Genomic DNA, 51386 nt, shown 5'->3' with positions numbered 1-51386 from the left:
TCCTTGGCCGACTGGCCAGCCATCTTCTCCGTCGTCGCCGCGTTCTCGGCGTTCTGCTTCACATTGGCCGCCATCTCCTCCATCGAGGACGAGGCCTCCTCCGTCGATGAGGCCTGCTCCGTCGAGCCCTGCGACAGCTGCTCGGCCGAAGCCGACAGCTCCTGCGAACCAGCCGACATGTTCTCGGCCGCCGTGTTCACCTGGCTGACGACGTCGCGCAGCTTCTCGACCGTGTCGTTGAGGGCCGTTATCAGGTCGCCGACCTCGTCGTCCGACTGGACCGTGGCGGTCTTGGTGAGATCGCCCGCCGCGACGGCGTTGGCGATCGAGACGGCGCCGGCGACGCCGCGGCTGATGTTGAGCGCGATCCAGAAGGCGGCTGCGACGGCGATCAGGAGAGAGGCCATGACAATGGCGGCGAGCAGCGTCTTGGCGACGGAGGCCGTGTTCGTGCCTTCGACGCCCAGATCCTTCATGCGTTTCTCGATGAAATCGCCATAGGCGTCATAGGCGGCCAAAGCCTCGACGAGCGCCTTGCGGCCGTCGCCCTTGCTGAGTTCGATGGCCTTGATGGTGCCGCCCTCGTTGGCGACGTCCAGCGCGCGGACCATGACGGCCTGGACCTGGGCCGCCTGGGCCTCGAGCACCTCCGCGGAGATCCCGACGCTCTTCAATGCGGTTGCGGCGGCGGCGACGGCGCGTTTCACCGAATCGATCTGTCCGATCATGGCGCGCCGGCGCTGTTCGAGTTCCGCAGGCTTTGCAGCCGTGAAGTTTTCGATCAGCATGCGCAACGAGCGAGCGACCTCGAAGCGCAAGACCATCGCGATCCGGGCCGCGTGCTCGTGCTCGTAAGATCCGCTCGATTTATCAAGTTCCCCGAGGAGCGAATCGATGGTGGCATTCTGCGCGCTCAGCGCGGGCGTACCCTCGGCACGCCAAAGATCCTCGGCGCGGTTGGCCGAGTTGAGGCGGGCGAGACGCAGCGTCTCGTTCTGGATGTCGTTGAGGGTCTTGGACTTGGCGTTGACCTGATCCATCAGCCGCTTGCCCTGCTCAGAGGCCGAAGCATACATCTCCGCACTGATCGTCTGGACGCGCTGCCGGGCAGCCTGGAGGTCGGCCGCCGCTGCCTCGATGTCCTTGTCCTCGCTGGCGAGCATGACGTTCTTCTCGGCCCGGACCTGCGCTTGAAGATCCCTCTGGAGATCGGCGACCTTCCCGGCGCGCTCGCCCTGGGCGATGATCGCCTGCTGGGACCGATCAAGCTCGGAGAGCTGATAGAAAGCTATGCCTCCAGCCGTCATCGACAATGCGATGATAACGCCGAAAGCCGTGGCCAGCTTGGCCTTGATCGTGAAGCGCATCTTCGTAGACCCCAAACTCGACGAAACGATACTCAGCCCAGGATGCGGGCCATCTCGGGAACGATGACGAATTCTTCGTTCCACTTGGTGATGAAGCGGATGAACTCGGGCTTCCAATGGGCGCCGAGACGCGGCGTCTGCTGCATCTGCCTGCTCGACACCTCGGTGACCTCGAAGACCTTGTCGGCCAGCAGCCCCAATGTGACCGGGTCACCGTCGATCTCGACTTCGACGACGACGATGCGAGTATCGGCTGTGGCCTGCGTCTTCTGCATGCCGAAGCGGATGCGCAGATCGGCGAGCGGGATGACATTGCCGCGAACGTTGATCAGTGCCGGGAGAAAGGACCTCGCGCCGGCGACGCGCGTCACCGGAACGGGATCGATGATCTCGCGGACCATGTCGGTCTCGATGGCGAAGATCTCGTTGCCGAGCCCGACCATCAGCACCTGCAGCCGGGTTTCGTTACCGGGCGGCAGCCCCGAGCTTGCGTCCCTCGGCGTCGCCTGTGTCTGAGCCTGGTTCATCACGCGGCCTCCGAGGTTCTGTCGCTTTCGGCACGGGATTGTCCGAGCGTCACGAGCTGGGCGACGTCGAGGATCAACGCCGCCGAGCCATCGCCCAGGATGGTTGCTCCCGAGAACATCGTGACGTCGGAATGGAGCTTGGACAGCGACTTGATCACCGTCTGGTGGCTGCCGATGATCTGATCGACCACGAGGCCGACCCGCGTGTCGCCGATCGAGGTCACGATGACCTTCTGATGGGGATCCGCCTCGCCCTCCGAGTCGAAGAGATCGCGCAGGCGCACGAAGGGCACGAGCTCGCCGCGCACATTGAGGAAGCTGCGGCCCTTGGCCCGGGCCTCGTCGGCCGCGGTGAGCTCGATACACTCCTCCACAGCCGAGAGCGGGATGATGTAGCGGCCCTCGCCGACCCGAATGAGCAGGCCGTCGATGATAGCCAGCGTCAGCGGCAGGCGCAGCGTCACCGACGAGCCATGGCCGGGAATGGTGGTCAGGTCGATGGTGCCGCGCATCGCTTCGATCGTGCGCTTGACCACGTCCATGCCGACGCCGCGGCCCGACAGCGCGGAGATGGTCTTGGCGGTCGAGAACCCGGGATGGAACAGAAACTGATGGATGTCGTGCTCGCTCATCGCAGCGCCGGGCGCGATCAGGCCGTTCTCCTCCGCCTTGGCGCGGATGCGGGCGGTGTTGAGCCCCGCCCCGTCATCCTGAACGGTGACCAGCACCTGAGCCCCGACATAGCGTGCCGCGAGCTCGATGCGGCCGGTCGGCGACTTGGCGGTCTGCGCCCGGTCAGCGGCGGATTCGATGCCATGGTCGATGGCGTTGCGGATCAGATGGACCAGCGGATCGGCGAGGCGCTCGATCATCGTCTTGTCCATCTCGGTGTCCTCGCCGACCGTGACGAAGTCCACAGGCTTGCCGAGATCGCGCGAGAGGTCGTGGACCAGGCGGCGGAAGCGGCCGAAGAGCGAGCCCATCGGCACCATGCGAACGCCCATGGTGGAATCGCGCAGGCCGGAAGCGAGGCGCTCGATCTCCTCGGCGATCGCCTTGATCGCCAGGTCGCTGCCGGAATGGGCGATCTGGCTGAGGCGCGCCTGGGCGATGACGAGCTCGCCGACGCGGTCCATCAGCTCGTCGAGGCGCTCGGCCTGGACGCGGACGGTGGTTCCCTTGTCCTCGCCGCGGCGGTTGAGTTCCGCCTTCTCGGCCACGGGAGCGGGCGATGCCGCAGCGGCCGGGAGAGATGCGCGGGTCGTCGATGGAGGCGCGGCCGCGGCAGCGTCCGCCATGGCCGCTTGTGTGCTTCCTTCTCCGGCCCGCGACACGGCGTCGGGCATAGACATGTCCAGCGCTGCGAATTTGGGTGCGCGCGCATCAAGCGGGGTGACGACGAGCTTCATTTCATCGCGGACGAACATGAAAACGTCCTCGATCTCGTCCCGGTTGCACGCGCTCTCCAGCGTCACAGCCCAGGAGATCAGGCAGGCCTCGGGGTCGAGTGCACCCAGTTCGGGCACAGTGCCGAGATCGGCTGCGACGACGCAGGGGCCCAGCGAGCGCAGATCGTCGAGCAAGGCCAGCGGATTGGTACCGTTGCGCAGAATGCCGGGTTCGAAGGCGATCTCGATGGTCCACCCTGCCGCGGCAGGCTCTTCCGCCTCCGGCTCTGCTGCGGATTGCGCCTCAGTGCCCGCCGCTTGGGACCGGGACGCGGAAGCTCCCCCGCCGATCAGGCGCTGCAGCTCCTCGACGATCGCCTCGCCGATGATAGGGTCCGTGGAATCGGGATCCTCGATCAGCGTGCGGATGTAATCCCGCGCCGAGAGCGAAACCGTCACGATGTCGTGGTTGGCGTCGATCTTGCCCTTGCGGATCAGGTCGAAGGCCGTCTCGAAATCATGGGTGAAGGCCGCGACCTTGTCGAAGCCGAACATCGCGCCCGACCCCTTGATCGTGTGCAGCGCCCGGAAGGCGGCGTCGATCAGATCGCGATCCTGCGGCGTCTGGCCGAGATCGAGAAGCACCGTCTCGAGCGAGTCGAGCAGATCGGCAGCTTCCTGCCGGAAGGTTTCGGTGGGATCGAGTTCCATCATGCCCTCACAAGCTTTGCGACGACGGCGAGCAGCTGCTCCGGCTTGAACGGCTTGGTTATCCAGCCCGTCGCGCCGGCCGCCTTGGCTTCCTGCTTGACGGCATCATCCGATTCCGTAGTGAGGAAAACGATCGGGACGCCGACGAAGCTCGGCAGGGCGCGCAACGCCTTGATCATCTGCATGCCGTTCATCACCGGCATGTTGAGATCGGTGATGACGAGGTCGAAGCTCTGGGCCTTGGCCTTGGCGAGCCCCTCCGAGCCGTCACCGGCCTCGACCACGGCGTGCCCCGCAGGCCCGAGCACGAGCTTGATCATCTGCCGAACGCTCGGAGAATCGTCGACGGTGAGAATCGTCGCCATGACAGTCAGACCTCGTTGATGAGAATGCGATCGGCGGCCGGCGAAAGCGCCAGGCCCGCACGCGCCAGAGCCATGCCCAGGGTCTCTGGCACACCGGCCAGCCGCATGACACGGCCCGCGGCTTCCGCCGTCTTGGCGGCCGAGACCAGGAGCTGGATGCCGGTGATGTCGCAGGTGGTGATCGCGGAACAATCGACGGACAGGTCGCCCTCGGATTTCAAGGCCGCGACCATTTCAGCATGGCAGGAGCTTATCGAACGCAAAGAGCAATCGGCTGGCATGTTGATTATAGGCATTTATTCACCTTCCGCTGAGTCACATCGCTTCAATCGAGAGAGATGTACCCAAGCACGCAAAGCCATTTACTTCCCCATGCTTACGCAACGAGGACGACGATCAGAGCGCCTTCTCCTCAAATTTATTTGAGGTCTAACGAACTGTTACAACTGATTATTCTGCGGCAATCCTAATCGATGTATTAACCGAGAATCTTATCTTGCACCGCCCGTCATGACTCTGCGTCCAGCGAATCCAGCTTGCACCAATCGTAAATTGACTGCATTATTCGTAACACTGAGCGTCGTATTTCCTGAGACACGACGTCAGCGGAAGTGGGACATGCGGCATTCCACGCTGAGTGTGTCACCGGAGCCCAGATCCGGCGGGGGTTGCGACTGCAGTCGCGCGCGATCCAACACCGGTCGAGCGGAACCGCTTTCGTGGCTTGCTGTCTCCCCCATCCGTCTCGCGGAGCGCGCCGATGCCGGCTGACTTTCATAAAGGAACGGCTCATCCGGCTCGTACGCGGCATTTCGTGGCGCACGACATCGACGAGGCGATCGAGCATTTCGCAGCCTGCGGTTTCAGGCTCGCGCTTCAACCGCTGGGCGCCCGCTCCGGGCGGATCGAGTTCAACGCGATCAGCCGGGCCTGCGACGGCATGTCGTTTTTCCGCACGAGCTTCGAGGAGCCGGTTGAGATTCGGCACCACGAGATTTTCGACGGTTTTCAAATCGTGACGCCGATGAGCGGCTCGACCACGATCATGCTTGGCGATGACACTATCGAATGCGCGCGCTCGGGCTCCATCCTGCTCGACATGCGCGAGGTGAAATCAGCGCGCCGCTCGGCCCGGTCGGAGAACTATACGATCCAGATCGAACAGCGCCTGCTGACGCATCGCCTCTTCGAACTCACCGGCGCGCCGGTCTTGCGCAGGCTGTGCTTCACGCCGCAATTCGATGCTCGCAACCATGCGTCACAAGCCTTGCGCGCCTTCCTCTCCGCGCTCGATCGAACGATGCTGCTGCCCACGCTCGAGGAGGCGCCACACAGCGCCGGCAGGCTCTCGGCGTTGCTGATCGATCTCATTCTCGAGATTCTTCCGCATAATTATCAAGATGCCCTGTCGCGCCACGCGAAGGTCATCGTTCCCAAACATGTCAGGCGGGCGATCGACCATATCGAGCGCCATGCCGATGGTTCACTTGCGCTGGAGGACCTCGTCGCCGCCTCCGGTGTCAGCCTGCGGGCTCTGCAATATGGCTTCCAGAAATTCCTTGGCGTGTCGATCTCGGAATATGAGCGCTCGGTGCGCCTGGACCGCGCGCGCCGCGACATCGAACGCAATCCAGGCGAGCGCGTCGCTGTGGTCGCCAAACGCTGGAATTTCTCGAACTTCACGCGCTTCAACACGCAGTTCGAAGCCGCTTTCGGGATCAGCGCCGTCGCCTTGCGCGCCAGCCGCAACCAGCATGCCGAACTGCGCGAAACCGGCGAGTGACGCAAAGCCGGTGCGCATGAAAGCCCGTTTGGAAACGCCGACTCTCGCCCTGAGGAGCCGCGTAAGCGGCGTCTCGAAGGGTGCTCCAGATGGTTCGAGGGATCGCCTGAAGCATCCTTCGAGACGAAGCTCCTGCGGAGCGCTCCTCAGGATGAGGGCTCAGACGATTTCCAAACCGGATCTCAGGATGTGGTTCGCGGCGCCGGCCCGAGGCGCGGAAAGATCGCCTTGAAAGTCGCGCCCTGCCCCAGCAAGCTCTCGATTGTGAGGCGCCCGCGATGGCGCAGCACGATGTGCTTGACGATGGCCAAGCCAAGGCCGGTTCCACCCGCTTCGCGGCTGGCGGCGGTGTCGACCCGGTAGAAGCGCTCGGTCAGGCGCGGCAGGTGTTCGGGCGCGATGCCGGGCCCGTCGTCGCGCACGCTGACGCTGGCCTCGGTCGCGCCAGCGACGACATCGATCGCGACCTCACCGTCCTTGCGGCCGTATTTGATGGCGTTCTCGACCAGGTTCTCCATCAACCGCAGCAATTCGTCGCGATCGCCGGCAACCTTCACCGGCTGCTCGGGCAGCGACAGGCGCAGATTCACATTGCGCTCACGCGCCATCAGAGCCAGTGAATCGACGATCTCGCGCGAGATGCCGGCGAGATCAACCGGGGTCTCAGGCGCCAGATGGGCGCGCAACTCGATGCGCGAGAGCGAGAGCAGATCGTCGACGAGGCGCGCCATGCGCAGGCCCTGCTCACGCATGATCGTCAGGAAGCGGTCGCGCGCGCCGGCATCGTTGCGAGCGGGCCCCTGCAGCGTCTCGACGAAGCCAAGCAGCGAGGCCAGAGGCGTGCGCAGTTCATGGCTGGCATTGGCGACGAAATCGACCCGCATGCGCTCGGTGACCCGCTGCTCGCTGAGATCCTCGAAGGTCAGCAGCAGGGAGCGACGCCCGCCCGCAGTCTGCAACGCCGCGATATGGATCCGAAAGGTGCGCTCGACCGGCACACGCTCGACCAGTTCGATGACGCGGCGCTCGCCCTGGCTCGAGACCTGCTCCATCGCTCCGATCAGATCGGGATCGCGCATGACGAGCGTCAACTGCCGGCCCTTGTCGAGCGCCGGGATCAGCGCGTTCATCGCCGGGCTCAACGCCTGGACGACGCCTTGCGCATCGAGCAGGACGACGGCCGAGCCGAGCGCCCCGATCAGGGCGAGCGTGGCGGGAGCATTGGGGTCGACAGTCTCGAACATCGGGCGCGGCACCTTGCGCTGTCCTCTCGCCACCGAGGCAGGCGCGAGAGCCGGACGACGCGAGAGGATGTCTTCCTGATCGGATCGCCGGCGCGCGTCAATTCCCTTGACCTCCCGCACAGGTTAGCTTGCCGGCCAAGGACCAGGGAGAAACAGATGGCCAAGCGCGTATCCATGACGAAAGCCAAGACGGCCGGCGCCAAAACGGCCAAGCGTGCCTCCGCCAAGAAGGCCCCTCCGACGCCGGTATCCGCCAAGCGAAAGAAGAGCGGGGACACGTTCGACATCGAAGCGGAGACCCTGCCACAGCACATCATCGACGCCGCCTTCCACAGCGGCGGCTACCCCTATGACAAGCGCATGAAGCGCAAGCACTACGACAAGGAGATGGAGCCGCTGCAGATCGAATTGCAGAAGCTCCTCGCCTGGGTGCGCGAGAGCGGCGAGCGCATCGTCATCGTGCTCGAAGGGCGCGACGGCGCCGGCAAGGGCGGCACGATCACCCGCTTCACCCAGCATCTCAATCCGCGCCGGGCGCGCGTCGTGGCGCTGCCGAAGCCCTCCGACATCGAGAAGGGGCAATGGTATTTCCAGCGTTATGCCGTGGAAATGCCGGCGGCGGGCGAGATCGTGTTCTTCGACCGCTCCTGGTACAACCGCGCCGGCGTCGAGCGCGTGATGGAGTTCTGTACGCCCGACCAGACCGATGCCTTCCTGCGCGAGGCCCCCGCCTTCGAGGGCATGCTGGTGCGCGACGGCATCCGCATGATCAAGCTCTTCCTGACCATCGGCCGCGAGATGCAGATGATGCGGCTGCATGCGCGCTGGCACGACCCGCTCAAGCGCTGGAAGCTGTCGCCGATCGATTTCGAGGCAATCCCGCGCTTCGACGCCTATTCCGAGGCCTTCGACGAGATCCTGGAGCGGAGCTCGACCTCATGGGCGCCCTGGAGCGTGGTGCGCGGCAACGATAAGTTCCGCACCCGGCTCAACGCCATCCGTCTCGTGCTCCAGGCCGTTCCCTACAAGGACAAGGACGAGGCGGCGATCGGCCAGCTCGACCACAAGATCACGCTGAGCGCGGCGCGCTATCTCGACAAGGGCGGGGAGAAATAAGCCAGATCCGGAGAGGCTGGCGGCGCTCAGCGCTCCCGCCGCCTGATCCGCCTGATCATCTCGTTCAGCGCCAGCAGGACCAGCGCCAGGATGAAAGGCAGCAGGTAATAGATGATGCGGAAGAGCAGCAGCGCGCCAAGCACGCCCTCGTAAGGCAGGCGGCTCAGCGCAACCAGCATCGTCGCCTCGAAGACGCCGAGCCCGCCAGGTGCGTGGCTGGCGATACCGATCAGGCAGGCGAAGACATAGACCGCGAGGAAGCTCGGATAGTCGATGTTGTGCCCGCCCGGCAGCAGGACGAAGAGCACGGCTGCCGCTGCGCAGACCTCGCAGGCGCCCAGGCACATCTGGCCGAGCGTGATCCCCAAGCCCGGCAGCGGCAGGTTCCAGCCGCTGACGCGGATGGTGCGCTCGCCGCTCGCGATCCAGGCGAGATAGCCCAGCGTGCCGAGGGCCACCGCCGCGCCGACGCCCTGCACCACCAGCGGCGAGGTGCGCGCCAGCCGTGCGACGCCCTCGGAATCATAGAACAAGCAGGCGCACAGGATCGCGCCGAGGCCGAGCCAGAAGGTCAGGCCCGCGATCACCGTCAGGCTCGCGACCTCGGAGGCGCGCACGCCCTTGGGCGAATAGATCCAGTAACGCACCGTGCCGCCGGTCACGATCGGGAAACCGAGCGTGAAGGAGACGGAATAGCTGGTGAAGGAGGCGAGCGCCGTGGTGCGGTAGGGTATGGAGAGCCCCAATCGCTTCAGCGCCAGCGCGTCATAGCCGGTGAGCAGGAGATAGCTCAGCGCGGTGAAGCCAAGCGCGAGACCGAGCTGGCGCTGGCTGGCATTGGCGAAGGCCCCGGCGAGCGCGCCGGGCTCGATCTCCCGGATGATGAACCAGAGCACGACCAGCGAAGCGGCAAAGATCGTCGCACTCGCCAGCGGGCCGAGCCACCACCAGCGGCTGCGCCTGCGCAAGGGCATACCTGGCTCATGCGGGCCGAAGGACATATGCGAACTCGCTCGAAGGCTGGTAGGGACCGCACGCTGCTGCGCCGGGTCCCCGGGCGGGGCGACAGGCCGCAGGACGCGACCTGCCCGACAGATAACGCCTCGACCGGGATGCACAAGCCGGAACGGCGCGACGAATGCGCGCCATGAGGCTGACGCAGGTCACGCCCGGAGGCGTTTCCGGGACGCGGCCCATTGCTATGCGGCGGCCTTTGCAGCCGCCGCATAGTGCAAGGATCCCTCCGGCGAGGATCCTTTCAAGCATCCCGCCCGGCAACGGCGGCGAAGAGCTGATCGGGCCCCTCGAGCTCGACCAGGCGCCGGTTCTCGATCAGCCAGAAGCGATTGCCGACCGTCCGGGCGAAGCTGCGGTCATGCGAGACCAGCAGGCCGCTCGCCTCATGGCCCAACAACTCGGCCTCCAGCGCCTCCTGTCCCTCGATGTCGAGATGGTTGGTTGGTTCGTCCAGCAGGTAGAAGTTGGGATCGGCCAGGCGCAGGATCAGCAGCATCAACCGCGCCTTTTGCCCGCCGGAGAGGCGCCCGATGGGGCTGTCCTGCATTTCGATGGTCAGGCCCGCGCCGGCCAGCAGTGAGCGGGCGCGCTGATCGCCGACATCGAAGCGCCGGCCGATCGCCGCCCCGGGCGTGTCGTCAGGCGCAAGCTCGGACAGGTTCTGGTCGCTATAGCCGAGCTTCAGGGACGGCGTCGCCCTGATCGCCTCCGACGCTCCCTGAGGCTCCACGATCGCGCGCCGGATCAGGCCGACGAGGCGCGACTTGCCGGTTCCGTTGCCTCCGAGCAGGACGATGCGATCGCCCTGGTTGATCCAGCGCTTGCCGGTTTTGAACAGCGGCGTCCCGTCAGGCGCCGCGATGGTCGCATCGTCGAGCGTGACCAGGACCTTGGCGTGGGTGCCGCGATTGGCGAGCCTGATCGCGCCTGCCGAGCGCTCGCGATGCGCGGGCAAGGCGGCATCCTCCAGGCGCTCGGCTCTTTCCTTGAGCTGCTTGGTCTTGACCACCAGCAGGTCGCTGCCGGAATTGATCCCGATATTCCTGAGCTTCGCGGCCTGCCGGCGCAATTGCTGGGCGGTCTTCAGGTCGCGCTGGTAGCGGCGCTCCTCCGAGGCGTCGATCTCGTCAAGCGTCAGGCGCGCCCGCGTATAGGGCAAGGCGAAGACCTGCGAACGCTCCGGGCGCAGGAATAGCGTCCGGTTGGTCGTCGCGTCCAGGAAGGCGCGGTCATGGCTCGATATGACCACCGGCACCTCGCGCGGCAGGGCGTTGAGCCAGTCTTCCAGTTGATTGATCCGGGCGAGATCGAGATGGTTGGTCGGCTCGTCCAGCAGCAGCAGATCGGGCTCGGTCACCCAGATGCGCGCGAGCATCGCCAGCCTTTGCCAGCCGCCACTCAGGCGCGAGAGCGGGCGCTGGCGCAGTGGCTCGGGAACCTCGAGCGAGTCGAGCACAACATCGACGCGCCAACCTTCGCTGTCGCCCTGCTCGGCCGGCAAGGCCTGGTGGACGAGGTCATGGAAGGCCGTATCCGCGAACCGGGCCGGGATATCCTGCTCGACATGCCCGACGCGCAAACCGCGCGAGCGCGTGATCTCGCCGGCGCTGGGCTCGAACCCGCCGGCGATAACGCGCAGCAGCGTCGACTTGCCCCGGCCATTGGCGGCGACGAGGCCGAGGCGGTCATTTGCCCCGATCGTCAGGTCCAGATTCGAAAAGAGCGGCGTGCCCAAGGTGACGCCGAGATTCCTCAGATTGATCAATGCCATTGTCGGTCTCTGCTCTGCCCGAGCCGTGGCCGGCATACGCCGCTAGAAACGCGCGATGCGGGACCGGAGGCCGCAGCCTCCCAAGCTCGGTATGGTGTGAAGAGGCGCGGGCCGCGAGCCTGTGCAGGCTCAGCGCCGCGCTACCACGAAGGGCAGACCGGGAAGAAAACCGTGAAGCAATCGTCTCTGGTCAGCCCTGCAAACAGCTTTGCAGGGCGTTGACCGGGCCACGCTGACGATGGTGACGAAAGAACGTAATCACGCAGCCCTCCTTTCTCGACACATTGCACGACAGAGATAACGCCGCGCGTCACGGCGGGCAATCCTCGCCGTCTCAGTCGCGCCGTTTGCGCTCTGCACCGCCGCGTACGCGCCTCAGCCGGTCTTCCGGAACACCCGCAGCGTCTTGAAGCTGGCAACTTCGTCGACCTGCGCCGTCCTGGCCCAGTCGGCGATGATCGGCTCGGCCGAGGCGTAGGCGAAGGAGCCGGTATAGAACAGGAGATAGCCGCCGATATCGGTCTGGGTGGTGAAGAGGTCGATCACCTCGCGATCGGTCAGCGCGCCATAGGCGTCGTTGGCCTCGGTCCTGAACTCGCAGGCATGGAACAGCGTCACAATGTCGAAGCGCGGCAGCAGCCGGGCGTTGCTGGTGTAGATGTCGCCGAAATAGGCTGAATAGGTCTTGGTGATGGTCGGGCTTGCCGTCGCCAGCTTGACGAAGGCGTCATATTCCTTGGGCGAGGCGGTGATGCCGAGCACGGTGTTGTTCAATTCCGGCTCGGCGCAGCGAATGCCGACATAATGATGCCCGCCCGTGCCAAAATGGTAGATGCGCTTGCCGGTCAGGCCCTCCTCCTCCAGCCATTCGACGAAATGCACGTCGCAGGGGCATTGGTCGACGCGCAGGCCCCAATAAACGTCCCAGATGTTCATCGTCGCGGCTGTCATCGATGTCGGCTCCTCGGCATGAGCGCCGGCGCTCCCACCGGCGGCTTTGGGGAAGGATGGGGTCGCAGGCACGGGAGCAGGTTCATCGCGCGCCCTATTCCGCCAGTTCGGCATGCGCACCCGCGCGCGCCTTGTCGGCACCGACCATGCGCACGACGCCGCCGGCCCGCTTCAGAACCAGACGATGCGTCGCGGCCTCGGCGAAGCCGGCGCTCTGGCCGAAGGCGAGGATGATCACGTCCGGCCGTGCCGCGCGCAACTGCTCGATCAGCTCCAGCGCCATCTCGGTCTCGAGCGCGCTCGTCGCCTCGTCGAGCAGGATGATGTCGGGCGCCTCCAACTCGGCCCGAGCGAGCGCGAGGCGCTGCCGGTCCCCGGTCGCGAGTTCCTTGTCCCAGTCGCGGATCTCGTCGAGCCGTGGCGCGAGAGCCGACAGGCTGTAGCGGCGCAGGGCCTCCACCAGAGGCTCGGAGGGCCGGGTCAGCCCGGTATCGAGCACGGCCCGCAAGCTGCCCTCGGTGAGATGCAGCTTCTGCGGCACGACCGTCACCAGCGCCTCCCGCGGCAGCGCGATCTCGCCCCGCCCCCAGGGCCAGAGGCCAGCGATCGCCTGGATCAGGGCAGCCTTGCCGAGGCCGAGTTCGCCCGAGAGATGCAGCATCGCGCCCGGCGGCAGCGACAGTTCGATATCGGCAGCAAGCGTACGGCCGTCGCGGTCGACCAGCGTGACCTCGTGCAGTCGCAGCAGACCGTCAGGGCTCGGCGTCACGCTCAGATGATCGCCCGGAGGCTCGCCGTCGACGCGCTCCAGCGCATCGGCGAGCTCGTTGACGCGCCTTGCCGCCGCAAGCCATTCGGCGATGCGCATGAAGTTGTCGAGCAGCCAGTTGAAGGCGTTTTGCACCGCCAGGAAGGCGGCTGCGACCTGCACGACGCCGCCGAGCGACATTTCGCCGGAGAGGTATTTCGGCGCGGCCAGCAGCAGCGGCACCACGGGCACCAGCGCGCCGCTGCCATTGGTGATCCAGGTCAAACGGCCGCGCTGGCGGATCATCGCGAGCCAGCGCCCAACGAGGCCGTCATAGGTCTGGGCCACGGCGCGGCGCTCGCCGGGCTCGGTACGGGCGAGCGCGATCGTCTCGCCATGGTCGCGGATGCGCATCAGGGAGAAGCGCAATCGCGCCTCGCCCTCGTTGCGCGCCGCGATCAGGCGCGGCAGGCGGCGCCCGACGATGCTGATGAGGAGGGAGACGAGCACGGCATAGACGATCGCCGCCAGCACCATATAGGCGGGGATCGTGACCCGGCCGCCGCCGGTCGCGACCTGCAGCGCGCCGCCGATTTCCCAGAGAATCTCGATGAAGGTGATGATGGTGATGACCGCCGTGAGCAGGCCGATGGCGAAATCGACCACCGGCTCGGTCGCCCAGCGGACATCGTCGGCGATGCGGTATTCGGGATTGGCCGGCTCGTAGCCGGAAAGGCCGAGCCGGAAGAAGCGGCGCTCATTGATCCAGCCATCGGCCAGCTTGCCCGTGACCCATTGCCGCCAGTGCACCTGGAAGGTCTCGCGGGCGACGAGGATGAGGACGCCGAGCCCGGCCGCGATCAGCACCAGCGCCGGAAAGACCGCCATCGCGATCAGCGCGCTCTCGCTGTCCTTCTTCTCCAGCGCGTCGAAGAACCAGCCGTTCCAGCGATTGACGGTGACATTGGCGAAAACGGAGAGAATGATCGCAACAGCGAGCAGGAGCGACCAGAACCAGGCGCGGCGGGCGCTCGCGCCCCGCCAGAAGCCGCCGGTCAACGCCGCAAAACGCCAGGCGACCTGCCGGTCACTCGGCAGCCCGGCCACGCCCTGCATGTCGTCCGAACTCGGCAACAGCGACGGATCCCCCCAGACCACGCAACCGGATCGTCCCGCCGCGAGCGAGCCTTAACAAACACTTAGCCGCGACCGAATGAATTTGACATGAACGGCTGATGAACGAATGCGCACCGATACGGCTCGCCCTCCGGCTACTCAACCCTTCATTAGAATCTCTCTAAGATACTGATATCAAATGTATATTTTTCCTACCGCGTTGCATTCGAGCCATTGACTCGCCAATATCGCGCCTTAAAGACAAGCCCGTTCGCGACAGGCCGCCGCGGTTCCTCTGGCCCCCGGATCGCCGGACCCGAGCAACCCTTGCGGCGCGGGCCGTCACAGCGCCTGCCTGACGGGAAGCCAACACTACCTCATTCGCCACCGGGCCGAGATGTGACCATGACGCGCCAATCAACCATCGGACAGCGCCGGACGCTGCGCCTCGCAGCCGCTGCGACGACGTTCCTGCTCATCCCCGCTTTTGCCCATGCGCAGGCCACGACCATGCCGCACGACCTCTCGCGCTGGTCGATGTTCATGGCCGCCGATATCGTCGTGAAATCGGTGATGCTGGGCCTGGCCTTCGCCTCGGTCGTAACCTGGACGATCGGGCTCGCCAAGACGCTTGAATTGAGCGCCGCCAAGCGCCGACTGCGGCAGGCGACCCGGATCCTGGCAAGGCAGACCACCCTCAATGAGGCTTCGCTGGCGCTCGGCAAGGCGCAAAGGCTCGGCCGCAAGCTGATCGAGGCCGGGGTGGAGGAGATGCAGGCCTCCAAGCAGGCCTATGACAAGGACGGCATCAAGGAGCGCGTCGTCTCGCGGCTGCACCGGATCGAGCTCGCCGCCAGCCGCGAGATCGCGCGCGGCACCGGCTGGTTGGCGACGATCGGCTCGACGGCGCCCTTCGTCGGGCTGTTCGGCACCGTCTGGGGGATCATGAATTCGTTTATCGGCATCTCCAAGGCGCAGACCACGAACCTCGCCGTGGTCGCTCCGGGCATCGCCGAGGCGCTGCTCGCCACCGCGATCGGCCTCGTCGCCGCCATTCCCGCCGTGATCATCTACAACCTGTTCAGCCGCGGTATCGCCGGCTACCGCGCCGAGGTCGGCGACGCCGCCGCGACCGTCGCCCGGCTGGTCTCGCGCGATCTCGACCGCAGCCGCAGCGCGCTGCAGCGCGCGGCGGAGTGACGCCATGGCCGGCGGCATCAATGCGAATGGCGGCTTCGGGGATGACGACCTGCCCGAGGCCAGCGAGATCAACGTCACACCGTTCATCGACGTGATCCTGGTGCTGCTGATCATCTTCATGGTCGCGGCCCCGCTCTCCACCGTCGATGCGCCGGTCGAGCTTCCTGTCTCGACCGCCAAGCCTCAGCCGCGCCCCGAGAAGCCGGTCTTCCTGACGCTGAAGGCCGATCTCGCGATGGTGCTGGGCGAACAGCCCGTCACCAACGAGCAACTCGCCCAGGCGCTCGACGCGCAGACCAAATCCGACCGCGAGCAGCGCATCTTCGTGCGCGCCGACCAATCGGTCTCCTATGGCGAGGTCGTCAAGCTGATGAACACGCTGCGCGCGGCAGGCTATCTCAAGATCGCGCTGGTCGGGCTTGAAGGTCCGAGCGCGCCCGCACCGGCCGCCAGCGAGATCCCCGCGGCCCCGGCTTCGCCGGCCGGCCCGCAGCCGTAAGCAGCGCCCCAATAGTCGCAGGCGCCGGCGCCATGCCGGCCGGGATTGCAGTCGCTGCTCTGAACAGCCCATCCCGAGAACGCCATACAGGGCGGGGCGCATGGCTGTCTCGGCCGGACCGGCGCCTCCCGCGACCCCGACCGTGATCTGCATGGCCCGCGCCCCGGCCCCGTCTTTGCGTGCATGGCGGCGGCGAGCCAGCTAGGCCATGCTTAGTGAGCATGACCGAAGCCGCAGTTGCGGCGAACGGCTCAGCGCGATGCAGCAGACGCATGAGCACGAGGGCGCAGATCCTCATGCCTGATGCGTGACAGGGGAGGATCGCCCGATGATCTATGAAGAGCGCGATTATCGCATCAAGGCCGGCAAGCTCGGCGAATTCGTCAAGATCTATGGCGAGCACGGCCTGCCGCTGCAAAAGGAGCATCTGGGCAATTTCATCGCTTATTTCACCACCGAGATCGGCGAGCTGAACCATGTCGTCGCGCTCTGGAGCTATCAGAGCCTCGACGAGCGCACGGCCAAGCGCAAGACGATGCTGGCCGATCCGCGCTGGCAGGACTACCTCAAGCGCGTCGATGGGCTGATCGACATCCAGAACACGCGCATCCTCACCCCCGTTTCCTATTCGCCACTGCAATGAGCACCACATCGCAATCCGGTATGGCCGGACATTTCACCGCCGAGACTCCCGACGGCGCCGTACTGCACGTGACCAGCGAGGGCCAGGGTCCGACGCTGCTGCTCGTCAGCGGGCTGGGCGGCACAGCCGGCTTCTGGAATAGCAACGCCGCGACGCTGGCGCGCTCCTTCCGCATCATCCGCTTCGACCAGCGCGGCATCGGCGCGAGCACGCGCGGCACCGCCGCCTGCACCATCGACCAATTGGCGCAGGACTGCCTCAGCGTGCTCGATGCCGCCGGCGCCGATCGCACTGTCCTGCTCGGCCATTCGACAGGCGGCTGCATCGGCCAGGCGCTGGGCCGGCTCGCGCCCGAACGGCTCGACGGGCTGATCCTGAGCGCGACCTGGCTCAAGCCCAGCCGCTACATGACCAGCCTGTTCGGCACCCGCCGCGCGATCCTCGACGACAACCCGCATGCCTATGCCGCGACGGCTGTGCTGATGGCCTATCCGCCTGCCTGGATCGAGGCGAATTGGGGCACTTACGACGCTGCCCTCGCCGCCGCCCCGGTGACGGCGCAGGCACGGCAGGTCGTGCGCGAGCGCATCGACGCGCTGATGTCCTTCGACGGCTCCGCCAGCACCGCCTCGCTGATGATGCCGATCCTGGTCCTGGGCGCGCGCGACGACATGATCGTGCCGGCCTTCCTGCAGGAGGAGTTGGCGGCGGCGCTGCCTGGATCGCGCAAGACGATGCTCGACACGGGCGGGCATTTCTTCCCGGTCTCGCGGCCCGACGCCTTCACGGCGAATGTCGCGGAATGGATCGGCGAGCTCGGATGAAGCCGCGCCGCCTCGTCCTGATCGGCTTCGGCGCGATCGCCGGCGATCTCGCTGCCGCGCTGCTCGACGCGCCGCAGCCGGGCTATGAGCTGGGCGTGCTGCTCAAGCCAGGATCGGCCTCGCGCCAGCGCCTGCCGCCGAGCTGCACCCCGCTCTCGGACCTCGCCGAACTCGCCGCCTTCGCCCCCGACCTCGTCGTCGAGGCGGCCGGCCATGAGGCAGTGCGCGGCAGCGTTCCGGGATGTCTTGCGCTTGGCCTGCCTGTGCTGATCTCCTCGATCGGCGCCTTGCATGACGAGGCCTTGCTTGCGAGCCTCGTGGCGACGGCGCGCGAGCATGGCGGGCGCTTGCTGCTGCCCTCGGGTGCACTCGGTGCGCTCGACTATGTCCGCGCGGTCCGGCACGCAAGCGAGCTCACGCTGCGCTATGAATCGCGCAAGCCTCCCGCCGCCTGGAGCGCGGAGCTCAAGGCGCTCGGCCATGATCCCGACAGGCTCGACGCCCCCGTGACGCTGTTCTCGGGCAATGCGCGCGAGGCGGCGGCCGCCTATCCGCAGAACCTCAACGTCGCGGCCGCGCTGGCGCTGGCGGGGCCGGGCTTCGAGGCGACCGGCGTCGATGTGGTCTGCGACCCCGCCGCGACCGGCAACACCCATGTCGTGACCGCGCGCAGCGAATTCGGCACGATGCATCTTGCCATCGCCAACCGCCCCTCCCCGAGCAATCCGAAATCCTCCTGGATCGTCGGCCGTTCGCTGCTGGCAGCGATCGAGCAGTTCTTCGCTCCGGTGATGATGCTGTGACGGCCATTCGCACCTGATATATAAATACGGCGCAATCGCGTGACGGGACGAGGGACAGACAGGATGAAGCTTGCTGGCAAGATCGCGATCATCACCGGGGGCGGCTCCGGCATCGGCCACGAGGCGGCGAAGCTCTTCGCTGCAGAGGGTGCCATCGTGATCGTCGCCGACCGTGACGGGGCCGCCGCCGAACGCGTCGCGGCCGAGATCACGAGCCATTCCGGCAAGGCGAGCGCACATACGGTCGACGTCAGCAAGGAAGCCGAGATCAAGGCGATGATCGACAGGGTCGTCGCCGATCATGGCCGGCTCGACATCCTCGTCAACAATGCCGGCTTCGGTTTCGCCGGCACGGTCGTCACCACATCGGAGGCCGACTGGGACGCGCTGATGGCGGTGAACGTCAAGGGCGTGTTCTTCGGCTGCAAGCATGCGATCCCGGTGATGGAAAAGCAGGGCGGCGGCGTCATCGTCAACACGGCGTCCGCCGTCGCCAATGTCGGCATCACCGATCGCGCAGCCTATGTCGCCTCCAAGGGCGCCGTCGCCGCGCTGACGCGGGCGATGGCGATCGACCATGTCGCGGCGAAGATCCGGATCAACTGCGTCGCGCCAGGCACGATCGAATCGCCCTATTTCGCCAAGATCCTGAGCGGACCCGACGGCGCCGAACTCCGCCGCGGCCTCGAGCAGCGCCAGGCCATGGAGCGACTGGGACAGCCCGTCGAGATCGCCAGGGCAATGCTCTTTCTTGCCAGCGACGAGTCGTCGTTCTGCACGGGGACGACGCTGGTTGCCGACGGCGGTTGGACAGCGCGCTGATATATTATAAGGAGCGGCCCGCTCTCCAGACTCCGATCGACAGGATTCCCGCGCATGTACGGACTTGAAGGACGCAAGGCGATCGTCACCGGCGCCGCCCATGGCATCGGCCGGGCCATCGCGGCGCGGCTGCTCGCCGAGGGCTGCGATGTCGGCATTCTGGATTTTGATCTCGCAGCCGCGCAAGCGACGGCTGAAAGCCTGCGCAAGGATGGCGGCAAGGTCGCGGTCGCGGCCGGCGACGTCTCGTCGAGCGGTCAGGTGGAGGCAGCCGTCGAGACGCTGCGCGCGGCGCTCGGCCCCATCGACATCCTGGTCAACAATGCCGGCATCCTGAAGGTCGGCAAGTTGCTGGAGACCAGCGAGGCGGACTGGAAGGCGCATTTCTCGGTCAATGTCGACGGGCTGTTCCACATGACGCGCGCGGTCGCGCCCGAAATGGTTGCGAACCGCAAGGGCGCAATCGTCAACATCGCCTCCTGGATGGGAAAGTCGGGCGTGGCTTCGTACAGCGCCTATTGCGCCTCGAAGTTCGCGATCGTCGGCATCACCCAATCGCTCGCGACCGAACTCGGCGAGCACGGCGTGCGCGTCAACGCCGTCGGACCGGGCCTGATTGTCGACACCAAGATGCGCGACGAATCCGAGATCAAGCGCAAGGCCGAGGGACTGCCAGACGCCTATGAGCGCGCGCAGGCGATCCCGCTGCGGCGGCCGGGCATTCCCGACGACATCGCCAAGGCCGTCGCCTTCCTGTCCTCAGACGAAGCCGACTACATCACGGGCGAGACGATCAGCATCACCGGCGGCCTCTGGAACGACTGAGCGCGCCCGAGAGCATTTTCGAGCGAAGTGGGCACCGGTCCGCGTGAAGACAATGCGATAAAACAAGGAGCTAGCGCATTTCCGCGATTCAGAGAAACGCGGAAATGCGCTAGCCCGGTTCGCCATATCCGGATTGGTCGAGGGCTGCGGCCTGCGCCAGCAAAGGCCTGTAGTCGTCAATCTCGACGGCGGCAAAGCCGGTGAGGCATAGTTCGGCGAGGACAGGCTTTGCCGCCGTGGCCGCGCCAAGCCCCAGCAACGCGCCGCGCAAGGCTGCAACAATCACGGGATCGATCCCGCTCGAAGCAGCCAGCAATGGCATCGGCGTCGGCTGCGTCGTCGCGACGACGCGCAGCCTTGCCGCCGTCCCGGGCTCATGCCGCTTCAGCAGACCGTGGAAATAGGAATCGAGCGGTCCGACATCGATGCGGTCGTCGAGCACGGCCTCGATTACCCGGCGCGGCGTCATCAGTTCGCCGATGCTCTCGCGGTAGAGCGGTCCACCAGATTTGACATAGGGCAGCAAGTGCCGGCGCAGCGCCTGGAAGCCGGACTGCGAATGCCTGGTCGTCCAGCCGATACGGCCGCCGAACGTATCCTCCAGCGTGCGGAGCGGGCCGTCGGCGCGCACAATCAGATCGCTGGCGTAGAGAGGTTGTCCGGATGCGAGCGGGCTTGCGGGGATGGGCGCCGCGATCGGCAGCAGGGAAAAGCCGCCACCCGCGAAGGGAAAGCCGCAGATGAAGGCGAGGCCGAGATCGTCGCGCCGCCAGAGCGCTTCAAGCGGTGCGGGCGCGGCATGATCGATCACCGCGAGCGGCACGCCCGCCTTCTGCGAGACCAGCCCGAACAGTTTCGCCCAGGCGGCGCGAACGCCGGCATTGACCGCATACATCCGCGCATTGGCGACGAGCAACGACCTGATCCCACTCAGGCGAAGCGCAGGCGCTGGCCGATGCCCAACCGCTTGCCCTTCTCCAGCATGGCGTGGCCAAGCGCGATATCCGACAGCGACAGGCCGCGATGCCAGAACAGGATGGTCTCGTCATCGTTTTCACGGCCAGGTTTCAGGCCGGCGACGATCTGACCCATCTCGGCATGCAGCGTTGCCTCCGAGAGCTTGCCGGCCTCGACATGGGCACGCAAGCTGCCGAACTTGCCGCCCTTGCACTGGCCCCAATCATCGACGACCAGCTTGCTCATGATGTCGGTCAGCGAGAACTCGACCGCGCTCATCGTGCCATAGGGCACGACGAAGGCGCCCTTCTTGATCCAGTCGGTCTTCAGCATCGGCTCGGGCCGGTCGAGCCGCGAAGCTTCGACGACGATATCGGCGCCCTCGACGCAGGATCGCCAGTCTGGCGTGGCAATGACGCGCTTGCCGAGATCGGCGGAGAGTTTCGCCGCAAAACCGTCGCGGCTCTCGGGCCGGCGCGAATGCACGCGGATCTCGTCGAAATCGAAGAGATGATCGAGCAGGCGGACATTCCAATAGGCGGTGCCGCGCGCGCCGACATGGCCGAGCACCTTGGAGCCCTTGCGGGCGAGATATTTCGCGCCGATGGCAGTGACCGCACCAGTGCGCATGTCGGTGATGCCGGATGCGTCGAGGATCGCCTTGGGACTGCCGTTGAAGCGGTCGAACAGGGTCAGCACAGCGAGTTCCGAGGGCAGGCCGATCTTGTAATTCTCGACGAAGTCGCCGACGACCTTGACGCCGGCTGCGTCGATCTCGCCGCCAAGCGCGCCGCGCAGCACGTTGAAATGGCCGTTCGCCGCCTTGGGCTCGAGATGCATGCGCGGCTCGATCACGGCCTCGCCGCGCCCTTGCGTCGCCAACGAGCCCTCGATCGCAGCCAGGATCTCGTCATCGGTGATGGCGAGTGCCTCAATATCGAGGCGGTTCATATAGGTGATGTAGATCGGCGGCATCGCGGCGGGCGCGGACATGGCTCTTGCTCCGAGGGATCAGGCCGTATGAGCGGCCGTTTTGGTCAGCGGGAAATGACAGCGCACGCGGCGGCCCGAGCCCAGCTCGCGCAGCTCCGGCATCTCGATCCTGCAGCGCTCCTCGACCTGCGGGCAGCGCGTGTGGAAGCGGCAGCCGGAAGGCGGATTGATCGGGCTCGGGATCTCGCCCTTCAGGATGATGCGTTCGCGGCGCCTGGCCGGATCGACGGAAGGGTTGGTCGAGAGCAGCGCTGCCGCATAGGGGTGGGCCGGGGCCTCGAACAGCGCCCTGGTCGGCGCCTCCTCGACGATCTGGCCGAGATACATCACGATCGTCCGGCCGGTCAGCCGGCGCACGACATTGAGGTTGTGGCTGACGACGAGATAGGTCAGCGCGAACTCCTCATGCAGGTCGCGCATCAGATTGAGCAGATCGCCCTGCACGGAGACGTCGAGGCCCGCGGTCGGTTCGTCGGCGACGATGATCTGCGGCTCCAGCACCAAGGCGCGCAGGATCGCGACGCGGCGCGCCTGTCCTCCCGAAACCTGATGCGGAAATTTGTCGAGCGTCGCCTCGGGCAGGCCGAGGCGCTTGAGGATGCGCAGCAAGCGGGCGCGGCCCTCGGCCATCGGCATTCCGTGGATCTTCAACGGCTCCTCGGCCAGCGCCAGGATGCGCATGCGCGGCGAGAGCGAGGCGACTGCCTCCTGCTTGAGCATCTGCGCCTGCCGGCGGAAGCCGAGCGGATCGCGCGCGAGACGCACCGCCAAGGGCTCCCCGGCGATCGTGACGCGTCCCGATGAGGCGGGCAGCAGCCCCATCAGAACGCGGCAGAGCGTGGTCTTGCCCGAGCCGGATTCCCCGACGAGGCCGACGACCTCGCCGCTGCCGATCGCGAAGGAGACGCCGTCGAGCGCCCGCACCTTGCCGCCATAGACGAGCGAGACATCGTCGAAGGCGATCAAAGGCGCGCGCTCCACCACTGGTGCACTCATGGCAGCACCTCGCTTGGCAGTACCTCGGCTGAGCGGATGCAGGCCGCCTGCCGGCCCTGCCCCATGACTGCCAGCGGCGGGTGCCGCTCCAGGCAGATATCGGCGGTGTGGGCGCAACGGCTGGCGAAGATGCATTGCGTCAATTCGCTCAGCGGGTTGGGCACCTCGCCGGGAATCGTCGCGAGCCGGCCCTCGTCGCCATCCTCGATCTCGCAGTCGAGCAGCGCGCGGGTATAGGGATGGCGCGGAGCCCTCAGCACCTCGGCGACCGGGCCGGTCTCGACGATCGCGCCGCCATACATCACGCAGAGATCGTCGCAGAGCTCGGCGACGAGCCCGAGATGATGCGAGATGAAGACGATCGAGCCGGAAAAATCCTGCCTGAGCCGGTCGAACAATGCAACGATCTGGGCCTCGACCGTGGCGTCGAGCGCCGTCGTCGGTTCATCCGCGAGCAGCAGGTCGGGCTCGACCGAGAGCGCCATGGCGATCATCACGCGCTGGCGCATGCCGCCCGATAACTGGTGCGGATAGGCCTTCAGGCGCAGACGCGGATCGGCGATACCGACCTTGACCAGCATCGCCTCGCTGCGGGCCAGCGCCTCGCGCCGCGACAGCTCGGGGAAGCGCCGCCGCAGCACGTCGACCATATGGGTGCCGACGGTGAAAAGCGGGTTCAGCGCCGTCATCGGATCCTGGAAGATCATGGCGATGCGCACGCCGCGCCAGGCCTGCATCGCGCTATCCGTCAATGCGAGCAGATCGGTGCCGTCGAAGCGGATCTCGCCGTCGAGCCGGCTGACATTGCTCGGGAGCAAGCGCAGCAAGGCGGAGGCGAGCGTCGATTTGCCGGAGCCGGACTCGCCGACGACGCCGAGAATGCGGCCACGCCCGATCTCGAGGTCGAGCCCACGCAGGATATGAGCCGGGCCACGCTCGGTCGTAGCGTCGAGCGTCAGCTTGCGGATGCTGACGAGGGGAGAAGCGTCAGTCATGCCGCTCTCCCCCTGTCATTCCGGGGCAGGCCGAAGGCCTGAACCCGGAACCCACGACCGGGCGAGCGTTTCTCGGTCGCCGAAGCGTGCCACCCAGTCGTGGGTTCCGGGTTCTTCGCTGCGCGAAGCCCCGGAATGACAGCGGGGAGCGCTGACACCATCATGTCAGCGCTCCCCGTCGAGGCGCGGATCGACCGCGTCGCGAAGCGCCTCGCCGAAGAGCGTGAAGCCGAGCGTGGCGAGAGCGAGCGCGCTGCTGGCGATGACCACGGGGAGCTTGGAATCCGAGAGATAGGCGTAGCCGTCATAGATCAGCGTGCCCCAGCTCGCGAGCGGCGGCCTGACGCCGAGCCCGATGAAGGACAGTCCGGCCTCGATGGTGATGACCACGGGAATGTCGATCGAGGCGAGCACGACAAGCGGCCCGGCGATATTGGGCAGGATATGCGAGAAGACGATGCGCCAGGAGGAGGCGCCGAGCAGGCGTTCGGCCTCGATATAGGGCGCATTGCGCACGGTCAGCACCTGGGCCCGGGCGACACGACCGAAATGCGGGATCAGCGTGACCGCGACGATGATCACCACGAGCAAGGTCGAAGGGCCGAAAACCGCGACCGCCGCCAGCGCCAGCACGAGGCTGGGGAAGGACGAGACCACGTCGAACAGGATCAGGATGAGCCGCTCGGAGCGCGCCGGCAACGAGGCCGCGAGGATGCCGAGCAGCGTACCGGCGATGAGCGCCGTCGAGATCGCCGTCAGCGCCACCGCCATGGCGACGCTCGCGCCATGGACGAGGCGGCTATAGAGATCGCGCCCGAGATGGTCGGTGCCGAGCCAATGCTGGGCGGTGGGGCCGGTGAAGCGGTTCAGCACGTCGAGCGCATCGGGATCATGCGTCGCCACCAGCGGCGCAAACACGGCCGACAGCACCACGACCGCGACGATGACGAGGCCTATTGCGCCGCCGAGATGCGAGCCTATGCGCCGGATGGTGCCGGCTGTCACTGCCAGCGCATTCATTGCCCGGCCGCCTGCGGAGCGCCATCGCGGCGGATGCGCGGGTCGATCGCGGAATAGCTGAGATCGACGAGGAGGTTGGTGACGACGAAGATCAGCACCACGACCAGCACGGCGCCCTGCAGGACAGGGAAATTGCGGGTCGCGATCGCATCGAAAATCAGGCGGCCGAGACCCGGCCGCGCGAAGACGATCTCGACCAGCACGGCCCCCCCGAGCAAGCGGCCGATGCCCATGCCGAGCACGGCGATGGTCGGGATGCAGGCGTTCTTGAGCGCGTATTTATAGGTCACCATCCGGTCCGACAGGCCATAGGCGCGCGCGGTGCGGATATAATTCTCGCCCATCACCTCCAGCATGGAACTGCGCATGAGGCGCGCGATGAAGCCGATCCAGCCGACGCTCAGCGCTGTCGTCGGCAGGATCAGGCGCTTGGCCTGGTCGAGCCAGTCGCCGGGCTGACCGGCGCCGAGCACGGGCAGCCAGTCCAACCAGATCGAGAAGATCAGCAGCAGGAAGATCGCGATGACGAAGGAGGGGATCGCGATGAAGGCGACGCTGATGAAAGCCAGCGCATGATCGAGCGCCGAGCCGCGATGCGTCGCGGCATAACAGCCGAGCGGCACGCCGATCACGACGGCAAGCCCGATCGAGGCGAAGGTCAGGATAAAGGTGTAGGGAAGCACTGCGCCGACGATGCCCGCGACCGGCCGGCCCGAAAGCACGTCGGTGCCGAGATTGCCGGTCAAGACATGGCCGAGGAAGGTCGGCAGGCGGCGATACCAGGGCTGGTCGAGCCCCATCTCGGCGATGAAGCGCTTCGCATATTCCGCCGTCGCCTGCGGACCGAGCAGAGCAGTTGCCGGATCGCCCGGCACGATCGCCGAGAGCGTGAACAGCAGCAACATCGCGCCGAGCACGATCAGCAGCGTCGTGACGAAACGGCTCACGAGGTAGCGCGCGGTGTCGCTCATTCCGGGGCCTTCGGCGGATGACGCTGCGTTTCATCAAAAAACGCACCGTCGTCCTGGGCAGCCAGAGGCCGTCCCGGGATCCACCCTAGACCGCCGAACCCTCCGATGGATCCCGGGACGCCCTTCGGGCGCCCAGGATGACGAAGAGGTTGCCTTGAAGCGCCGATCATCGCCGAGTAACCAGCCAACCGCTCAAACGCTCGTGAAGCGGTCGAGCTGCCAGTCGATCGCGCCGGGCAGATAGGCTGGCTTCACCGAGGCGCGTCGCACGGCGAAAGCGACGTCGTTGGTGAGCCAGACGAAGGCGGCCGACTTGTCCATTTCCTGCTGCGCCTTGATGACGATCGCGGCGCGCTTGGCCGGATCGGATTCGACGATCGCCTCCTGATAGAGCCTGTCGAATTCCGGGCTGTTGAAGCGCTGCCAGTTCCAGGTGCCGATCTGGCTGGAGACGAACCACTGCATCAGGAAGTTGGGGTCGAGCTTGCCGTTGAAGCGCATCATGAACAGATCGAGATTCTTGCCGGCCTCACCCTTGCCGGCGTCCCAATAGGTGCCGCCTTCCTGGACATCGAGCTCGGCGGTGATGCCGACCTCCTTCAGCAGCGCCTGCGCCACCAGCGCCATGGTCTGATAGGCTGGCTGGTTCAGGATGGTGATGCGGGTCTTGATCGCGGTCTGGCCGGCTTCCGCGAGGAGCTTCTTGGCCTCGACGACATTGCGCTTATAGACCGGCGCCTCCGTCCAGGCGCCGAGGATCGGCTGCATGATCAGCGTGTTCAATCGCGGCGCCTTGCCGTTGAAGCCGGCGAGCAGCATCTGGTCGACATCGAGCGCGAGCCTGACCGCCTGGCGCACGCGCAGATCGGTGAAGGGCGGCTTCTCCATATTGATGCCGAGCCAGACATAGGCCAGCCCCGGCGACTGATCGACGACGATGCCTTGCGCCGAGCGCATCGGCTCGGCGACGGAAGGCGGCAGCACCGCAAAATCGAGCTCGCCCGAGCGCAGCGCCAATTCCGCCGTCTTCGGATCCTGGATGAAATTGACCTTGATCTCCTCGAAGGTCGGCTTTGCACCCGAATAGGTCGGATTGCGCTTCAGCACCGCACCGCGCTGCTTCTCGACCGAGACGACCTGATAGGGCCCCGAGCCGACCGGCTTGGTGTTGTGCTCGACGCCGCGCGCCATCACCGCCTTCTTCGAGACGATGCAGCCCGAAGCATCGGCGATCGCGATGGCGAGCAATCCGGCATTGGGCTGCGAAAGGTTGATCTTGCCGGTGTATGTACCGGTGACCTCGACGCCGGTCAGGCCGGTCCAGTCGCCCTTATAGGGAGAGATCTTGCCGTCGACGGGCGCGACGGCGAAGCGCTCGAAGGAGAACTTCACGTCCTCGGCTGTCATCTCGCCGAAACCGTCGGTGAACATCTGCCCGGGCTTGAGTGTGAACTCGATCAGGGTCGGGCTGACCTGCTTCAGCTCGGCTGCAGCATCGAGCTCGGTCTCGACCGAGCTGTCCTTCTGCTTGATCAGGCGCTGATAGACGCAACGGATGACATTGGCGTCATGCGGGCCGCCGCGGAAGGCGGGATCGAGCACGGTGATGTCGCGCTCGATGCGCACTGCGATGCTGGTCTTGGCCTGCGCCAGGGCCGGCATCGCGCCGAGCAGGGGACCTGCCGTAGCGGCGACCGAGCCCGCCACGAAGGCGCGCCGGGACACGCTGAGCTCCAGATCGTTCTGCATGATCGCTCTCCTCTGTCCATCGATCTTCAGACGGCGTCCGTTCCCAAACGAGCGAGCGGCCGGGAAGATCCCCCTTGCCTGCATCGTCAGCCGGATCGAGGGGTGAGGTAAAGGGCCGCGCTGCCAGTTCTGTCAGCAATCGCAACGGCAGTGCTCACAACTTCGCGCCTTTTGTGGATGGGAGGCCGGTTGCGCGGCGGTTGGGGCTGCGGCTACCGTCCCAGCTGAAGCGCCGCTGGCGCTGCGTCCCACCGCCTCCACATCGCAAAGCATCGACGGAGATCCTTCAGCGTGAGCGAATTCCTTCTGGGCGCCGCGCCGGTCGGGCTCGGCTTCGTCATGGCCGCCAGCCACCCCGGCACGACGGTCGCGCTTGCGCCCGAAGCGCGCGCCAGGGTGGTCGCGGCGCGCAAGGTGGTGGAGCGCTACGCGCAAGGCGACGCGCCGATCTACGGGCTAAACACCGGCCTCGGCGGCAACGTCGCCTTCCGCCTGGACAAGGCTCAGATCGAGGCGTTCCAGGTCCAGATGGTACGCGGGCGCTGCATCGGCATGGGCGAGCCGTTTCCCGAGGCGACGGCTCGCACCATCTGGCTGTGCCGCTTGATCGGTCTCGCCCAGGGCGGCTCGGGCGTCTCCCCGCCAGTGCTCGACACGATGGTGGCGATGTTCAATGCCGGGCTGACGCCGGTCATTCCCGGGCGGGGCTCGATCGGCGCCGGCGATCTTGGGCTCTGCGCCCATCTCGGTGCGGCCGTGATCGGGCTCGGCGAGATCTTCGTGAAGGGGGAAAAACGCCCCGCCATGGAGGCGTTCACCTCGGCCGGGCTGCAGCCGGCGACGCTCGCCGCCAAGGACGGGCTCGCGATCCTGAATGCGAGCGCGGTCAGTTGCGGCCATGCCGCCAAGGTACTGGCCGAGCTCTCCGACATCCTGTTCGCCTCCGTCGCAATCGCAGGGCTGACGGATGAGGGCTATGCCGCCAATCCGCAGATCTTCGACGCCAGGCTCGCAGCCGCGCGGCCTGCCGGCGGCCAGGAGCGGGCGGCGGCGATGTTCCGCGCGGTGCTCGCGGGCAGCTATCTCCATGATGCGGGCGCGGCCCGCTCGATCCAGGACGCGCTCTCCTTCCGCGTGCTCGCGCAGATCTACGGGCCGGCGCTGACGAGCTTCGAGACGGCGGTCGAAAGCGTCGAAACCGAAATCAACGCGGCGGCCGACAACCCGCTGGTCATGACCGATGACGATCTGATCCTGTCCACGGCGAATTTTCATACGCCGGCGATCGCGCTGGCTTTCGACATGATGGCGATCGTCAACACGCATCTGGCGACGGCTTCGGCCTACCGCACCATCAAGATGATGAACCAGCATCTCTCCGGCCTGCCGAAATATCTTTCGCCGGTCGGCGGCGCCTCGAACGGCTACAACTCGCTGCAGAAGACCGCCTCCTATCTGCATGGCGAGATCCGCCTCAAGGCCGCACCTGCGAGCTGCGACGCGCTGCCGGTCTCGGAAAGCGTCGAGGACCATGCGCCGCAGACGGCCTTGACGATCCGCAAGCTGGAGGAGCAGCTCGTGCCCCTGCGCATGCTGTTTGCCATCGAGGCGGTGGTCGCGGCCCAGGCCGTCGATATCGGCAAGCGGCCCCGGCTCGCCCCCGCCACCAGGGTGCTCTACGAGGCGATCCGCGAGAGCGTGCCGATGCTGGTCGAGGATCGCGAGACCGGCCCGGACGCGATGAAGGCGCTGGCGGTGATCGCGCAGCCGGCCTTCGTCGCCGCTCTGCGCCAGGCGATGCCGGCGGACGCCGCAGGCGCCTTCACATTGTCGCGGACGAGCTGAAGGCGGACGTCTTGCGGCATTCTTCCTGCATTGCAGCCAAAATGGACAGGGACGGCAGGACCTGCATCGTAGCGGGCAGAAAGCCATCGCGACTGCCTGCAAAGGCCGCTCGGGCGGCTATCGCTGGCATAGGCACAGGCTATTGGACGATCGCCGCGCTCCCTCGTTATCGTTCCGCCGTGAACCGGGCCGTGGAGGCCATCGGCGTGGAGTTCTCATATTCGGCAGAGGCTCCGGCCCTGTGCGGCACGACCAAGCTATGATCTAGTTCGAGGCGGGGCGGATCGCGAAAAAGATGCGACCGACGATTGAGACAGTCGAGGCAGTGGGAGACGATGATGACGAGTTCAGCATTCCGCCGGCATCTTGCCGTAACGACCGCGCTTGCAGCCTTCGCGCTGGCGCCGTCCATGGCGCCGGCGCAGACGCCCAATACGGGCGGCAGCATCCATGTCGTGGTGCAGCCGGAACCGCCGATGCTGATGCAGGGGCTGAACCAGAACGGCCCGACCAACATGGTCGCGGGCAACATCTACGAATCGCTGCTGCGCTATGACGAGAAGCTCAACCCGAAGCCCTCGCTCGCCAAGAGCTGGGAGATATCACCGGATTCCAAGGTTTATACCTTCAAGCTCCAGGATGGCGTGACCTGGCATGACGGCAAGCCCTTCACCGCCGACGACGTGGTGTTCTCGCTCGACAAGTTCCTGCGCGAGGTGCATCCGCGCTGGCGCCCGATCGCCAACAGCCAGGTCGAGAAGATCGAAAAGATCGACGACCTCACCGTCAAGATCACGCTGAAGCAGCCCTTCGGCCCGCTGATCCTGTCACAGGAGGTCGGCGGCGCGCCGATGATCCCGAAGCACATCTATGACGGCACGGATTACCGCGCGAACCCCGCCAACAACACCCCGATCGGCACCGGGCCGTTCAAGTTCAAGGAGTGGAAGAAGGGCTCCTATATCCACCTCGTCAAGAACGAGAACTACTGGCAGAAGGGTAAGCCGAACCTCGACGAGATCTATTGGGAGATCATCCCCGACGCGGCCGCCCGCGCCGTCGCCTATGAGACCGGCAAGATCGATGTGCTGACCGGCGGTTCGGTCGACGTCTACGACGTGGCCCGCCTCTCCAAGCTGCCCAATAGCTGCGTCACGACCAAGGGCTGGGAGATGTTCGCGCCTCATGCCTGGCTGACGCCCAACATCGCCAAGGGCGGCCCGCTCGCCAACAAGCAGTTCCGCCAGGGCATGATGTTCGCGATCGACCGCGAATTCGGCAAGGACGTGGTCTGGGGCGGGCTCGGCAAGCTGCCGACCGGGCCGATCTCGTCGAAGACGAAGTTCTACTCGGCCGACGTGCCCAAATACAGCTACGACGTCGCCAAGGCGAAGGAGCTGATCAAGGCCTCCGGCTATAAGGGCGAGCCGATCAAGCTGCTCGCCCTGCCCTATGGCGAGGTCTGGAGCCGCTGGGCCGAGGCGATCAAGCAGAACCTCACTGATGCCGGAGTCAACGTCTCGATCGAGACCACCGACGTGCCGGGCTGGACCCAGAAGGCCAGCAACGGCGATTTCGACATGACCTTCAACTATCTCTACCAACTCGGCGACCCGGCGACCGGCGTGGCGCGCAACTACATCTCGACCAACATCGTCAAGGGCAATCCCTTCGGCAACCAGGGCGCCTATGTGAACCCGGAAGTCGACAAGCTCTTCGCCGACGCGGCGACCGCGCCCTCGGACAGCGCTCGACAGGAACTTTACACGAAAGTGCAGAAGATCCTCGCCGACGACGTGCCCGTGCTCTGGCAGCTCGAGATGGATTTCCCGACGATCTATCGCTGCAACGTCAAGAACCTCGTCAACAGCGCGATCGGCGTGAATGACGGCTTCCGAGATGCATGGAAGGAGTGACACGATCCGCAAGGATCGTGTCATCCCGGACGCCGCGCAGCGGTGATCCGGGATCGCATGCAGAGCAAGGCTCCAAGCCGTGCTCTCTCCGGTGACGGTCCCGTGTCAGCGCAGCGGCACTTCGCGCCGCAGCGCGCACGGGATGACACGCTTCACGGAAGCCTTGAATGAACCTCCTCCACTTCCTCTCCGGCCGACTGGTGAAGGGCGTTCTCGTGCTCTTCGCCATCGCCGTGCTGAACTTCTTCCTGATCCGCGCCGCGCCGGGCGATCCGGCGCAGGTGCTGGCCGGCGAAGCGGGCGCCGCCGACGCCCAGTTGCTCGAGCAGTTGCGCCAGCGCTTCGGGCTGAACGAGCCGATCACGACGCAGCTCTGGATCTACATCAAGGGCTATATGACCTTCGATCTCGGCTTCAGCTATCGCCAGCAGCAGCCGGTGCTCAGCCTGGTGCTCGACCGGCTGCCCGCGACGCTGCTGCTGACAGGTGCGGCCTTCGTCGTCTCGCTCGCCCTGGGCATCGTCATGGGAGCGCTGGCCGCAAGGCGGGCCGGGCGGTGGTCGGACAGCCTGATCACGACGCTGTCCCTCGTCTTCTACGCGACACCGCTGTTCTGGATCGCATTGATGAGCCAGATCGTCTTCTCCCTGAAGCTCGGCCTCGTGCCCAATGTCGGCTACGAGACGATCGGCGCGAACAACACGGGGCTGGCGCGGGCGCTCGACATCGGCCACCACCTGATCCTGCCGGCGCTGACGCTCGGCCTGTTCTTCACCGCGCTCTATGCACGGATGATGCGCGCCTCGATGCTCGAGGTCGCCGGGGCCGATTTCGTCAAGACGGCGCGGGCCAAGGGTCTCTCGCCTGGCATCGTCTCGCGGCGGCATGTGGCGCGCAACGCGATCCTGCCCGTGGTGACACTGGCGGGATTGCAGGCCGGCCAACTCGTCGGCGGGGCGGTGCTGACCGAGACCGTCTTCGCCTGGCCCGGTATCGGTCGGTTGATGTTCGACGCGCTGGTACAGCGCGACTATTCCGTGCTGCTCGGCGTCTTCTTCATGTCCTCGGCCATGGTCGTCGGCTTCAACATCCTGACGGATCTGGTCTACCGCATTGCCGATCCGCGTATCGAGGCGGGAGCATGAACTTCCTCAAACGCTTCTGCCGCAATCGCGGCGCGGTCCTTGGGCTGGTGATCCTGCTCGCGGTCGTCGCCTTCGCGCTGCTGGCGCCCTCGCTCTATCCGAGCTCGCCCTGGCGCATGGTCGGGCGGCCCTTCATGGCGCCCTTCGCGCTGGAGCGCTTCCCGCTCGGCACCGACACGCTCGGCCGCGACATCGCGGCGGGCATGGTTCATGGCGCACGCGTCTCGCTGATGATTGGCGTCGTCTCGACGATCGTCTCGCTCTTGATCGGCGTGCCGCTCGGGGCGATCGCCGGCTATGCCGGGGGCTTCGTCGACGACGCGCTGATGCGCTTCACCGAGTTCTTCCAGACCATACCCTCCTTCGCGCTGGCGATCGTGCTGGTCGCGATCCTGCAGCCGCAATTGGGCTCGATCGTGCTCGCCATCGGCGTCGTCTCCTGGCCGCCGGTGGCGCGGCTGGTGCGCGGCGAGGTGCTCTCGCTCAGGACGCGCGAATATGTCCAGGCCGCCGTTACGATCGGCCAATCGACGCCGCGCATCATCTTCAGCCAGGTGCTGCCCAACACGGTGGCGCCGATCATCGTGATGGGCTCATTGATGATCGGTTCGGCGATCCTGCTCGAATCCGCCCTCTCCTTCCTGGGCCTGGGCGACCCCAACCTGATGAGCTGGGGCTATATGGTGGGGGCGGGGCGTACGCGCCTGCTCGACGCCTGGTGGATCAGCTTCTTCCCGGGCTTTGCGATCTTCCTCACCGTGCTGGCGCTCAACCTCGCCGGCGAGGGTCTGAACGACGCGCTGAACCCGCGCCTCGCACGAGGCCGCGAATGAACGTCATCTCGCAAGAGACCCCGCCCGTCCTCTCCATCGAAAAACTGACGCTGGCCCTGCCGGCGCTGGCCGACCGGGCGCATGCGGTCGAAGGCGTGACGCTTGCGATCGCGCCCGGCGAAACGCTCTGCGTCGTCGGCGAATCCGGTTCGGGCAAATCGATGATCGCCCATGCCGTGATGGGCCTGCTGCCCAAGGCGGTGAAGCCTGCGGGCGGCGCGATCAGGCTCGCCGGACGCGACCTGCTCAGCCTCGACGAGCCCGCGATGCAGGACGTACGCGGGCGCGAGATCGGCATGATCTTCCAGGAGCCGATGACCTCGCTCAACCCGGTGATGCGGGTCGCCGACCAGATCATCGAGACCTTCGAGGCGCATGGGCTGCACGGAGCCTCCGAACGGCGCGCGCGCGCCGTCGCGCTCCTGACCGAGGTCGGCCTGCCTGACCCGCCGCGTCTCGCCAAGGCCTACCCGCACGAGCTCTCGGGCGGGCAGAGGCAGCGGGTGATGATCGCGATGGCGCTGGCGCTCGAACCCAAGCTCCTGATCGCCGACGAGCCGACGACCGCACTCGACGTCACCACCCAGGCGCAGATTCTCAAGCTCCTCGATAATTTGCGCCACAAGCACGGCACTGCGGTGTTGTTCATCACCCATGACATGGGCGTCGTCGCCGAGATCGCCGACCGCATCGCGGTGCTGGAGAAGGGCGTGCTGGTCGAGGAAGGCACGGCCGACCAGGTGCTGGGCGCCCCTCGCCATGCCTATACGCAAAAACTCCTCGCCGCCGTGCCCTCGCTCGTGCCGCCCATGCGACCGGCCTTGCCGGAGAGCCCTCCCGTGCTCAGCGTCGAGGGGCTCGGCAAGATCTATCGCAAGCGCTCCTTCTTCGGCACGGCCCGCGAGGTCAGGGCAGCCGAGGACATCTCGTTCTCGCTGGTCCGGGGCGAGACACTCGGGCTCGTCGGCGAGTCCGGTTCCGGCAAATCGACCGTCGGGCGCTGCTGCCTCAGATTGATCGAACCCAATAGCGGGCGAATCGTACTGAGCGGTCAAGGCTCGGGAGATCTCGTGCTCAGCGATCTCGGCCCAACCGCGCTGCGCCAGCACCGCAAGCGCATCCAGATGGTGTTCCAGGATCCCTTCGCCTCGCTCAACCCGCGCCAGACCGTCGGCCGCATCATCTCCGACGGGCCGGTGGCGCATGGCGTGGCGCGGGTGACCGCCCTGATGAAGGCGCGAGAATTGCTCGAGCTCGTCGGCCTCTCCGCCAATGCGGTCGACCGCTACCCGCATGAATTCTCCGGCGGCCAGCGCCAGCGCATCGGCATCGCCCGCGCGCTCGCCCTCGAACCCGACGTGCTGGTGGCGGATGAGGCGGTCTCGGCGCTCGACGTCTCCGTGCAGGCGCAGATCCTGTCCCTGATCAAGGACATCCAGAGCCGGCTCGGTCTCGCCATCCTGTTCGTCACCCACGACCTGCGCGTCGCTGCGCAGATCTGCGACCGCATCGCGGTGATGCAGCGCGGCCGCATCGTCGAAACCGGCCCGACGGCGGCTTTGTTCGCCGCCCCGCAGCACGAGTATACGCGGCAACTGCTGGCGGCCGTTCCCGGCGGCGGGCGGTTCGGGCACTAATGAGCGCTGGCTCGTCACTCCCGGGCGCGGCGCAGCCCAGCTCCGGGAATCCTGGGGCTAGCCAGTACTGGTTTTAGAGATGGCCGGGTCGAACCCGACCATGACGCGCACAAGTCCTGTCTGACGCCTGTCCCATCTGCCGGAGCCCAGCCCATGCCTCTCGATCCCGCCCTGCGCGACAAGATCCTCGCCTCCGTCGAGGCCGGCTTTGCCGAGCAGATCGCCTTCACGCAGGAGCTGATCCGCTTTCCCTCGCTGCGGGGCCAGGAACACACCTGCCAGGACTTCATCTTCCGGGCGCTGAAGGATCGCGGCTTCACCATGGACCGCTTTGCGATGGACAGGGCGGCGATCGCAGCCCATCCCGGCGGTGCGCCGTTCTCCGACACGCATTCCGACGCGCCGATCGTCGTCGGCATCCATCATCCGCGCGCGGAGACCGGCCGTTCACTGATCCTGCAGGCCCATGTCGACGTCGTCCCGACCGGCCCTGTCGACCAATGGACGCATGCGCCTTTCGATCCGGTGATCGAGGGCGACTGGATGTATGGCCGCGGCAGCGCCGACATGAAGGCCGGGGCCGGCGCCAATTTCTACTGCCTGGACGCGCTGAAGCGCATCGGCCTGCAGCCAGCTGCGACACTCTATCTGGAGTCGGTCGTCGAGGAGGAATCGACCGGAAACGGCGCGCTTATGACGCATTTGCGCGGCTTCCGCGCCGATGCGGCGCTGATCCCCGAGCCCGAATACGAGATGCTGGCCCGGGCCAATGCCGGCGTGCTCTGGTTCCAGTTCGAGGTCCGCGGCGTACCGGTGCATGTGCGCGAGATGGGCACGGGGGCCAACGCCATCGACGCCGCCTATCGCGTCGTCGCGGCGCTGCGCAAACTGGAAGAAGAGTTCAACGCCGAGAAGGCAGGCCGCGAGCATTTCGAGGACCAACCCCACCCGATCAACCTCAATATCGGCAAGATCGAGGGCGGCGACTGGGCTTCCTCGGTGCCGTGCTGGTGTCGGGTCGATTGCCGCGTCGGGCTCTATCCCGGCGTGACCGCGGAAGAGACCGCCAAGCGCATCGAGGATTGCATCCGAACCGCGTCGCGGGCCGATGCCTTCCTCGCCAACAACCCGCCGAAGGTGACCTTCAACGGCTTCTGGGCGGAGGGTTATGTGCTCGCGCCCGGCAGCGAAGCCGAGGCCGTGCTTGGCCGCGCGCATGAGGCGGCGCTGGGAGCGCCGCTGAAGAGCTTCATGACGGCGGCCTATCTCGATACTCGCGTGCACGCGCTCTATGACAAGATTCCGGCGCTCTGCTACGGCCCGATGGGCGAGAACATCCACGCCTTCGACGAGCGCGTCAGCCTGGCCTCGCTGAAGCGCATCACCGGATCAATGGCTCTGTTCGTGGCGGAATGGTGCGGCGTAGAGGCCGTGAGCGGCTGAAGCACCACGACGGCACGCGATCCTGCTCCGGCAAAAGATCACAAGATCCATCCGGAGCCGGCTATGCCCTGGCGGCCCAACAAAGCTGTTGTCGAATGGCCGCACCGCCGCCAAGGGCGTCGCCAATCGGCCGCAGATGCGTGACACTCTGCCCGCTTCGGTTGCGCTTGATTCGCACCGAGCGCCCTTGATCTCGCGCAGCCATGGAGACGCCACCCCACGATGAAGAAGGCCAAGCGCACGCCCGGCGAGGCTCGCTTACAGATCGCTGCCATGCCGATCAGACGCATGGAGGACGGCTCGACCGAAATCATGCTCGTGACCTCGCGCACGACGCAGCGCTGGATTGTGCCTAAGGGCTGGCCGATCAAGGGGTTGAAGAACCATGAGGCGGCAGCGCGCGAGGCTTTCGAGGAAGCTGGGGTGATCGGGAAGATCAGCACCAAGCCCGCTGGCCGTTACATCTACTGGAAGCGCATGCGCGACCATTTCGTGCTGTGCACGGTGAAGCTCTATCTGCTCGAAGTCGAACGGCAGCTTGAAAGCTGGGCCGAGCAGGGCCAGCGGAGCAGCCGGTGGTTCAAGCCCGAAGACGCCGCCGATCTGGTCGACGAGCCCGAATTGAGCACGGCCATCCGCAAACTGGCCGCCCCAGTGCCGGGCTGATCAGAAGCCCGATTGCGGGGCCGGCATCAGATGCCCCCCTTGCTGGGCCTGCGCCTCCTGCGCCTCCTGCGCTTCCCGCAAACGGCTCTCGCGCAGGGCGTTGGCGCTTTCCAGGATCGGATAGCCGATCGAAGCGACATGGCCGTGGATGCGCTTGAGATCGCGGATGATGTCGAGATGGATCGCGCTGGTCTCGATCGATTCCGCCCGCCCGCTGCGCAGTCGCTGGAAATGGCTCTCGGTCGCGCGCCGCTCGGCATCGCGCATCACCGCCTTCTCCGCGAAAAGCTGGCGCGCCAAAGCGAGATCGCGGCTGGCAAAAACGTTGAGCGCCAGCACCAGGCCCGACGAGACGCGCTGGTGGAAGTCGCGGATCTCGGCCAGACCTTCGGGCGAGAAGGCATAGCGCTTGCGGATCTTCTTCTCAGCGAGTTCGCGCAGGTTCTTGTCGATGATGTCGCCGATATGCTCGAGATTGGTGATCAGCGTAATGATCTCGAGCAGGCGGCGGCCTTCCTCCTCGGTCAGTTCGTTGCGCGAGACTTGGACGAGATAGAGCTTGATCGATTCATGGATCGCATCGACCCCGTCATCAGCCTGGGCGATGGCGCGCGAGAGCTTCAACTCGTCCTTTTCGAGCAGCGTCATCGTATCACGCAGCATCAATTCGACGCGGTCGCCCAGATTCAGCGCCTCGCGCATTGCACAGGCCAGAGCCTCCGAAGGACTGTCGAGCACGGCAGGATCGAGATGGCGCGGCCGCACGGTCGCGTCAGGTGCCTCCTTGCCGGGCATCAAGCGCTCGAACAGCCGCGCCACCGGCGCGACGAAGGGCAGGAGCACAAGCGCGCCGACCAGGTTCAGCGCGACATGGAACTCGATGGCGAGCCGCGAATCGAGCGCCGGCAATGTCTGCAGCCAGCCTGCCAGAGGCGCGACGAAGGGCAGCACCAGGAGCGCCAGGACGAGCCGGGTGAACAGGTTGGCGACGGCGGCCTGACGCTGCAGCGCAGGCGCGCCGAGCTGGTCCAGCACCGGGATCAGCGCGTTGCCGAGATTAGCGCCGATGACGAGGGTCAGCGCGGTCGCGGGCGGAAACAGGCCGGAGGCCGCGAAGGTCGCGATCAGCAGGATGACGGCGATACTGGAATGGGTCAGCCAGGTCGCAGCGACCGCGACGAGGACCGCCAGCAGCGGCTCATGGCCGATCGCCCCCAGCAGCGTGCGGAAGACCGGCGACTGGGCCAGGGGTGCCGCCGCCGCGTTCAGCTCGATCAGCGAGAGCAGGATGAGCCCGATGCCGACGAAGACGCGGCCGATGTTGCGGGCGCGGTCCATCGCCTCATTGGCCAGATAGAGCGCGACGCCGATGGCGAGGCAAAGCCCCCAGATCCAGCCCAGATCCATCGAGATCACGAAGGCCGCGAGCGAGGTGCCGAGATTGGCCCCGAGCAGCACGGCCAACGCCATCGCCGGCACGATCAGGCGGCGGCCGGCGAAGGAGGAGACCAATAGCGTCGTCGCCGTCGAACTCTGCAGCACCATGGTGACCGCAATGCCGCTGCCGAACGCGGCGAAGCGATTGCGCGTGAAGCTCGCCAAGGCATGGCGCAGCGAGGCTCCGAAAGCCCGCATCGCGCCCGTGCGCACCAGCCTGACCGCCCAGATCAGCAGCGCGACGCCGCCGGCAAGGTGGATCAGCACTGTGGTGGCGCTCTCGCTGCTTGTCATCGCCGTGAGGTCTTTCTCCGATTCAGGCCAGAATCATAGCGCAGAATTCCTGATTTTTCATTAGCCAACTTATCTTTAATGACGGCAAAACATGCTGACAATGCGGCAGGATCGGTGAAATTTTGCGCATCGGAATTGCGGTTGGCGCAAGGCGAGCGCGCCGCCGCTCAGCGCGGCGTGCGCGCCGTCTCCGGCGCCCGCTCTGCACGCGGCGAATGGCCGAAACGCAAGCGATAAGCCCGCGAGAAATGGCTCGCGCTGGCAAAACCGCAAGCAAGCCCGGTCTCGAGCACCGAGAGGCTGGTCTGGCGCAGCAGGTCGCGGGCCCGGTCGAGCCGCAAGGCCAGGTAATGCTCACCGAGCGAGCGGCCGAGGTGCAGCCGAAACAGCCGCTCCAGCTGGCGCGGGGAGACATTCGCCGTGCGGGCGAACTCGGCGCGGGCGACGGGATTCTCGAGGTTCTGCTCCATCCGGGCGACGACGCGCAGCAGCGGCGCATGGGCGATGCCGAGCCGCTCGCGCAGGGGCATGCGCTGCGGCCCCTCGCCTTCCCGGACATGGGTCTGCAGGAACCATTCGCTGACCGCGAGCGCGAGTTCGCTGCCATGCTCGCGGGCGATGACGGCGTGCATCATGTCGAGCGGGGCAGTGCCGCCGCTCGAGGTCAAGCGATCCCTGTCGATCTCGTAGAGCGAGCGGCGCAGATCGAGATCGGGATAGTCCTCGAGGAAGGCCGGGGCGTGCTCCCAATGCAAGGTGAAACGATAGCCGGACAGTACATTCGCCCGCGCCAGGATATAGGGCCCGCCCGATACGCCGCCGAGCTTGACGCCGCGCCGCGCCAATTGCCTGAGCCAGGCGAAGGTCGCCGGATGCTGGAAGGCGGCCGGATTGCCGCCGGCGCAGACGAAGACATAGTCGAAGCGGATCTCGTCCCCCAGGCCATAGTCGGCCTGGATGCTGACGCCGTTCGAGGCCGGCGCCGGCAGGCCGTCGATCGAGACATGGCTCCAGCGGTAGAGATCGCGCCCCGAGAGGCGGTTGGCCGCGCGCAAGGGCTCGACGGCCGAGGCATAGGCGAGCAGCGCGAAATCCGGAATCAGCAGGAAGCCGATATGGGCCGGGCCCTGGCCATGCGCCCCGTCGCTGGAAGTCAATCTGGCGTCGCTGGTAGTCATGTCGATCAGCCTATGATCGTCAATCTCAGGAAGACAAGTCCGGAGCGCCGCTGGCCGCCGGACAAGCCCTCCGGACCTGATCGCCCATGCGCTATTCCGTCTTCTCGCTGCTTGCCCAGACGCTGGCCGGCCATAAGGGCTGGAAGCCGGCCTGGCGCGACGCCGCGCCCAAGCATGAATATGACGTGCTGGTCATCGGCGGCGGCGGGCACGGGCTGGCGACGGCCTATTACCTCGCCAGCCAGCACGGCATCAGCAATGTCGCGGTGATCGAGAAGGGCTATATCGGCTCCGGCAATGTCGGCCGGAACACAACGATCATCCGCTCGAACTATCTCCTGCCCGGCAATACGCCTTTCTACGAGCATTCGATGAAGCTCTGGGAAGGGCTGGAGCAGGACATCAACTACAACGCCATGGTCAGCCAGCGCGGCGTGCTGAACCTCTACCATTCCGATGCGCAGCGCGACGCCTATGCCAGGCGCGGCAACGCCATGCGGCTCGCCGGCGTCGATGCCGAACTGCTCGACCGCGAGCAGGTGCGCGCCATGGTTCCCTTCTTCAACTACGAGACCGGACGCTTCCCGATCCAGGGCGGGTTGCTGCAGCGGCGCGGCGGCTCGGTCCGGCATGACGCCGTCGCCTGGGGCTATGCCCGCGCCGCCGACCAGCGCGGCGTCGACATCGTCCAGAACTGCGAGGTCACGGGCCTCTCCATCGAGAACGGCCGCGTCACCGGGGTCGAGACCTCGCGCGGGCCGATCAAGGCAAAGAAGATCGCACTCGCCGTCGCCGGCAACTCCTCGCGGCTCGCCGCCATGGCGGGGATGCGCCTGCCGATCGAAAGCCATGTGCTGCAGGCCTTCGTCTCGGAGGGCGTCAAGCCATTGATCGACACTGTCGTGACCTATGGCGCCGGCCATTTCTATGTCAGCCAGTCCGATAAGGGCGGGCTCGTCTTCGGCGGCGACATCGACGGCTACAACTCCTATGCCCAGCGCGGCAACCTGCCGGTGATCGAGGATGTGATGGAATCGGCCATGGCGCTGTGGCCCGGTATCGGGCGGCTGCGCGTGCTGCGGCACTGGGGCGGCATCATGGACATGTCGATGGACGGTTCGCCGATCATCGACCACACCCCCATCGACGGGCTCTATCTCAACGCCGGCTGGTGCTATGGCGGCTTCAAGGCGACGCCGGCTTCAGGCTGGTGCTTCGCCCATCTGATCGCGCGCGACGAGCCCCACCCGGTCGCGACCGCTTTCCGGCTCGACCGTTTCGCCACGGGCCGCGTCATCGACGAAAAGGGCGTCGGCGCCCAGCCGAACCTGCATTGAGGCGCGCGATGAGCTGTCTCGTCCTTACAAGCCGCGACGCCCGCCATTCCCCTCCCCCTCGTGGGGAGGGGTTAGGGGTGGGGGGCGGAAAGCCACAGCGATGGTCATCGGTTTCGAGCCGTATGCACAAAGCCACCAGCCAAGACGCCTCAATGCCGACCCAGTCGTTCGCCCCCCACCCCCATCCCCTCCCCACGAGGGGGAGGGGAGGCGCGCAACCTGCATCCGTTTTCCGGTATCGAGCCTGACCATGCGAATCCCCTGCCCCCATTGCGGCGCCCGCGACGCCCAGGAATTCACCTATCTCGGCGACGCCAATCCCAAGCGTCCCGAGGGGATGGAAACGACCGAAGCGGCGATGTTCGACTATGTCTATCAGCGCGACAACCCGGCCGGCCGGCTTCGCGAGCTCTGGTACCACGGCGCCGGCTGCCATGCCTGGCTCGTGGTGACGCGCGACACCAGAACCCATGCGATCGAGGCCGCCGAGCCGGCGAAGCCGACCAAGGCCGGAGCCGCGGCATGAGCACGCAACCCTTCCGCCTCGCCGCCGGCGGCCTGGTCGACCGCACGCAGGCGCAATCCTTCCGTTTCGACGGCAAGCGCTATGAAGGATACGCAGGCGACACGCTGGCCTCGGCTCTCCTGGCAAACGGGGTCCGGCTCGTCGGCCGCTCGTTCAAGTACCACCGCCCGCGCGGCATCCTTTCGGCCGGAGCGGAGGAGCCCAATGCGCTGGTCGAGCTGCGCGCCGGCGCAAGGCGCGAGCCCAACACGCGCGCGACAGTCGCCGAGCTTTATCACGGCCTCGAAGCGCGCAGCCAGAACCGTTGGCCCTCGCTCGCCTTCGACCTGCTTTCGGTCAACTCGCTCTTCGGCGCCGGCCTGGTCGCGGGCTTCTACTACAAGACCTTCATGTGGCCGGCTGCCTTCTGGGAGAAGCTCTACGAACCGCTGATCCGCCGGGCGGCGGGGCTGGGGCGGGCCGCGCCCCATGAGGATCCCGACCATTACGAGAAGGCCTTCGCCTTCTGCGACGTGCTGGTGATCGGCGGCGGGCCGGCAGGCCTTGCCGCCGCGCTGGCAGCGGGGCGCAGCGGCGCGCGCGTCATCCTCTGCGACGAGGATTTCCGGCTGGGCGGCGCCTTGCTTGCCGAGAAACGCGAGATCGACGGCCAGCCGGCGGCTGAATGGCTCGCGGCGACGCTGGCCGAACTCGCCAGCCTGCCGGATGTGACTGTCATGCCGCGCAGCACGGTCTATGGCGTCTACGACCATGGCATCTATGGCGTGGTCGAACGCGTGAACGACCATCTGCCGGTCCCGCCGGCGCATCAGCCGCGCCAACGCGCCTGGCGCGTCAACGCCAAGCGCGCCGTTCTGGCGGCGGGCGCGATCGAGCGGCCAATCGTCTTCGCCGGCAACGACACGCCCGGCGTGATGCTGGCGGGTGCAGTACGCGCCTATGTCAACCGCTATGGCGTTCTGCCCGGGCGAGAGGCCGTCATCTTCACCAGCGGCGACGATGGCTGGGCTACAGCGCGCGACCTCGCGGCCGCCGGAGCGACGGTCGCCGCGATCGTCGATCCGCGCGCCGAGATCGATGCCGGGCTGATGGCAATGGCGGGACAGATCGGCGCGCGCGTCTTCGCAGGCAGCGTGGTCAGCAGCGCCTCGGGCGGCCGGGCGCTCGACCGCGTCACCATCCGGGACGCTTCGGGGCGCGAGCAGAGCATCGCCTGCGACCTGCTTGCGGTCTCGAATGGCTGGAATCCGACTCTCCATCTGACGTCGCACCAGAATACGCGACCGATCTGGGACGAGGCTATCCACGCCTTCGTGCCCGGCCAGATGCCGGCAGGTCTTTCCGTTGCCGGCAGCGCGGCCGGACGGTTCTCCCTGGCGCAGGCGCTGGAGGACGGCGCGCGGCAGGGTACCGAGGCCGCGCTCGATTGCGGTTTTGCCGGGAAAGCGGAGCTGCCTCCGCGCAAGACCGATCTGGAAGGCATCGCGCTCTCGCCCGTCTGGCGCGTCAAGGACGGCAAAGGCCGATCTTTGGGCAAAGCCTTCGTCGATTTCCAGAACGACGTCACCGACAAGGATGTCGAGCTCGCCGCGCGCGAGGGCTTCAAGCCGGTCGAGCATCTCAAACGCTACACCACGCTGGGCATGGCGACCGACCAGGGTAAGACCTCCAATATCGCCGGCCTCGCGATCATGGCCGAGCTCACGGCCAAGACCATCCCCGAGACGGGCACGACGATCTTCCGCCCACCTTATACGCCGGTGGCGATCGGCGCGCTCGGCGGGCATCATCGCGGCCGCGACTTCAGGCCGACGCGGCTCGCCCCGACGCATCAATGGTCGCAGGACCAGGGCGCTGTCTTCGTCGAGAGCGGCGCCTGGATGCGGGCGCAATACTATCCCAAGCCCGGCGAAACCGACTGGCTGACCACCGTGAACCGCGAGGTCCTGGCCGTGCGAAACGGAGTCGGCCTCTGCGACGTCTCGACCCTGGGCAAGATCGATATCCAGGGCGCGGACGCCGCCGAATTCCTGGAGCGCGTCTACATCAATGGCTGGAAAGCCCTGCCCGTCGGCAAGGCGCGCTACGGGCTGATGCTGCGCGAGGACGGCTTCGTCATGGATGACGGCACGACCTCCCGGCTCGCCGAGACGCATTTCCTGACGACCACCACCACGGCCAATGCCGGCAAGGTGATGCAGCATCTCGAATTCTGTCACCAGGTGCTCTGGCCCTCGCTCGATGTCCGCTTGGTCTCGGTCTCCGAGCAATGGGCGCAAGCCGCGATCGCCGGGCCGAAGGCGCGTGCGGTGCTGCAGGGGGTGGTCGACCCGCAGTACGACATCTCGAACGAGGCCTTCCCCTATCTCGCCGCGCGCGAGATCACGGTCGGCGGCGGCATTCCGGCGCGGCTGTTCCGGATCTCGTTTTCGGGAGAGCTCGCCTATGAGCTCGCCGTGCCCGCCGATTACGGCGATGCGATGATGCGGGCGCTGATGGCGGCGGGTGAGGCGCATGATATCTGCGCTTACGGCACCGAGGCGCTCGGCGTGATGCGCATCGAGAAGGGGCATGTCGCCGGCAACGAGCTCAGCGGCCAGACCACGGCGCGCGATCTCGGCCTCGGCAAGATGATGTCCGCGAAGAAGGACTATATCGGGCGCGTCATGGCCAAGCGCGAGGCGCTGGTCGAGGCGGAGCGGCCGAGCTTCGTCGGTTTCAAGGCGGTCGATCCCGGCCAGAGACTGCGCGCCGGAGCGCATTTCATCGCGCTCGGCAAGCCTGCCACCATGGAGAACGACGAGGGCTACATGACCTCGGTCGCCTATTCCCCGAACCTGAAGCATTGGATGGGGCTAGGCCTGCTCAAGAACGGCGCGAGCCGCATCGGCGAGCGCATCCGCGCGGTCGACCCCGTCCGCAATGGCGATATCGAGGTCGAGATCTGCTCGCCCGTCTTCGTCGATCCCGAAGGAACTCGCCTGCATGTCTGACGCAGCGATGAAGCCGGGCTGGACGCCCAGGAGCGCCTGGGCCGGCATCCTGTCCGAAGGGTCTTTCGGCGCGAAGGGATCGGCGGGCGTCATCGTAACCGCCAGGGAAGGACTTGGCATCGCCAGCCTGATCGCGCCGGAGGACGGCGAAGCGGCTTTGAGCCAAGCGGTCAAGACGCGCTTGCGGCTCGACCTGCCGACCACGCCTCGGATAGCCGTCTTAGCCGGCCGCGCCCTGGTCTGGGCCGGCCCGGGCCTATGGCTGCTCGTGACGGAGGACCGGACTGGTTTCGCCGACGACCTTCAGGCGCTGTCGGGGCTGGCTGCGATCGCCGATCAGAGCGACGGACGTGCCGTCCTGACCCTGTCGGGCGGCAAAATCCGCGCCGCGCTGGCCAAGGGCTGCATGATCGACCTGCATCCATCCGCCTTTCCGGTCGGCAGCGCGGCCTTGACAAGCATCGCCCATATCGGCGTGCATCTCTGGCGGGCCGAGGACGGCCCTAATGGAGCAGTTTTCGAGTTCATGGTCGCGCGCAGCATGGCGGGCAGTTTCTGGTCCTGGTTCTCGGCCTCCGCGGCCGAGTTCGGCTGCCAGGTCACGATTCCAAGAGCTTGTCACGTCGGACGAGGTTGAGCGCAGCGCGTCGCGCGCAGCCCGCCTCACCGCTTCCCATTCTATTCCTGCCATTCCTGTTTCGATTTGAAGGGCTGCCTCCTCGGCGGCGTCAATCATGCTCGACCGTACCGCGATCCTCACCCTCTCCTGCCCGAACCGCCCCGGCATCGTCGCCGCCGTCTCGACCCTGTTGTTCGAGGCCGGCTGCAATATCCTGGACGCCCAGCAATTCGACGATACCGAAACCGGCCGCTTCTTCATGCGCGTCCTCTTCAACCGTCTCGAGGACGGGCAACAGCCGACGGCGATCGCCGCCTCGGTCGACGAATTGGCCAAGCGCTTCGGCATGGCCTTCACGCTGCGCGAGCGCGGAGCGAAGAAGCGCGTCATGCTGCTGGTCTCGAAGTTCGACCATTGCCTGGCCGATCTGCTCTATCGCTGGCGCATCGGCGAATTGTCGATGGAGATCACCGGCATCGTCTCCAATCACGGCCGCGACAGCATCGCCTCGACCGATATCGGCGATCTGCCCTTCCATCACTTGCCGGTAACGCGCCAGACCAAGATGGAACAGGAAACTGAGGTCTGGCGATTGGTCCAGGAAACCAAGACCGATCTTGTGGTGCTCGCACGCTATATGCAGATCCTGTCTGATGGTTTCTCGGCCAAGCTTCTCGGCCGCTGCATCAATATTCATCACTCCTTCCTGCCCGGCTTCAAGGGCGCCAAGCCCTATCACCAGGCCCATGAGCGCGGCGTGAAGCTGATCGGGGCGACGGCGCATTACGTCACGCCCGATCTCGATGAAGGCCCAATTATCGAGCAAGACGTCGAACGCATCTCGCATCGCGACACGCCCGACGACCTTGTCCGCAAGGGTCGCGACATCGAGCGGCGCGTGCTGGCGCGCGCCGTCCTCCATCATTTGGAGGATCGCGTCATCCTGAATGGCAAGAAGACCGTCGTCTTCACGGATTGAACGGCATAAAATTGTGCTTATCGGGGCAATTTCGAACAAATCACAGCGTTCCGCATGAGCGTCGACTCGCGGGCACAGCGCGATAGATGGCGTCCTCAGCGCCCGCCGTTGCGCTGCACGGTTGACGCATCGATTGGCACATGCCTTGCTCAGGGCGATCGGGGAAAGAGCGGTGCGGTAAGCGCCGCCTGTCGATTTTTTGTCGCTTGAAGTGGAGGTAACGAATGAAAGATCATGATCTGCGACGACTGATCGAAGGGGTCAAAACTGGTGCCCTGTCGCGGCGATCCTTCATCAAGAAGGCGGCGGCTGTCGGCCTGGCAGCGCCCTTCGCGAACCAGCTGCTTGGATTCAACGGCGTCGCGATGGCGCAGAACGCGACCATTGAATACAAGCCGACCAAGGCCGGCGGCGGTGGGCCGCTCAAAATCCTGCTCTGGCAGGCGCCGACGCTGCTCAACCCGCATTTCGCCTCCGGCACCAAGGACCAGATCGCCTCGCGCATCTTCTTCGAGCCGCTGGCGGGTTGGGACAAGGAAGGCAATCTGATCCCGCAGCTTGCGGCCGAGACCCCGAGCAAGGCCAATGGCGGCCTCTCCGCCGACGGCAAGACCGTGACCTGGAAGCTGAAGCAGGGCGTGAAGTGGCATGACGGCAAGCCGTTCACGGCCGACGATGTCGTCTTCACCTGGGAATACGCCAAGGATCCGGCGACCGCTGCCTACACCACCGGCTCCTACAAGGACATCAAGGTCGAGAAGGTCGACGACTACACGGTGAAGGTCATCTTCCCCGAACCGACGCCGTTCTGGGCCGATCCTTTCGTCGGCGTTGCCGGCCAGATCCTGCCGAAGCATCATTTCGCCGAGTATATTGGCGCCAAGTCGCGCGACGCGCCGGCCAATCTCAAGCCCGTCGGCACCGGTCCCTATAAATTCGTCGACTTCAAGCCCGGCGACATTCTCACCGGCGAGCGCTTCACCGAGTATCACGTCAAGAACCAGCCGCATTTCGACACGCTCGAGGTGAAGGGTGGTGGCGACGCGGTCTCGGCGGCACGCGCCGTGCTGCAGACCGGCGAATTCGACTATGCTTGGAACCTGCAGGTCGAGGACGAGGTCCTCAAGCGCATGGAGACCGGCGGCCGCGGCAAGATCAGCGCCGTCCCATCCGGGGACATCGAGTTCATCATCCTCAACACCACCGATCCGTGGACCGAGGTCGATGGCGAGCGCTCAAGCATCAAGACCAAGCACCCGACGCTGACGGACCCGAAGGTGCGCGAGGCGATCAACCTGTTGATCGACCGCGACTCGATCCAGAAGTTCATCTATGGCCGCGGCGGCGTCGCCACGGCGAGCTTCGTCAACGAACCGAAGATGTTCAAGTCGCAGAAGCTCAAATACGAGTTCAGCGTCGACAAGGCGAACAAGATCCTCGACGAGGCGGGCTATAAGCGCGGCGCGGACGGCATCCGTGAAAAGGATGGCAAGAAGCTCAAATACGTCTACCAGACCTCGATCAACGCCCCGCGTCAGAAGACCCAGGCCATCATCAAGCAGGCCTGCCAGCGCGCCGGCATCGAACTGGAGCTCAAGTCGGTCACCGCCTCGGTGTTCTTCTCGTCCGATGTCGCAAACCCCGACACCTACACCAAGCTCTATGTCGACATCGAGATGTACACCACGACGCAGCCGCAGCCCGATCCGGAGCGCTTTCTCAACCAGTTCACCTCCTGGGAGATCGCCAACAAGGAGAACAAGTGGCTGGGTCGCAACGTCTCGCGCTACTCCGACCCGGCGGCCGACGAGGCCTTCAAGGCCGCCCAGAAGGAGCTCGATCCGGCCAAGCGCGCCGCGCTGCTGATCAAGGTTAACGAGATCTTCTGCGAGGCGCATGTGATCCTGCCGCTGCTGTCGCGCACCCGCGTCGCCGCGTCCGTGCATAATCTCGTGCATGACCACAGCGGCTGGGACGTCGACACCTGGAACCTCGCGGCCTGGTATCGTAGCTGAGACCCTGGTCCTTCGCGTAGCTAGCGCTTCGTGAAGGGCCTGTTCGCCGCCTGCAGGCACCAGCGTGCCGGCAGGCGGCGAGCCATTTTCGTCCGCGGGCCAACCGCGTGCTCACAGAGACCATTTCATGGCCAGTTATCTGCTCCGGCGCCTGCTGATCGCCATTCCCAGCCTGCTCGGGATCAGCCTTATCCTGTTCACGGTGCTCGCGATGGCGCCGGGCGACCCGTTCTCGGAAATGGCGACCAACCCGAACGTGCCGCCCGAGGTGCGTGAGGCACTGCGCGCCAGCTTCGGCCTCAACGATCCCATCATGGTGCGCTATCTGCGCTGGCTGACATCGATGATGCAGGGCGACTGGGGCTTTTCCTTTGCCAGCCGGATCAATGTCGACACGCTGATCCTGCAGCGCGTGCCGACCACCCTCTTCGTCGTCGGCACCTCGCAGATCCTGGCGCTGCTGATCGCGCTGCCCGTCGGCATCTATGCCGCGACGCGGCCCTATTCGGTGTTCGACCAGATCGCCAACACGCTGGCCTTCGTCGGTTTCTCGCTGCCGACCTTCTTCACCGGCCTGCTCTTCATCCTGGTCTTCTCGGTGGCGCTGGACTGGTTCCCCTTCGTGTATCGCTCCGACATCGCCGCCACGGGCTGGCGCTGGTACTGGGAGATGTTCCGCCAGGCGATCATGCCGATCATGGTGCTCGGCCTGTTCCAGGCGGCCTCCTACACGCGCTATGTCCGCTCGGCGGTGCTCGACGTCATCCGGCTGGACTACGTCACCACCGCCCGCGCCAAGGGCCTGAGCGAGAGGAAAGTGACGCTTCGCCACATCACGCGCAATGCGCTGATCCCGGTCGTCACGCTCGTCGCCCTGCAGATGCCGGCCGTGTTCGGCGGCGCCATCGTCACCGAGCAGATCTTTCGCATTCCAGGCATCGGCTCGCTGCTGATCGACGCGATCCTCGCCAACGACACACCGGTGATCATGGCCGTGACCTTCGTCTTCGCCTGCCTCGTCGTCATTTTCAATCTCATCGCGGATCTTCTTTATGGCTGGCTCGACCCTCGCATCTCCTTCAGCTGAACCCGTGGTGGTGGCAGCGAAAACGAGCGCTGCGGTCTCGCCGGGGCGCGAGACCTGGCGGCGTTTCCGCCGCCACCGGCTCGCCATGGCGAGCTCGGTCGTACTCGCCTTATTGGTGCTCGGCGTCGTCATCGGCCCCTGGCTCTGGCCGATTGCGATCAACGAGATCGACTTCTCGGCCCAACTCCAGACCCCGTCCTGGGCCCATCCCTTCGGGACCGACGATCTCGGCCAGGACATTCTGGCGCGGATGATCTATGGCGGCCGCATCTCGCTCGCCGTCGGCCTCGCGGCCATGGTCGTGGCCACCTTCGTCGGCGTCGTCGTCGGCGCGGTGGCGGGCATGTCGCGCCGTTATGCCGACTCCTTCCTGATGTGGGTGACCGACCTGTTCCTGTCGCTGCCGCAGCTGCCGCTGCTGCTGCTCGTGATCTATCTCTTCCGCGAGCAGCTCAAGGCGGCCTTCGGCGTCGAGGGCGGCGTCTTCGTGCTGATCGTCATTGTCATCGGCGGGCTGAGATGGATGCCGGTGGCGCGGCTGGTGCGCGCCCAGTTCATGTCGCTGCGCGAGAAGGAGTTCGTCGAGGCGGCGCGCGCCCAGGGCGCGACCAGGTTTCGGCAGATGGTCCACCACATCCTGCCGAACGCGCTCGGCCCCGTGATCGTGGCGGCGACCATCGAGGTTTCCTCGGCGATCATCGCGGAATCGACGCTCTCCTTCCTCGGACTGGGCTTTCCTCCCGACATCCCGACCTGGGGGCGCCTGCTCTTCGACGCCAAGGACCATCTCGATTCCGCCCCGCACTGGGCTCTGTTCCCCGGTGCTGCGATCTTCCTCACCGTGCTCTCGATCAACTTCATCGGCGACGGCCTGCGCGACGCGCTCGATCCGCGCCGAGTCATCTGACGCAAACCATAGAAGGCACCCCTCATGACAACCCCTCCCATCCTGTCCGTGAGCAACCTGACGACGTCCTTCCGCGTCGAGGGTCTGTGGAAGCCGGTCGTGCGGAACGTTTCCTTCGACATCGCCCCGAAGGAGACGCTGGCCGTCGTCGGTGAATCGGGCTCGGGCAAGAGCGTGACGGCGCTCTCGATCATGCGATTGACGCCCTCGGGCAACAGCCGCATCGAGGGCTCGATCAAGCTGAGCGGGCAGGAATTGCTGACCCTGCCGGACGCCGACATGCGCAAGATCCGCGGCAATGACATCGCGATGATCTTCCAGGAGCCGATGACCTCGCTCAACCCGGTGCTGACCATCGGCTTCCAGATCGCCGAGGCGCTGATCCTGCATCGCAACCTGTCGCGCTCGGCGGCCGAGGCCGAGACGATCCGCCTGCTGGAGAAGGTCCGCATTCCGGCGGCGAAGTCGCGCTTCCACGAATATCCGCACCGGTTCTCGGGCGGCATGCGCCAGCGCGTGATGATCGCCATGGCGCTGGCCTGCAAGCCCAAGCTCCTGATCGCCGACGAGCCGACGACCGCGCTCGATGTGACCATCCAGGCGCAGATTCTGGAGCTGATCAAGCTGCTGCAGGAGGAGGAAGGCATGTCCGTCCTCTTCATCACCCACGACATGGGCGTCGTCGCCGAAATCGCCGACCGCACGGTGGTGATGTACAATGGCGAAGCGGTCGAGACCGGCGCGACGGAGGACATCTTCGCCCGCGCGCACCACCCTTATACCCGCTCCCTGCTCTCGGCCGTGCCGAAGCTCGGCTCGATGACCGGGCGCCGGCGGCCGATGCGCTTCCCCGTCGTCGACCGCCTGACCGGCGAATCCGATGTGCCGACCGAGACGCCCGATACGGTCGAGGCGAGCGAGCGGCCGGTGATCGAGGTCAGCAACCTGACCACGCGCTTCGAGATCCGCTCCGGCCTGCTCGGCAAGGTCCAGGGCCGCGTCCATGCGGTCGAGAACGTCTCCTTCAGCGTGCAGGCCGGCGAGACCCTGGCGCTGGTCGGCGAGTCCGGCTGCGGCAAATCGACGACCGGGCGCTCGGTGATGCGCCTGATCGAGCCGCTGGCGGGC

At 66.1% G+C, this 51386-nt stretch carries 44 protein-coding genes (1 of these 44 only partly in view); 25 read left to right on the top strand and 19 right to left on the bottom strand.

Translation table 11 applies throughout. The features are described from left to right. The 5 genes from CYD53_RS24355 to CYD53_RS24335 form a co-directional block, all read right to left on the bottom strand. On the bottom strand, positions 1-1367 hold a 1367-nt coding region (locus CYD53_RS24355), incomplete at its 3' end, for a HAMP domain-containing methyl-accepting chemotaxis protein (protein ID WP_103720677.1). Between the two features lie 32 nt (positions 1368-1399). Continuing rightward, entirely contained in the window at positions 1400-1810 is a 411-nt protein-coding gene (locus CYD53_RS24350; protein ID WP_245928408.1) for a chemotaxis protein CheW, read from the bottom strand. 83 nt (positions 1811-1893) lie between these two features. Continuing rightward, entirely contained in the window at positions 1894-3996 is a 2103-nt protein-coding gene (locus CYD53_RS24345; RefSeq protein WP_103720675.1) for a chemotaxis protein CheA, read from the bottom strand. Then, positions 3993-4358, bottom strand: a complete 366-nt coding sequence (locus CYD53_RS24340) for a response regulator (RefSeq protein ID WP_103720674.1) — start codon at positions 4356-4358, stop codon at positions 3993-3995. The genes CYD53_RS24345 and CYD53_RS24340 overlap by 4 nt, the downstream gene beginning before the upstream one ends. 5 nt (positions 4359-4363) lie before the next feature. Beyond that, positions 4364-4639, bottom strand: coding sequence for an STAS domain-containing protein (locus CYD53_RS24335; protein WP_281261274.1), 276 nt, complete (start codon positions 4637-4639; stop codon positions 4364-4366). Between the two features lie 533 nt (positions 4640-5172). On the opposite strand from CYD53_RS24335, the gene CYD53_RS24330 reads away from it, so the two are divergent. Further along, positions 5173-6141, top strand: coding sequence for an AraC family transcriptional regulator (locus CYD53_RS24330; protein WP_181012008.1), 969 nt, complete (start codon positions 5173-5175; stop codon positions 6139-6141). A 182-nt stretch (positions 6142-6323) separates the two neighbouring features. Here the strand turns inward: CYD53_RS24330 and CYD53_RS24325 are convergent, their stop codons facing one another. Then, the gene (locus CYD53_RS24325; RefSeq protein ID WP_103720671.1) at positions 6324-7385 is read right to left on the bottom strand and encodes an ATP-binding protein; all 1062 of its coding nucleotides are present in this window, start codon (positions 7383-7385) and stop codon (positions 6324-6326) included. Positions 7386-7541: 156 nt separating this feature from the next. Between CYD53_RS24325 and ppk2 the strand changes: the two genes are divergently transcribed. Continuing rightward, positions 7542-8501 (top strand): polyphosphate kinase 2, encoded by a 960-nt coding sequence (gene ppk2 / locus CYD53_RS24320; RefSeq protein ID WP_103720670.1) that lies wholly within the window; start codon positions 7542-7544, stop codon positions 8499-8501. A gap of 26 nt (positions 8502-8527) precedes the next feature. On the opposite strand, the gene CYD53_RS24315 is transcribed toward ppk2, so the two are convergent. The 4 genes from CYD53_RS24315 to CYD53_RS24300 form a co-directional block, all read right to left on the bottom strand. Further along, on the bottom strand, positions 8528-9475 hold the full coding sequence (locus CYD53_RS24315) for a lysylphosphatidylglycerol synthase domain-containing protein (RefSeq protein ID WP_245928405.1): 948 nt from the start codon (positions 9473-9475) through the stop codon (positions 8528-8530). Between the two features lie 284 nt (positions 9476-9759). Continuing rightward, entirely contained in the window at positions 9760-11289 is a 1530-nt protein-coding gene (locus CYD53_RS24310; protein WP_103720668.1) for an ABC-F family ATP-binding cassette domain-containing protein, read from the bottom strand. A gap of 375 nt (positions 11290-11664) precedes the next feature. Continuing rightward, entirely contained in the window at positions 11665-12240 is a 576-nt protein-coding gene (locus CYD53_RS24305) for a hypothetical protein (RefSeq protein WP_210202423.1), read from the bottom strand. Between the two features lie 94 nt (positions 12241-12334). After that, positions 12335-14122 carry an ABC transporter ATP-binding protein/permease gene (locus CYD53_RS24300; protein ID WP_146055999.1) on the bottom strand — a complete coding sequence of 596 codons (1788 nt, stop codon included), beginning with the start codon at positions 14120-14122 and terminating at the stop codon, positions 12335-12337. A 288-nt stretch (positions 14123-14410) separates the two neighbouring features. Here CYD53_RS24300 and exbB point away from each other — a divergent pair, with 288 nt between their 5' ends. The 7 genes from exbB (at position 14411) to CYD53_RS24265 (ending at position 19720) form a co-directional block, all read left to right on the top strand. Continuing rightward, positions 14411-15304, top strand: a complete 894-nt coding sequence (gene exbB / locus CYD53_RS24295) for a tonB-system energizer ExbB (protein ID WP_425428340.1) — start codon at positions 14411-14413, stop codon at positions 15302-15304. 4 nt (positions 15305-15308) lie between these two features. Beyond that, positions 15309-15803: a TonB system transport protein ExbD gene (exbD, locus tag CYD53_RS24290; protein WP_103720665.1), complete on the top strand. Its 495-nt coding sequence runs from the start codon at positions 15309-15311 to the stop codon at positions 15801-15803. 328 nt (positions 15804-16131) lie between these two features. Then, a complete protein-coding gene (locus CYD53_RS24285) occupies positions 16132-16446 on the top strand; it encodes an NIPSNAP family protein (RefSeq protein ID WP_103720664.1) in 315 nt (104 codons plus the stop codon). Then, positions 16443-17270, top strand: coding sequence for an alpha/beta fold hydrolase (locus CYD53_RS24280; protein ID WP_245928404.1), 828 nt, complete (start codon positions 16443-16445; stop codon positions 17268-17270). Before CYD53_RS24285 ends, CYD53_RS24280 begins: the two co-directional genes overlap by 4 nt. Continuing rightward, a complete protein-coding gene (locus CYD53_RS24275) occupies positions 17267-18073 on the top strand; it encodes an aspartate dehydrogenase (RefSeq protein ID WP_103720662.1) in 807 nt (268 codons plus the stop codon). Before CYD53_RS24280 ends, CYD53_RS24275 begins: the two co-directional genes overlap by 4 nt. A gap of 63 nt (positions 18074-18136) precedes the next feature. Further along, positions 18137-18895, top strand: a complete 759-nt coding sequence (locus tag CYD53_RS24270; protein WP_103720661.1) for an SDR family oxidoreductase — start codon at positions 18137-18139, stop codon at positions 18893-18895. Between the two features lie 54 nt (positions 18896-18949). Then, entirely contained in the window at positions 18950-19720 is a 771-nt protein-coding gene (locus tag CYD53_RS24265) for an SDR family NAD(P)-dependent oxidoreductase (protein WP_103720660.1), read from the top strand. A 109-nt stretch (positions 19721-19829) separates the two neighbouring features. Here the strand turns inward: CYD53_RS24265 and CYD53_RS24260 are convergent, their stop codons facing one another. The 7 genes from CYD53_RS24260 to CYD53_RS24230 all read right to left on the bottom strand — a co-directional run bounded on the left by CYD53_RS24260 (position 19830) and on the right by CYD53_RS24230 (position 27401). Continuing rightward, positions 19830-20636: a phosphate/phosphite/phosphonate ABC transporter substrate-binding protein gene (locus tag CYD53_RS24260; protein WP_103720659.1), complete on the bottom strand. Its 807-nt coding sequence runs from the start codon at positions 20634-20636 to the stop codon at positions 19830-19832. Between the two features lie 14 nt (positions 20637-20650). Next, complete coding sequence (locus CYD53_RS24255; RefSeq protein ID WP_103720685.1) at positions 20651-21652, bottom strand: ornithine cyclodeaminase family protein; 1002 nt, start codon at positions 21650-21652, stop codon at positions 20651-20653. A gap of 36 nt (positions 21653-21688) precedes the next feature. Then, positions 21689-22666, bottom strand: coding sequence for an oligopeptide/dipeptide ABC transporter ATP-binding protein (locus CYD53_RS24250; RefSeq protein ID WP_103720658.1), 978 nt, complete (start codon positions 22664-22666; stop codon positions 21689-21691). Next, positions 22663-23661, bottom strand: a complete 999-nt coding sequence (locus tag CYD53_RS24245; protein WP_103720657.1) for an ABC transporter ATP-binding protein — start codon at positions 23659-23661, stop codon at positions 22663-22665. Before CYD53_RS24245 ends, CYD53_RS24250 begins: the two co-directional genes overlap by 4 nt. A gap of 165 nt (positions 23662-23826) precedes the next feature. Next, on the bottom strand, positions 23827-24681 hold the full coding sequence (locus tag CYD53_RS24240) for an ABC transporter permease (RefSeq protein ID WP_103720656.1): 855 nt from the start codon (positions 24679-24681) through the stop codon (positions 23827-23829). Further along, entirely contained in the window at positions 24678-25652 is a 975-nt protein-coding gene (locus tag CYD53_RS24235; protein ID WP_210202422.1) for an ABC transporter permease, read from the bottom strand. The genes CYD53_RS24240 and CYD53_RS24235 overlap by 4 nt, the downstream gene beginning before the upstream one ends. A gap of 192 nt (positions 25653-25844) precedes the next feature. After that, positions 25845-27401 carry an ABC transporter substrate-binding protein gene (locus CYD53_RS24230; RefSeq protein ID WP_181012007.1) on the bottom strand — a complete coding sequence of 519 codons (1557 nt, stop codon included), beginning with the start codon at positions 27399-27401 and terminating at the stop codon, positions 25845-25847. A 291-nt stretch (positions 27402-27692) separates the two neighbouring features. Between CYD53_RS24230 and CYD53_RS24225 the strand changes: the two genes are divergently transcribed. The 7 genes from CYD53_RS24225 (at position 27693) to CYD53_RS24195 (ending at position 36886) form a co-directional block, all read left to right on the top strand. Next, positions 27693-29246 (top strand): HAL/PAL/TAL family ammonia-lyase, encoded by a 1554-nt coding sequence (locus CYD53_RS24225; RefSeq protein ID WP_103720654.1) that lies wholly within the window; start codon positions 27693-27695, stop codon positions 29244-29246. Between the two features lie 410 nt (positions 29247-29656). Beyond that, positions 29657-31162, top strand: a complete 1506-nt coding sequence (locus CYD53_RS24220; RefSeq protein WP_245928406.1) for an ABC transporter substrate-binding protein — start codon at positions 29657-29659, stop codon at positions 31160-31162. Between the two features lie 167 nt (positions 31163-31329). After that, complete coding sequence (locus tag CYD53_RS24215) at positions 31330-32307, top strand: ABC transporter permease (RefSeq protein ID WP_103720653.1); 978 nt, start codon at positions 31330-31332, stop codon at positions 32305-32307. Then, positions 32304-33140 (top strand): ABC transporter permease, encoded by an 837-nt coding sequence (locus CYD53_RS24210; protein WP_103720652.1) that lies wholly within the window; start codon positions 32304-32306, stop codon positions 33138-33140. The genes CYD53_RS24215 and CYD53_RS24210 overlap by 4 nt, the downstream gene beginning before the upstream one ends. Next, positions 33137-34777, top strand: a complete 1641-nt coding sequence (locus CYD53_RS24205; protein ID WP_103720651.1) for an ABC transporter ATP-binding protein — start codon at positions 33137-33139, stop codon at positions 34775-34777. The genes CYD53_RS24210 and CYD53_RS24205 overlap by 4 nt, the downstream gene beginning before the upstream one ends. Positions 34778-34930: 153 nt before the next feature. Further along, positions 34931-36220 carry an ArgE/DapE family deacylase gene (locus tag CYD53_RS24200; RefSeq protein ID WP_103720650.1) on the top strand — a complete coding sequence of 430 codons (1290 nt, stop codon included), beginning with the start codon at positions 34931-34933 and terminating at the stop codon, positions 36218-36220. 273 nt (positions 36221-36493) lie between these two features. After that, positions 36494-36886: an NUDIX hydrolase gene (locus CYD53_RS24195; RefSeq protein WP_245928403.1), complete on the top strand. Its 393-nt coding sequence runs from the start codon at positions 36494-36496 to the stop codon at positions 36884-36886. On the opposite strand, the gene CYD53_RS24190 is transcribed toward CYD53_RS24195, so the two are convergent. Together CYD53_RS24190 and CYD53_RS24185 are read right to left on the bottom strand one after the other, a co-directional pair. Continuing rightward, complete coding sequence (locus CYD53_RS24190; RefSeq protein ID WP_103720648.1) at positions 36887-38617, bottom strand: Na/Pi cotransporter family protein; 1731 nt, start codon at positions 38615-38617, stop codon at positions 36887-36889. A gap of 167 nt (positions 38618-38784) precedes the next feature. Beyond that, positions 38785-39795, bottom strand: a complete 1011-nt coding sequence (locus tag CYD53_RS24185) for a GlxA family transcriptional regulator (protein WP_103720647.1) — start codon at positions 39793-39795, stop codon at positions 38785-38787. 86 nt (positions 39796-39881) lie between these two features. Between CYD53_RS24185 and CYD53_RS24180 the strand changes: the two genes are divergently transcribed. From CYD53_RS24180 to CYD53_RS24140, 9 genes are all read left to right on the top strand, one after another. Then, positions 39882-41132, top strand: a complete 1251-nt coding sequence (locus tag CYD53_RS24180) for a sarcosine oxidase subunit beta family protein (RefSeq protein ID WP_103720646.1) — start codon at positions 39882-39884, stop codon at positions 41130-41132. A 250-nt stretch (positions 41133-41382) separates the two neighbouring features. Continuing rightward, the gene (locus CYD53_RS24175; protein ID WP_103720645.1) at positions 41383-41658 is read left to right on the top strand and encodes a sarcosine oxidase subunit delta; all 276 of its coding nucleotides are present in this window, start codon (positions 41383-41385) and stop codon (positions 41656-41658) included. After that, complete coding sequence (locus tag CYD53_RS24170; protein ID WP_103720644.1) at positions 41655-44651, top strand: sarcosine oxidase subunit alpha family protein; 2997 nt, start codon at positions 41655-41657, stop codon at positions 44649-44651. The genes CYD53_RS24175 and CYD53_RS24170 overlap by 4 nt, the downstream gene beginning before the upstream one ends. Next, on the top strand, positions 44644-45288 hold the full coding sequence (locus CYD53_RS24165; protein WP_181012006.1) for a sarcosine oxidase subunit gamma: 645 nt from the start codon (positions 44644-44646) through the stop codon (positions 45286-45288). The genes CYD53_RS24170 and CYD53_RS24165 overlap by 8 nt, the downstream gene beginning before the upstream one ends. A gap of 97 nt (positions 45289-45385) precedes the next feature. After that, positions 45386-46249, top strand: coding sequence for a formyltetrahydrofolate deformylase (gene purU / locus CYD53_RS24160; RefSeq protein WP_103720642.1), 864 nt, complete (start codon positions 45386-45388; stop codon positions 46247-46249). 224 nt (positions 46250-46473) lie between these two features. Further along, a complete protein-coding gene (locus tag CYD53_RS24155) occupies positions 46474-48264 on the top strand; it encodes a peptide ABC transporter substrate-binding protein (protein ID WP_103720641.1) in 1791 nt (596 codons plus the stop codon). Positions 48265-48391: 127 nt separating this feature from the next. Next, positions 48392-49351, top strand: coding sequence for an ABC transporter permease (locus tag CYD53_RS24150; protein WP_103720640.1), 960 nt, complete (start codon positions 48392-48394; stop codon positions 49349-49351). Continuing rightward, positions 49317-50258, top strand: a complete 942-nt coding sequence (locus CYD53_RS24145; RefSeq protein WP_103720639.1) for an ABC transporter permease — start codon at positions 49317-49319, stop codon at positions 50256-50258. Before CYD53_RS24150 ends, CYD53_RS24145 begins: the two co-directional genes overlap by 35 nt. Positions 50259-50282: 24 nt before the next feature. Further along, a protein-coding gene (locus tag CYD53_RS24140; RefSeq protein ID WP_103720638.1) for an ABC transporter ATP-binding protein crosses the window boundary here: on the top strand, positions 50283-51386 show its 5' portion. Its footprint extends 750 nt past the window's final position; only the first 1104 of its 1854 coding nucleotides appear in the window; its start codon is at positions 50283-50285; its stop codon lies beyond the right edge, outside the window.

It is taken from the genome of Allobosea psychrotolerans (assembly GCF_002917105.1).
Classification (GTDB): domain Bacteria; phylum Pseudomonadota; class Alphaproteobacteria; order Rhizobiales; family Beijerinckiaceae; genus Allobosea; species Allobosea psychrotolerans.
The sequence above is the reverse complement of the archived record's forward strand: the minus strand, read 5'-3'. Positions and strand labels throughout refer to the sequence as shown.

Excerpts from the sequence above, each read along its gene's own strand:
- CYD53_RS24230 (WP_181012007.1), bottom strand. The coding sequence starts at position 27,401 with ATGCAGAACGATCTGGAGCTCAGCGTGTCCCGGCGCGCCTTCGTGGCG.
- CYD53_RS24255 (WP_103720685.1), bottom strand. The coding sequence starts at position 21,652 with ATGCCGCCGATCTACATCACCTATATGAACCGCCTCGATATTGAGGCA.
- CYD53_RS24315 (WP_245928405.1), bottom strand. The coding sequence starts at position 9,475 with ATGCCCTTGCGCAGGCGCAGCCGCTGGTGGTGGCTCGGCCCGCTGGCG.
- CYD53_RS24340 (WP_103720674.1), bottom strand. The coding sequence starts at position 4,358 with ATGGCGACGATTCTCACCGTCGACGATTCTCCGAGCGTTCGGCAGATG.
- CYD53_RS24310 (WP_103720668.1), bottom strand. The coding sequence starts at position 11,289 with ATGGCATTGATCAATCTGAGGAATCTCGGCGTCACCTTGGGCACGCCG.
- CYD53_RS24200 (WP_103720650.1), top strand. The coding sequence starts at position 34,931 with ATGCCTCTCGATCCCGCCCTGCGCGACAAGATCCTCGCCTCCGTCGAG.
- CYD53_RS24265 (WP_103720660.1), top strand. The coding sequence starts at position 18,950 with ATGTACGGACTTGAAGGACGCAAGGCGATCGTCACCGGCGCCGCCCAT.
- purU (WP_103720642.1), top strand. The coding sequence starts at position 45,386 with ATGCTCGACCGTACCGCGATCCTCACCCTCTCCTGCCCGAACCGCCCC.
- CYD53_RS24205 (WP_103720651.1), top strand. The coding sequence starts at position 33,137 with ATGAACGTCATCTCGCAAGAGACCCCGCCCGTCCTCTCCATCGAAAAA.
- CYD53_RS24280 (WP_245928404.1), top strand. The coding sequence starts at position 16,443 with ATGAGCACCACATCGCAATCCGGTATGGCCGGACATTTCACCGCCGAG.
- CYD53_RS24220 (WP_245928406.1), top strand. The coding sequence starts at position 29,657 with ATGGCGCCGGCGCAGACGCCCAATACGGGCGGCAGCATCCATGTCGTG.
- CYD53_RS24270 (WP_103720661.1), top strand. The coding sequence starts at position 18,137 with ATGAAGCTTGCTGGCAAGATCGCGATCATCACCGGGGGCGGCTCCGGC.
- CYD53_RS24235 (WP_210202422.1), bottom strand. The coding sequence starts at position 25,652 with ATGAGCGACACCGCGCGCTACCTCGTGAGCCGTTTCGTCACGACGCTG.
- CYD53_RS24240 (WP_103720656.1), bottom strand. The coding sequence starts at position 24,681 with ATGAATGCGCTGGCAGTGACAGCCGGCACCATCCGGCGCATAGGCTCG.
- CYD53_RS24350 (WP_245928408.1), bottom strand. The coding sequence starts at position 1,810 with ATGGTCGGGCTCGGCAACGAGATCTTCGCCATCGAGACCGACATGGTC.
- CYD53_RS24170 (WP_103720644.1), top strand. The coding sequence starts at position 41,655 with ATGAGCACGCAACCCTTCCGCCTCGCCGCCGGCGGCCTGGTCGACCGC.
- CYD53_RS24285 (WP_103720664.1), top strand. The coding sequence starts at position 16,132 with ATGATCTATGAAGAGCGCGATTATCGCATCAAGGCCGGCAAGCTCGGC.
- CYD53_RS24215 (WP_103720653.1), top strand. The coding sequence starts at position 31,330 with ATGAACCTCCTCCACTTCCTCTCCGGCCGACTGGTGAAGGGCGTTCTC.
- CYD53_RS24275 (WP_103720662.1), top strand. The coding sequence starts at position 17,267 with ATGAAGCCGCGCCGCCTCGTCCTGATCGGCTTCGGCGCGATCGCCGGC.
- CYD53_RS24150 (WP_103720640.1), top strand. The coding sequence starts at position 48,392 with ATGGCCAGTTATCTGCTCCGGCGCCTGCTGATCGCCATTCCCAGCCTG.
- exbD (WP_103720665.1), top strand. The coding sequence starts at position 15,309 with ATGGCCGGCGGCATCAATGCGAATGGCGGCTTCGGGGATGACGACCTG.
- CYD53_RS24245 (WP_103720657.1), bottom strand. The coding sequence starts at position 23,661 with ATGACTGACGCTTCTCCCCTCGTCAGCATCCGCAAGCTGACGCTCGAC.
- CYD53_RS24155 (WP_103720641.1), top strand. The coding sequence starts at position 46,474 with ATGAAAGATCATGATCTGCGACGACTGATCGAAGGGGTCAAAACTGGT.
- CYD53_RS24305 (WP_210202423.1), bottom strand. The coding sequence starts at position 12,240 with ATGACAGCCGCGACGATGAACATCTGGGACGTTTATTGGGGCCTGCGC.
- CYD53_RS24180 (WP_103720646.1), top strand. The coding sequence starts at position 39,882 with ATGCGCTATTCCGTCTTCTCGCTGCTTGCCCAGACGCTGGCCGGCCAT.
- CYD53_RS24165 (WP_181012006.1), top strand. The coding sequence starts at position 44,644 with ATGTCTGACGCAGCGATGAAGCCGGGCTGGACGCCCAGGAGCGCCTGG.
- CYD53_RS24335 (WP_281261274.1), bottom strand. The coding sequence starts at position 4,639 with ATGCCAGCCGATTGCTCTTTGCGTTCGATAAGCTCCTGCCATGCTGAA.
- CYD53_RS24325 (WP_103720671.1), bottom strand. The coding sequence starts at position 7,385 with ATGTTCGAGACTGTCGACCCCAATGCTCCCGCCACGCTCGCCCTGATC.
- CYD53_RS24185 (WP_103720647.1), bottom strand. The coding sequence starts at position 39,795 with ATGACTACCAGCGACGCCAGATTGACTTCCAGCGACGGGGCGCATGGC.
- CYD53_RS24175 (WP_103720645.1), top strand. The coding sequence starts at position 41,383 with ATGCGAATCCCCTGCCCCCATTGCGGCGCCCGCGACGCCCAGGAATTC.
- CYD53_RS24250 (WP_103720658.1), bottom strand. The coding sequence starts at position 22,666 with ATGAGTGCACCAGTGGTGGAGCGCGCGCCTTTGATCGCCTTCGACGAT.
- CYD53_RS24345 (WP_103720675.1), bottom strand. The coding sequence starts at position 3,996 with ATGATGGAACTCGATCCCACCGAAACCTTCCGGCAGGAAGCTGCCGAT.
- ppk2 (WP_103720670.1), top strand. The coding sequence starts at position 7,542 with ATGGCCAAGCGCGTATCCATGACGAAAGCCAAGACGGCCGGCGCCAAA.
- CYD53_RS24195 (WP_245928403.1), top strand. The coding sequence starts at position 36,494 with ATGCCGATCAGACGCATGGAGGACGGCTCGACCGAAATCATGCTCGTG.
- CYD53_RS24190 (WP_103720648.1), bottom strand. The coding sequence starts at position 38,617 with ATGACAAGCAGCGAGAGCGCCACCACAGTGCTGATCCACCTTGCCGGC.
- CYD53_RS24145 (WP_103720639.1), top strand. The coding sequence starts at position 49,317 with ATGGCTGGCTCGACCCTCGCATCTCCTTCAGCTGAACCCGTGGTGGTG.
- CYD53_RS24210 (WP_103720652.1), top strand. The coding sequence starts at position 32,304 with ATGAACTTCCTCAAACGCTTCTGCCGCAATCGCGGCGCGGTCCTTGGG.